The organism is Paenibacillus sp. FSL E2-0190, assembly GCF_037992965.1.
GTDB classification, from domain to species: Bacteria; Bacillota; Bacilli; order Paenibacillales; family Paenibacillaceae; genus Paenibacillus_AQ; species Paenibacillus_AQ odorifer.
This window is the reverse complement of sequence record NZ_CP150306.1, coordinates 633,892-691,562: the sequence shown is the minus strand read 5'-3', so window position 1 is coordinate 691,562 and position 57,671 is coordinate 633,892. Positions and strand designations below refer to the sequence as shown.

The following is a 57,671-nucleotide window of genomic DNA, read 5'->3' as shown; positions in this document are numbered from 1 at the left end:
GCTACACCCCCAAGCTGCCCTACCATCAATTGATCTACTAAATACAGCACCGCCATGACTAGACTTTGGAGGGATATCGGTACCGCTAATTTTAACAGCTGATTATAAAATTGCTTCTTCTCAAGCTTGTTCATACCCTCATCTCATTTCTCAAAGTTTTTCTACTACCCCATAGGATTTCATTAATCGGCCACACGACAAAAAAAGGTACACCCTCCATTTCGCGAGGTTGTACCTTTCGGTATCATTGCCTTTATTTTCCTGTATTATTTCACCATATCAAACGGTTGTCAACGATATTATTATCGCGTTCTTATGCTCTTCATAAGCTATCATGAGCACACATATAATGGACTGATGAAGACATATCACGGGAGGTTTTCTTGGAATGTTATATGTATACGGGCCGATGCTGCCAGTACGTATTTTAGAAGAAATCGTATTCTGGAAAACACAAGAGAAAGAGCATACCGAGGTTATCAAAGCAATCGTACCTAACCTGGAGGAACCCTATGTTAAACTGCTGGATGAATGGGCAGTGGTCTTCGGTGCCACAGAGATGGCCGCTCAGCAGTTATTGAATTCTGCCCTCTCTGCTTCTCCACCAAGTCAGGCTGAACTCACTGCGGAAACAGAAAAGCTGCTGCATATCTCCTGTACCCAATCCCAAGAATTTGTTCGGCAGCTTTTTGCCATTATGGAAAGTAGCGCAGCCGTCAAAGCCGTCCCCCTTGCTACCACTGTGATCCTGCATATTATTCGCGAATCAGAGTATTTCCTTGCCGTACTGCACACTCTGAGCTCACCCGGACAGCTCACGCAAATTATGAGAGATTATACAGCAGCCGACTATGTCGTAAGAACAGAAGAGGACAATGTCACTCGGAATGAGGGACTTATTCCTTCTACAGATACTATCCTTGATATTCGTGAAATGAGTGCTGTGCCAATTGGCGGACATACGCTGCCTCCATTGCCTTATGCTTATAATGCGCTGGAACCATACATCGATGAGAAAACCATGCGGATTCATCACGATAAACACCATCAAAGTTATGTAGATGGACTAAATAAAGCGGAGAACAAGCTAGCTGAGGCTCGCAAGAAAGGAGATTTCGATCTCGTTAAGCATTGGGAGCGGGAGCTAGCCTTTAATGGGGCAGGCCACTATCTCCATACAATCTTCTGGAACGTAATGTCTCCACAAGGTGGCGGGCGTCCAACTGGAGCCTTACTGGAAGCCATTGAACAAAGCTTTGGCAGCTATGACAGCTTCAAGAAACAGTTCACAGAAGCTGCGAATAAGGTTGAAGGTGGCGGCTGGGCTATTCTCGTCTGGAGTCCACGCAGTCATAGACTGGAGATTTTGACTGCGGAGAAACATCAGAACCTGTCACAATGGGACGTGGTTCCGTTACTGGCTCTGGATGTATGGGAGCATGCCTATTACCTTAAACATCAGAATAATCGGGCCGATTATATTGAGGATTGGTGGAAGGTCGTTAACTGGCCTTACGTCTCAGAACGTTATGCTGCTGCCAGTAAACTGGCCTGGAAGCCTTTTTGATATTATTTCAATTCACAGTGAACATCACTCTTATTCCCACACCCTGACCAAAAAGGACCCATCATTCACATTACGTGAACGATGGGTCCTTCCAATTTCGAGGTATGCACCCCGATATTTATTCCTTAATCAAGCTTAGAAACTCCGCACGAGCGGCGGCATCCTCACGGAAGACCCCTCTAGTAGCCATAGTTACCGTTTTGCTGCCTGGCTTCTTCACTCCGCGTGCACACATACACAGATGTTCTCCCTCCACAACAACCATAACACCGTGGGGGCCTAGCACCTCCGTCATAATATCAGCAATTTGCGCCGTAATGCGTTCTTGAACCTGTAGACGCCGGCTTACTGCTTCAACAAGCCGAGCTAATTTGCTGAGTCCAGCAATACGTCCGCTCGGAATGTATCCTATATGCACTTTACCAAAGAAAGGAGCCATGTGGTGTTCACATTGGCTGTAATAGACGATATCCTTAACAATCACTAGCTCTTCATGAGACTCATCAAAAGTAACGCCGAGCGCCTCGCGGGGATCTATCGAATAACCGCCGAATATCTCCTCGTACATCCGCGTAACACGTGCCGGTGTTTCCAGCAGTCCCTCGCGGCCGGTATCTTCACCGATTAATTCTAATATTTTCTCAACGTGATACTCGATTTGCTCACGGTTCTCTGCAACTTTACCGTTCACATATTCCTTGATGTTCCCCATGATGTCTCCCCCTTCCGCACCCGTATACATGTTATCCGGACCCGGTTACTTACTTCTACGTTTATTCCCTTTAGCTGCTCCTGGGCGCGCACCTGGCTGTCCCTGAGTCTTCATCATTTGCTGGGCACGCTGCATTTGCTTCCCGTTCAGGTTATAACCCATTTGCTTTGCAACCTTTTGCAGCATTTCAGGATCATTCTGCATGTTTGTCATTTGTTTGCGCAGATAATATACACCGATGAAAAAACCACCGATGAGACCTACGACCAATGTAATAATAGGTAATGCGATACTCATCTAAAGCCCACCTCTACACTCTATTGTCTGCATCGCCATATGGCACGCGAATCTATCATAGCATTTCGGGAACTGGACAGCAATTGGCAATATGCAACCTGTCTATGAACTTTTTCCTCCATTAATATCGCTGTCCTCCCGTGCCTTCTTCCCAGTAAGGAGCACATCCTGCGCCCGGCTTAGCATTTCCCTCACCGTGCTATCCTCCTCGCGCTCTAAACCCGCTTCTACAGCCGCTAGAGCCTCATCACCGCCAATACGTCCAAGCGCCCAAGCAGCAGTGCCCCGCATCTCTGGCCGCGGCTCTTTCAGAACAATCTCTGATAGCTTTGGCACAGCCCCGGCTTCCTTAAAATTGCCTAGGGCAATGATCGCATTTCGCTGCATCGGCTTTTTGCCTCTCCAGGCTGCTGAGCTATTGCCGAATTTCTCTTTGAACTCACGATTGCTAAGATCAAGGATCGGCAGCAGCAGCGGCTTCACAATTTCAGGATCAGGTTGCATCTGAGGGCGATGATTCCAGTTCTTACCTCTATTCTTGGGACATACAATCTGGCAAGTATCACAGCCGTATAGACGATTGCCGATCTTGGTCATATACTCCTCGCTGAGGAACCCTTTAGTCTGCGTCAAAAAAGAAATACAAGCCTGTGCGTTAAGCTGACCCGGACCCACCAGCGCTCCGGTCGGACAAGCATCAATACACTTGGTACAGTCCCCGCAGCCTTCTTCAACAGGTTCATCCGGAGCAAAAGGAATGTTCGTAACCATTTCCCCAAGATAAATCCAAGATCCCCATTTGGGCGAGATGATAGAACAGTTTTTGCCGCTGAAGCCTATTCCCGCTCTTTCCGCTACCGCTCTATCTACTAGAACACCAGTGTCCACCATACTTTCCAGCACAGCCTCTGGTACACGCTCGTGAATAAATTCCTCTAGCTTACTTAAGGCTTCCCTCAGCACATGGTGATAATCCCTGCCCCAAGATGCCCGGGCGAGGATGCCTCTACGTGCACCCGGCTCAGATTTAGGAGGGTTCTCCATTTTAGAAGGGTAAGCCACTGCAATCGAAATAATAGATAACGGTTTGTCTCCAGAAGACAATGCTGGAACTGTCCTTTTATCCAGATCGGGTTCCTCGAAGCCAGATTCATATCCTTTGTCCCGGTGGTCTTGCAGTATATTTTTTAAATATAAAAAAGGTTCTGCTGTTGTAAACCCGATATCATCAATACCGAGTGATGTCGCAGCCTCCTGAATCTCTGCTTTAAGCTGTGCCCACTTGGAAGGCGGGGGAGCATACGATGACTGAAATGTATTGGTCATTTCCGCCTTCTCCTTTCATATCTTCGCTGACTTTCTTATAATCTATTCAGTTTTGACAGAGGCCACCATATATAATCAGCCCTGCCGACAATCATATCCTGTGAAATAGAGCCGAAGTAACGGCTGTCCTTGCTGGCTGAAGCATGACGGTTATCGCCCATTACAAAATAATTGCCACTTTCCACGGTTAACGCTGCAAAATCCGGATCTTCAATCTCAGTATCGATATAGGGCTCATTCACTATTTTTCCATTCACGTATAACTGATGATTCCGTACCTCTATGATATCTCCAGGTATGCCAATCACTCGCTTCACTAAATACTCCTTATGACTAGGTCCAGTACTTGGATCATGAAGAATGACAACATCACCATGTTTTGGATTTACGAAGAGCAATGAAATTTTATTAATGAAGAGCCTCTCACCCTCCCAGAGCGTTGGCTGCATAGACTGACCTTTAACCGTTGATATATTGAACACAAAAACATTAAGAACAGACATCACAGCAAAAACAATCACAGCTGTAAGCAGCCAATCCTTCATTTCCGAGACCAAACGACCGCCCAGGGTAGTCTTGGATCTGGAGGATCTATGTCTTTGTTTCCTATTTCTCGTGTAATCTACTTGGGGCTCCTGATTCAATATGTCACCTCTGTTCTCAATAATTGAAGTCTATACTTGCAGATATTATAACAATAAAAAAGCATATCTCCCAGCCATTAGCAATGGACTTCTGGAAAATACGCTCGAGTATGAATGAAACAGACTATATCGTCAGCTATAGTTCTTTTTTCTAGAAAATGTTTCCGCTTTCGCAGCTGAGTGATCAAAATTACCCAACAATGCTCAGCTTCCGGACAGATTTGAAGATTTGATTCTCGCTATATCCCATAGCTTCATACAATGGCAAAGCAAAAGAATTATGCTCATCGACGGCTACATAGATACCACTGACTTTACGAGCTTGAAACCTGGATTCCATAGCTGATACCAGACTTCTACCGACTCCTCTGCGGCGATAATCAGGATGTACAGCAATCCGGAAATAACAACCGTGGTTTTTCTCAATTGTACCAATCAGTGCTCCAACAATTTCTTCTTCATCTTCCGCAACTACAATGAGATCTGAATCCCAAGAAAGCTGCCTGGAGAAAGGCTCGATAGTGTTCTCGAAACACTCTTCCGATAATGCGGTTTGCAGCAAATCAGTCACAGGGCTAACGTCGCTTAATTGAAAGGAACGAACGTGCATTCTTTAAAATCTCCCTTGTCTATGGCTTATGAATTTAACAAAAAGAAGGGGTTCCCTTAACATAGAGAAAATAAAAAAAAGCATCAAATATCGAGGAATACCTGCTTTTAAATCTATTAAAGCACACTTTTCTCGTGATATCATCATTTTTCTTTTGAAAGCGCTTAATATCAAGCGTTTACATTTCGGATGGGGTTCATTTCTTCATTAAAAGGGTATTAATAAGGATATATGTCTATAGGTTAGGGACTATTTATTTTAACATTCTAAATACAATTGTAAAACCCTTTCCCTCTCCAATTATACTTTATAAACATTTATGTTTGTTTAGTGTTGCATTATTGGTCTAGATACGGTTTAATTAAAGTATCCTATTGGCGAAACCCTATAGTACATATTTACAATAAAGGATTTTGACGTTAGTTCGCCAGAATTCTTTATCTATAACAAAATTCTAATATAACTCAGGAGGGATTTTTCCATGGCATTTCAATTACCGGCACTTCCTTATCCGAACAACGCACTCGAACCACACATCGACGCATTGACGATGGAAATTCACCATGACAGACACCATAACACATATGTAACTAATCTGAATGCAGCTTTGGAAAAAGCACCTGAATTGCAAAGCAAAAGCATTGAAGAGCTTCTTACAGATCTGAACGCTGTACCTGAAGCTATCCGTACTGCTGTTCGCAACAATGGTGGCGGACACGCTAACCACACTTTGTTCTGGGAAGTTATCGGACCAAACGGCGGCGGCGCACCAACTGGCGCATTGGCTGAAGCTATCGATAAAGAACTGGGCGGATTCGAAAAATTCAAAGAAGATTTCGCAGCAGCAGCAACTACTCGTTTCGGCAGCGGCTGGGCTTGGCTAGTTGTTAAAGATGGCAAACTGGCAGTAACAAGCACACCTAACCAAGACAACCCAATCAGCGAAGGCGCTACTCCAATCCTCGGACTGGATGTATGGGAGCACGCTTACTACCTGAACTACCAAAACAAACGCCCTGATTACATCAAAGCGTTCTGGAACGTAGTAAACTGGGAAGAAGTTGGCAAACGTTACGAAAGCGCAAAATAAGAAATTCCATTTGGCTTATGCCATTTAACTAAAAAAGAAGGTATCTCAGAGCCGAATAGGCTAAGGGATACCTTCTTTGTTTAGGTTGGAGATATAGAGGGATAAAGATAAAGACAGAGATTGACTGACTGATTGACTGACTGATTGATTGAGATCCTCCCAGACACCGCATTTCACGCCGCTTGCGTCGCTTAAATGGATGCGCTGGATCGGTATAGATCAGAATAGATCGGTATAGATGAGAATAAATCGCAATAAATCTATACTCGGCTTACGAGAATCTGCGTTTGGAGTCGCTGAGCAATAGATTAGGGAATAACTCCCTAAAATTCTGCGATATACTCCATAAACACGAGTAATTAGGGAAATACTCCCTAAAAATTATCCGTTTTGGGCATAAAACCGATATTTTCCCAATTATTAGGGAGGTTTTCCCTAAAATGATCAATTACAAGCCAAATCGACCTATTTTTAGGGAAGAATTCCCCAATTAAATCTTTACCACTCTCGTAGCCATAGAACACCAGAAGAATTTAGTTGGAACAAGACTGAACTAATCTGAACCAAATAAACAAATATTTGCTACGAACAGACTGAAGCATACGACCCTACTTAGGTGCATATGACCATACTTAGGTGCATACTACTCTACTTAGGCGCATATGACCATACTTAGGTGCATACGACCCTACTTAGGTGCATACGACCATACCTAGGTGCATACGACCCTACTTAGGCGCATACGACCATACCTAGGTGCATACGACCCTACTTAGGTGCATACATCAAACTCAGGTTTTGTACATTTAGCACTTTAGCAACGCAACACGGCGAATCTCCTACTTCTCTAGCTTCGCCCGCTCTTCCTGCTCATCAAAATAAAGGTTCAGTAGCTTCAAAAAAACGTTAGGGAACGCATAGTTAGCCATGTCTTCGCGGCTGATCCAGCGCACAGCTCCGCCGTCCTCTGGACTAGCGGTCCCGTCCTCAAACCTCTCGATAGGCATGCTGCTGTCGATTCCTGAGAACAAGTCCGCTTCCGCGTTGTACACTGCCCGTCCTTCTGCCGCTATCGGCAGCGGAAGGGCGTCCTCTTCGCTGCAGCGGTACACCTGCAGCGTCCACACGATATGGCTGAAGATATGCTCAGCAGCCATCCAGTGCTTCTCAGGCCGGGCAGAGATCCCGGCCTCCCGCAGTGACCGGCGCAGCCGGTCCAGCGCCGCCGCTTCCGGCAGCCGCGCGCCTTTGGCGCCGCCTTCCACAGGCGGCGCCGGCCAGTGCGGCAGCTCCCACATGCGGGCTAACAGCCCGCTTTGTGGCCGCTGCCGGATGAGCACTTGGCCCGCGTGGGCACCGCGGCCCTCAATCAAAGCCGCCAGCCGTTCCTCAGGGCGCGGCGGCTTGGCCTTGGTCTTGACGGGCAGCGAGGTCTCGCAGCCCGCCAGGCGCGCGGCGCAATGCTCCATCACCGGGCAGGTTAAACAGCGCGGTGATTTAGGAGTGCATACGAGCGCCCCGAGCTCCATCAGCGCCTGATTAAAAGATGCCGCTTCCCCCTCCGGGATCAGTTCAGCTGCCAGGCGCTCCATCTTTACGCGGGTGGGTCCCTTGGCGATATCATCCTCTATCAGGAAGTATCGGGACAACACCCGCATCACATTGCCGTCGACCGCTGGCTCCGGCCGATTGAACGCAATGCTAAGGATAGCCCCTGCCGTATAAGGTCCCACTCCCTTTAAACTGAAGACAGCCTCGCGATCATTCGGCACCTGCCCGCCATACAGCTCTTTGACCTGTTTGGCCGCATGCTGTATATTGCGAGCACGAGAATAATAACCTAAGCCTTCCCAGCACTTAAGTACGTCCTCTTCTGGTGCATCGGCGAGCGACTCCACGGTAGGAAACCTTTCGATAAACCGATTGAAATACGGGATTACCGTATCCACCCTTGTCTGCTGCAGCATTATTTCAGAAATCCAAATATAATAAGGATTGCGGTGCCGACGCCAAGGCAAATCCCGTTTCTGCCCTTGATACCACTCCAGCAAATGATAGCTGAAATATTGCTTAGCCTCCCGCAGCTCCTGTTCGTCTTGAACTTGTAGATCTTGTTGTGTCATTATAACGCTCCTTGCCCTTCTATAATCAGGGTTCAATTTATGAACCTGGCCCTTCCACGACAGCAAAAGCCGAAGCCAAATCACGGCCATGTGTTATCGTAAGATGAATGGTGTACCTCTGTCCATTTGGCAGATCTAGTCTGCTCCAAGCCTCACACGATAAAGTTACCTCTGGTTTTCCTTTAGCATCAGGCAATATCTCAATATCCTGAAACCCAACTACATTGCCGATGCCACAGCCTAAAGCCTTCACAACTGCTTCCTTGGCAGCAAAACGTCCGGCTACGAACTCAGCCAACCTCCCGCTTCGCTCTTCAGCAAGTTGATATTCTTGCTCTGTTAAGACCCGCTGGTTAAATTTCTTACCCAGTCCTCTATTTATTACCTCTGAGATTCGTTCAATTTCTAACACATCATGTCCGATTCCGTAAATCAACACTTCACGCTCCTTATGGACGTGTATCCCATTTTGCTTCAATAATGGTATGATCAATCATATGAAGTATTATTAAAAGTAATAGTCCTGCAAGATTCTTTCTGCTATCTTAAAAGAAAATGCGCTCTAAGTCTAATAAGACTATTTAGCGACTTCACGATAGACTAGCTGATTTACTTCATTTTTATATATGGAGAGGGGATTACCCTATGAATCATCGTAATTTTGAAATACCTGCCGGAGACGGAGCTGTTCTCCGCTGCTCACACTTCCCAGCCCAAGGCAAAGCCAAAAGCGTTATAGTTATAGCCCATGGCTACAAAGGTTTTAAAGATTGGGGAATGTTTCCTTACATAGCCACAACTCTCAGCCAAGAGCATGAAGTAATTACTTTTAACTTCTCTCATGCTGGCATCGGGGAAGATCTGCTGCATTTCACTGAACTTGAGAAGTTCGCCCGCAACACCTATCGCCGCAGCTTGAAGGACATGGAAATCCTGTTGTCCTATCTTAGTCAACACCCGAAATTCGGCAGCCTGCCGTTATTCCTTCTCGGCCACAGTCTCGGAGGGGGAATTTGTTTGGTCTACACGCTTGATCATCCCAATGAGATCAGCGGAGTAATCTCCTGGAACGGGGTTACGAAACTCGATTTGCTGACGGAAGAACAAAAGCAGCAGATGAAGGAAACAGGAAGAACCTATGTCCTTAATGGACGTACTGGCCAACAAATGCCGCTGGATGCTGTAATTTTAGAAGACATGGAGAACAACAAAGAACGTTATAACATCCTTGAACGCATACAGAAAGCGTCCTTCCCAGTTGTCCTTATTCAAGGCAGTCAAGATGGAGTACATCTCCGCCAAGGATCTGAGCATCTCATCAAACTTCGGCCAGATATTAGCTGGGTGCAGGTTCCTGAGGGTAATCATACGTTCAACACTGTGCATCCTTTTGCTGGCACGACTCCGCAATTAGAGTTCGCGATTGCTGCGACAACTAATTTTATCGATCAGACACTTACGCTTACAGAATAATTATTCTTCTTAGTCTATCCAGCTATCCAACTCACAAAAACCGCCACGAGCTCTGCTGCTACGCAGACCCGTGGCGATTTCTAGTTCAACCTATTCTAAATCCCCGGAATAACATTACGCTTATGTGCCGTTCTCCGGTAATAGTTCTCAAGCTTCTCAGCTACTTCAGGGTTAACCTGTTTACCTTCCAGATAGTCGCTGTTATCGTCATAAGTAATGCCCAGCTCGGTTTCATCCGTCTGACCCGGCCATAAGCCCGCCGTAGGTGCTTTTGTGACAATATCCGCAGGCACACCGATATGTGCAGCCAATTGACGTACCTGACGTTTATTAAGTGTGGATAGTGGTGTAATATCTACAGCGCCATCGCCCCACTTCGTGTAGAAGCCGGTAATCGCTTCAGAAGCATGATCCGTTCCTACTACAATCAGATTGTTCTCAAAAGCGAGTGCATATTGCATAACCATACGTGTTCTGGCTTTAACATTTCCTTTGCCTTGATGCGTCATATGGCGGTGTTGGCCTATTGATTTCAGACCATGCTCAACTTCAAGGGCAATTTCATTTACCGCTTCCTCAATGTTGGTCTCCACAGTATGAGTCAGATTAAAAGCTTTGGCAACATCATAGCTGTGCTGAATATCTTCCTGAACCCCATAAGGCTGGAATACTCCAAGTGTCATATACTCTGTGCCTTTTTCTGCCGACAGCTCGTCCGTAGCCTGTTTACAAAGACCCGCGGCTACCGCACTGTCCACTCCACCACTAATGGCGATCAATAATCCTTTAGCCCCTGCGTTCAGCACGTACGACTTTAAGAAATCAACCCGTTTTCGTGCCTCAACCTCTACATCAATCGTTGGCTTCACGCCAAGATCCGCAATAATTTCTTTCTGTAAACTCACCAAACACACCTCGTTCCATCAGAAATGGTTCCATATCCATCAAAATATCCACCCAAACGAAGCTCATGCTTCTAAGCATATTCTATCCCATTATTGCTCTTATATTTTGAAAAATCCCGCATGCAGCCGATTTGCCGGCTGATGCGAGATTATATGGAATAACTGTTTTTACTGGCACAAACGATTGAAGACTTCTTTCAATTCAGCAGCAATTTCAGCAGCCGAACGATCTTCTACGCCATGACGTTCAATAAAGTGAACGAGTTCTCCATCCTTCATCAGTGCGATGGAAGGTGAGGATGGCGGATAAGGAGCAAAATATTCACGTGCTTTAGCAGTAGCTTCTTTCTCTTGACCTGCAAACACTGTGAACAAGTGATCCGGAGTGATTTCATTTTGCAAAGCCTGAGCTACACCTGGACGACATTGTCCAGCAGCACAACCACAGACCGAATTTACGACTACAAGCGATGTTCCTTTTGCGGTTGGAAGAGTTGCTTCCACCTCTTCTGGAGTCATAAGCTCCTGAAACCCGATACTTGTCAGGTCATCACGCATAGGCTGAATTGAATCTCTCATATATTGATTAAAAGACATGGACATTTCTCTGCACTCTCCTTCACATTTCAACTGTTTGTCAGATAATATTACAGCAGTACTTACTAACTTTATTATACATTCATACTCTGTGAAAGCAAGAGATGCTGTAGAGGGTGATTCAATCTACGAGCGAACCCCGCTGGGTTCCTCCTTATCCAATGGGAAGGAGATCGTAAAAACCGTGCCCTCTCCTTCTACAGACTCTACATTTATTTTACCGTTATGCCGCTCCACAATACTAAGACACAAGGATAAGCCTAGACCTGTTCCCTGAATTTTCGTCGTAAAAAAGGGTAAAAACAGCTTCTCGCGTTGACTTTCTGACATACCAACACCGCTATCGGTGACAATCAACTCCACTTTATCATGAGTACTGCGTGTCTCCAGCGTCAGCACCCCCTTGGGTCCCATAGCCTCCATACCATTACGTCCTAAATTGAGAATAAGCTGCTTGATTTCCCGGACATTTAGCTCCAATTCATGCAGTGATGGGCTCAGCTTCAGTTCCACACTTTGACCGCGAAGATTAGCATCAGCCCACAGCAATGGACTAACTTCTTCTATAATATGGTGCAGCAGCACCTTCTCTTTATCAGAAACCCGGCTCTGTGCCAAGGATAAAAAATCATTAATAATACTATTAGCGCGGTCCAGCTCTTCCATCACAATCTGATAATAAGAATCCAATTCTTGAGCACTCTTTTCTCTCATCAGCTGCAAAAAACCCCGAACTACCGCCATAGGATTACGAATCTCATGGGTAATTCCAGCAGCCATCTGCCCGACCAAGCTCAAACGTTCCACATGATCCAGCTCTACACGTAGTTTTTCCTCATTGGTCATATCCTGCACAATAATTACAGCACCACTTGTTACCCCTGAGCTCTTATGCATTAACGGCGCTGAATAAATCTGATAGATGCGCGACTCATGAATCATTTTTTCACTGGAACGCCGTTTAGAGCGGATATTATCACTTACCCGCATATATGCCTGTGTATCCACTGAGCTGTGAAAAAACTTTTTTACCGGTTCGTCAATAATATCCTCTTTTCGCAAATTGGGATAATGAGCCCGCATCATTCCTAACATACAATCATTAAGATCAGTTACAACTCCGTGTTCATCCAGAGACATAATACTTAGAGGAACTACATTGGTAATCTGCTGCAGCTTCTCGGACTCCCACTGGAAACTTTCACTGATATTCTCCATCTGTACTTTATCCTGCAATCTACTTCTAACCATCTCAACATAATATACAAAAATACCACCTAAAGCGATGGTGAAAAACAGATATACCGTAATCAGAAATGCTTGCACGGAATTTGATTCATATATATTTTCCCCGCCTATAATCGGGACTAACGCAATAAATAGCATGCTTGGACAAAGAATCATCCATAACATACCGATCTTCTCAACTACTGTACCTTTCTTAAAAGGTTTGGCCAGTCCAAACAGTAGCGGATATAATAAAACCCCTGAATTCAATATCACGTTACTGATTCCTGTAGGCTCCGCAATGATTACATTGCAGATAAGCAAGAAAATGGACAGCAAAATGCCCGAACGGGTAGTTCCATATAAAATACCAATATACGCAGGGATTAATCCTAAATTCAAATAGGCTACACCAAACAGAGTTGTCGAAAGAAGAGAGCACAGGATAAGACTAAACGTACACGCCAAAATTAAAAAGGTCTGATCATTTGGGAGCTTCCCCTTTTTCCGAGTCACAAATCTACGGTCCACCCACCATTGAAAAAGAAAAAGAAAGGAGCATGCTGCCGATATTTGCAATAAGATATCCTTAACCGCACCAATAATTACAATCACACCCCAAAATGGACAAATTACCCTACATGCTTAGATTAAAGCACAGGATTACTCTCCTGACAACGATAATCACCTAATGATTGGACAAGACTGGTTACATGTGAATCAGAATGGTATGATTCCGTTAGGAATACCCGCGGAAATCGCTTCCGTGTCTTAACATGTAAAGGAGTAAAATTTCATGAGCAATTACGATGTGATCGTCATTGGGGGCGGCCCTTCGGGTCTAATGGCAAGCGTGGCCGCTGCAGAACACGGGGCATCCGTTCTGCTAATCGACAAGGGAGCAAAACTAGGCCGAAAGCTCGGAATATCCGGTGGCGGACGCTGCAATGTTACCAACGTCAAGGAAAGAGACGAGCTAATCGCCCATATTCCAGGAAACGGGCGTTTTTTGTATAGTGCCTTCGACCATTTTAATAACCAGGATATCATCGCCTTTTTTGAAGGTTTAGGCATTGCATTAAAAGAAGAAGATAACGGGCGGATGTTTCCCGTTTCCGATAAGGCCTCTAGTGTCGTATCTGCCTTAATTAGCAAAGTACGGAGTCTAGGCGTGCAGATTATGACCGACAGTCCCGTCTCAAGAATAATCTATAACGAAGGGGCTGTTAAGGGAGTCCAGCTGAGCTCGGGCAAGACGATCGCCTGCACTGCTGTTATCATCGCCACCGGAGGCAAGTCTGTACCACAGACCGGCTCCACTGGAGATGGCTACCCTTGGGCAGAAGCCGCAGGGCACACGATCACCGAGCTGTTTCCGACAGAGGTGCCGATTCTTTCACGGGAAGAATGGATTAAGTCCGGCGAGCTGCAAGGCCTGTCGCTACGTGATGTAGCCCTCACTGTGTGGAATCCTAAAGGAAAGAAGGTCATCTCTCATCGAGGAGATATGATATTCACCCATTTTGGATTATCAGGGCCCATTGCACTGCGGTGCAGCCAATTTCTGAGACAGGTCCAACGTAAATCCGGCACAGATACGGTGGAGATGTCCATTGATCTCTTCCCTGATCTGAACACACAGGAAGTAGAATCAATGTTGCAGGATAAGCTGGATCAGGAACCTAAGAAAGCGATCCGCAATTCGCTGAAAGGACTGTTGCCAGAACGTCTCATCCCCCTCTTGCTGACTAAAGCTGACTTAGATGGGGATACAACTGGCTATCATGTCTCCAAGAATGGGTTGCTTCTATTAGCTGGGATTTTGAAACGCATGCCGGTTTATGTGCATGGCACCCGTTCCCTATCCGAGGCCTTTGTTACCGGGGGCGGGGTAAACCTGAAGGAGATCGATCCCAAAAGAATGGAATCGAAGCTTATGCCGGGGTTATTCTTCTGCGGCGAGGTACTCGATATCCATGGCTATACAGGAGGCTACAATATAACAGCGGCCTTCTCAACAGGATATACAGCAGGCAAACACGCTGCTGACATTCGACTGGGATAATCTCTAATGCAACGTGAATATCCTCCAAGCAGCTTACTACTTTGAAAATGGCGGTCTGCGCGATTCTCTCATTAATTGGAGAATCGCTCCTCTGTTTTGGGTTCCTCAGCTGCTATGTGGAGCGTCTGTCCTAATCAGCTACTGCGGCTTCGGACCCAGATGACGTTATTTGCGAATTTATCACCTTATGGGCAGTGTTTCGGACTCCAACGACGCTATTCATTATAGCGAGGCTCATATATGGTGTTTTTGATGGCAATAGCAACTATGGAGTCCGTTAGCATCCCAAAAGTGGAAAAATAGTATGTTTAGGGGCAGCTGTATCCGATAGGCTAGCTAGGTACCTCATACGTACGTGCGTGCTGCAATAGATCGAATCAAGACAAAAAAAGAAGAGTGCCCCAGCAGCCTTTTCACGGCTTATGGGGCACTCTTCCGTTCTATTTATATCTTTATTTCGCTAAGCGAAAAGTTCCAAATATTCTTGAGCTAAACAGTGCAACGATATAACCTAGCGGGATGAACAGGATAATCCCAAACCATCCATATAAGGAAATACAGATCAGCGCAGAACAAATGATTGAAAAAGGAAGCAGTAAGATAGGGACCGCACGCAGCCCCGCTTCGGCTTTTTGTTCCTTTGAAAACGGCAGAATTCCGATGTAATCATCTCCCACGAATAACGACCAGAACGACAACAGCCAATTGGTCATGAGAGAAACTAAAACTATAAAGCCCAGCCATTTGAACCCTGATGGAATGATAAATATCGCTAGAAGGGACACAGCAGTAAACGATAAGTAGAGCTTTAAATGAGCCGGATTCCGTACAAGTGCCTTAATCGCTGCCGCAGAGAAACGATTCTCGGCAGTTTTTGATTTTAGCAAAGGCTGTGATTTCCGGAAAATCCACGGCTTATGGCGGGTCGGACGTGGCTTATCCAGTACACCGCGGAGTAATAGGGCCGCTATTTTCATCCGCTGCTTATAATCTTCACGCACATCGTTCATGAATGTCCCACGCATCACTATACGCCGCTGAAGAGCGATTACCGCTACGACTGCAAAGAGTGCTGCGATCAGCAGCATAAAAACTGGACTGTTGTTCCAAAACGTAGCTGCACGGAAATAAATCCCACAAGGAACGGAGATGGCCAGAATCAGCCACAGCCAGCGCCGCCAGCCTTGCTTTTGTACTTTTACAATATGCCCAAGTAATTTAACGCACCAGCTACATGCCAAAGTCAGAGCGAACAGCGCCCATACCTCCGATGACAGCATTCCATATCCCCGAACCAGAAAAGGTAATAACAGCACAAAAGCTGCACAGAACTTCAACGATGTTACGATCAGGCTGTACAGCAACCCGCGAAACATAATCGTATTTATCCATCGCTGCCGTTGTCTTAGAAATAATAGATCGCCTTCCTGCAATAATAGCACCAGTCCCCCTCTACAGAGCAGGAGCACTAATAATGAAGGAATGAGCATAAACGGCAAATCTCCACTCCAAGCTGGCAATGCCTCGTTCCAGAACCCGTAATATAACCGTCCTCCCAGAAATCCCCCGGGAATCAGTATATATAACAGCACAGTCCAATCGGCAGCCGTACGGATAATAGCAGATTGCTCACGCCAATGAGAAAATAATCGCCGCCAGAATAGCTTTTTGGAGGTAGGAAAAGCAAACCCTCGCTGCTTCTGCTTACTCATGTCAGTTCGTCGAAGCAATCAAACAACGACGCCTCCGGCAACCCAGCATAATCACGTATATCTTCGAGCGTTCCAGCAGCGGCAACCCTGCCACCCGAGATCAGCACAAAATCATCGCAAATTTTCTCAGCAGTATCCAATACATGCGTAGACATTAATACACCAGCTCCGCGCTGCCGCTCCGCTTCCAGCAGTCGCAGGAAATCTTTAGTGGCCCGAGGATCCAAGCCGATAAAAGGCTCGTCCACAATATAAACATCCGGCTGCACCAAAAAGCCAAGCATCAGCATCATTTTCTGTTTCATACCCTTAGAGAAGCCAGCTGGAAGATCATCACGGACATGATTCATGCCGAACTGCTTCAGTAACCTCTCCGCCGTTTCTTGAAACTGCTCATATTTTAGTCCATAAGCAGCAGCAGCCAAATCTAAGTGCTCCCATAAGGTCAGGTCCTCATAAAACACCGGCTGCTCCGGTACATAAGCATAGGATTTATTAACTCCATTAAAGGAGACCTTAGCTTTGGTATTCTTAAGCAAACCGAGCAGTGTTTTGATTGTAGTACTTTTTCCCGCACCGTTTGGTCCGATCAGTCCGAGCAGCTGTCCACGCCGCACCTGAAATGAAATATCGAATATGCATGGGGCACCTGCTTCATAGCCTGCTTCATCGATCTCAACATCGAGTACAATCTCTTCGTCGCTCTCGGTATCCCCTGTTATTTCTACATTCTCCATATTCGCCAACTCCTAAATATTTCTAATGAATATTATTATCGAAATTCCAATCCAGAAAGATAGCTTCTCTAATCGTACTATATATACTTTTTCCAAGGAAGCAAACTGATTTTTTCACAGCTCAGAGAACTACTCTCCTATTTAAAAAAGAAACCTCCCATTAAAGAGAGGTCTGTCCGAGAAGCTCTAGGTTATTTGTTGCTGAAATTTCTTCTTCACGTTTAATTGCCGCTTCATCTCTACGCTCGATTTTACCACGCAGCATTAACAGTAACACTCCGAGCAGGGCTGTAAGCAAACCAGAGAGAATGAAAGCCGGGACAGGTCCTGACGCTGTAACTAAAGCCCCACCGGCCACAGGTCCCAAGATAACAGCCGCACTTGTTAGACTGCCTATAGTTCCAAATACACGGCCCGTGTATTCCGCAGGGGTCCGCTGTTGCAGCATAGAATTGAAGGGAATGAATGCAAGGCCTGCTCCCACACCAGCAAACATAAAAGAACCAAATAAAGCGATGTTCATCCATAATCCAGCCTGACCGTGGGCAGTTACAATTCCTGCACTTGAGAAAACAACCCCCATAATTACAGCTCCCAATCCCATAAAGACGAGCGTATGTTTACCACTGCCTATACGGCTTACAAGCAGGGCTGACAGTAAGGTGCCAAGACCACTGGCTGCCACACACCAACCCAGCAGATCACCGTTCACACCCGGAATTTCCCGGAATAACGTTACAATCTGCGAATCACCAATTTGCAGCATTAGCAGCACTAGCACCAGCATAGCAATCCCGCAAAGTACTACAGGCATTCCCGCGATCACCTGCAGACCCGCCGACATTTCTTGGCGAAAAGACTTCTGAGCACCATTCTCCCCTGTGCTATCCTCTGCTGCATCTTTCTTCAGTGCAGCCGCACGCGGCAGTCCTATTAAGATGACCGCCGATAAAATGAAGGTAGCCGAGTCAATCACATAACAAGCGGCAATACCAAATGCGGCAACCAGCAGTCCACCTAGAGCAGGACCTACAATTTTGGTTATTTGTTCAATAGATGAGCTAAGCGCCATGGCTTTATCCATCTGGGCCGCAGGGACAAGCTCCTTGAGCTTTCCGCTTTTGGCTGGTGAAAAGAGTACATCCATGATCCCTTTAGCCACCAGCAGGACATATACCTGCCAGAGAGAACCTGCAAATACCAAACAAACAACGATTCCGGCACGAGCTAGATCCGAACCAATCATCAGCGCCTTGCGGTTAAAACGATCACTTAAATAACCTGCGAACGGTCCTCCTAAGAGCAACGGCACAGCCATACATAAAGATATAGCCGTAATTTCCCACGGTGTCGCATTCCATTTAAAACCTACCATTGTCAGTAGCGCTAGGATATGCAACCAGTCTCCCACATTCGATACAAGCTGTGCGGCAATAAGCAGCATAAAGGGCTTATTCGCCGTTAGCTTTCCTTCTTTTGAATCATGAGCCAGCCGTTCCTCCATCTTACTTCACTCCCCGTTACTATTTCTCGATGAAGTAATAGTAAAATATTGGAGAACATCAATCATCCGTCTGGAGGCGTAAATAGCGCTTGAACCTAAGGCTGAAATTCTTATCCTTTCAAAGACTGAAATCAAAAAAACCTTCGTTTTTATCGTATTTAAAAAATTGTTTGATTTTTAATAATTAAAAGTGTGCTCATTGTGACAAATCACATGTTCTTCATTCGCTCTTTCACGTATTCTAAGGTTATCTCAAGGTTCGTTGCACAGGTAACCCGTGCACTAATGACTATTGATTGCAAACTGTGCGATGAGTTCACACATGATTAACGATAGAGGGTGGAGAAGCATGATACAATCTTACGAACGTGATACGCAATTAACACTACATTTGTACCGGGTATTTGCCAAGTCTTTTAAGAGCATTAATGAACATGCTGTTACCGGCAGCAAAATTGAAGGTTTTAATCCGACTGCCTTTGCCGTTATGGAAGTGTTGTACTATAAGGGACCACAACCCATTCAACAAATTGGCGCCAAGCTGCTGCTGCAAAGCGGCAACGTTACTTACGTAATCGATAAGCTTGAGGAACGCGGCTATTTGCAGCGTAAGCCTTGTCCGAGCGACCGCCGTGTGATTTTTGCGGAGCTGACTACGGAAGGTGAACGTCTCATGAATGAGATGTATCCGAAATATTCAGAACGCCTGCATCTTGCTTTCAGCGGTCTGAATGATGATGAGAAGGAACAAATGATTGTTCTGCTCAAAAAGATGGGTCTACAAGCTGAGAAGCTATCCCCTCTTCCTCGTAAGTAAGAGTCGCTTATTTATGTGTTTTAGACAAGCTGTTATTGATTTCTGTTAATAGTAAAAAGAAAACCAATAGGCGATTCTCCGATTTATTTGAGAATCGCCCATTGGTTTTCTTTGTTCTGCGGCAGCTTACTTGAGCAGATGATATAAGTCCTTATGACCCCTCTGAGCAAAATTTGAGTGCCTTTTTACAGCCTCCGTTAGCCGAACATTAGTTGAGAACTGATCAGTTAGGGCAGTAAGTCGATGCCGAAGACGGACCTTGAGATCCGCTTTTGGCAAACCTCGGATCATAGTCATCCTTATTCGGCAGGACTAGCGAGCACACTTCCGACTGGATTTGGCGTAGCACACCTCCGATTGGACTTGGCGTGCACGCTTCCGATTGGACGTCCCTTCTAGCTAACCGTAACTATAACTCTCAGTAAAATCCACTTTTGATATAACCCGCTATATTTTCGCCGCCCGATCTTGATGGGAACCTGAGCAGTAACTAAAGGAATAACTGCATTCTATACAGCTATTTCGTATGCAAATCGGATTATTCTAACTTTAAGTGTATTCTGTACAATTAAAAACCAGAAAAAGTACCCCTAGGCGAGTAAATCAAGAAAATAGATGTACTAAATACAGCTATATCCATTGAAGAGTTAACGGCAGGATTATAGTTGTACAAAATACAACTAAATTTGCCTAACGATTGCTTCCACTGCTTCCATCGACGCTCTACTCTAGAGGTTGCATCAATCTGGCGTGCCACCCATCCGTTATTCCATGTGTCATTCCATGTGTCACTCCATACGTCATTCCATGTGCTACTCTCCGTTAGTCCATGCGTCTTTCCGTGCGTGATTCCATGCGTCTTTCCGTGTGTCATTCCATGTGTCTTTCCGTACGTCACTCCATGCGTCATTCCATATGCCACACCGTCGGTCATTCCATGCGTCACTCCGTACTCCACTCCAGGGAGTTAATTCGTATGGTTCAACCACTTTAACACGCTATCTACCTAATAAGTTATGCCTTTTTCAAGGACGATGAAGCATCCTCTACTGAAGGCACACCCTTGCGCAAACCCCAGGAAATTATCAGCGACAAAACAGCGAAAACTGCCATTACGATAAATAATGAATGAAGACCACCTTCAAGGGCATCACGCAGACTGTTTGATACTTCCCCAGACAGGTTGGTTCCTGCATGTGATCCAAGCAGCTTATTAATATCATCTCCTGAGATGTTCGAATCTGGTTGTTTTCTTAACAGCTTATCAATATTCAAGTTCAGCCAGGAACCAAAAATAGCCACCCCAACAGTCTGTCCTAAAGAACGCGTGAACGCATTAAGCGCTGTAGATGCTCCCCGTTGCTCATACGCAACAGAGGACTGCGCGATAATCGTAAAGACTGTAGAAGAATACCCAAAGCCAACTCCACAGACCAGCATCAAGCATAAGAGCAGCAGCTGTGAAGACTCCCCTGTTAAGAAAGCCAGACCAATAGCCCCGGCAGCGATCATAATCAATCCAAGCATTGCGGTTCGACGCGAACCCGCTTTTAGAATCATCCGCCCTCCGGCGATCGAACCAAACATCCAGCCTACCGACATCGGCGCCAGTAGCAAACCTGAGATGGCGGCGCTTTTTCCGGATACACCCTGCACCCATAATGGCACATACGTAGAAAGCCCAATAATTAATGTGCTTACCAGCAGGTTAGCGCCTGTAGATACTGCGATATTGCGGTTCGAGAATAGACCCAGCGGCAACATAGGTTCAGGAGCACGACGCTCCACAAAGAAAAATAAGACTAGCAGGATAACAGCCACACTTAGAGTTGCAATTAGCAGTGGGGATGTCCACTCCAGATTCTGTCCTCCTGTGGAGAGACCGAAGAGTAATGCGCCCATACCAGCAGCGAACAGCAGCACCCCTGCCACATCAATTTGTGCTTTCCGGCGTACCTTTTCTTCCTTCAAATAACGGGCAATAAATACCATTGCTAGTAAACCAAATGGCAGATTAAAGACAAATACCCAGCGCCAGCTTAGGTAATCTACAACATATCCTCCAAGAAGAGGGCCTACCAAAGAGGAAATCCCCCATACAGAGCTAAGTAATCCTTGTGTCTTCGCTCTCTCTTCAATACTGTAAATATCCCCGATAATGGTAAAGGTCATTGGAATGAGCGCACCCGCGCCAATCCCCTGTATTGCCCGGAACAGGATCAGCTGCTCCATACTTTGCGAAATACCGCATAATAATGAGCCTAATAAAAAAACAGCTGCCCCCCACATGAACACCGGCTTGCGTCCAAAGAGGTCACTGATTTTGCCGAAAATAGGAGTAGTAATAGCCATTGCCAGCAAATAAGAAGTGAATATCCAGCTAAGCCACTGCATTCCCTGAAATTCACCTACGATAGCTGGACCCGCTGGTCCTGTTACCGTTCCTTCAATCGCAGCCAAAAAGGTAGCTAGCAGCACCCCTATCAGTATTAATTTACGTTCTAAATCCCCTGTTGACTTCAATGTTCCAAACCCTCTCTTTATGTAATCAAATCATTGCCATTCCCCACGCAGAAGCGCATGCAGAGTCACATCCTGAAAGCCGGAAGGGGTCTGACGATATTGACGCAGTATACCTTCCTTCTGAAATCCGAGCGTTTGAACCAGCCTCTCCGCACGATTATTATCAGGATGACACAGCGCTTCTATCCGATTCAGCCCCATCCTATTGAAGCCGAAGTTGAGCACTAAACCAAGCGCTTCTTTCATATATCCAAGCCCCCAAAAGGCAGGCGCCAGATCGCAGCCAATTTCCCCGCGGTAAGCTCCCTGTAACTGCCAATAGTTATACCCGCAGCTCCCTATAACTTCACCTCCGGGTCCTACAATACTCCAGCGTAAGCTGTCCTCTTCCTGAGCCATCTGTGATAAAAATGCAATCAGTTGCTTAGTCTCTTCGATAGAGGATAATGCTGGAGCCCCCAGCCAGCGGGTGACCTCTGGATGAGACCAGATCTGATACAATGCTGAAGCATGTTCAGTAGTCATAGCACACAGCTTCACTCTACTGCCGACCAGTGTGGGTATCACTCCATTGCAGATATACAAGTCTCTGCCCCCCTTCAACTTATCAATTATACATCATTCAAGAGTATATCCTTAAGATAAAAGTTCTAAATTCTTTAACATTGAAAAGAACAAATTCTACGCGTTAACGTAAAAAGACGTCTGCAGCAGGGAGCAAACACTCCCTAAATGCAGACGTCTTTTTATTAAACTTAACTACAATGATTTCATTCCGCTTCATGAATAACTTCACTGCATAACACCTGAAGTTTGGCTCGAATATCCTTGAACTCTTCAATTCCAGTCCCCGTAATACTGTACCCTTCGGTATGGGCAGTCAGAAAGTTGTCCAGTGTCAGCTTTTCCAATTCCTGTTTCACTTCGCGTTCTCCTACACGATACCCCAGATCTTCAAGTCCGAGCAGCATCTCTGAGATCGTCACATCTTTATCCCGTGCACAATAAAGCATATGAATTCCTATGAACAAGTTCTGTACATCAGCGCGCATATTCCACCTCTTCCGGCTATATAGCCTTCGGTATTTATACTAGCATTACCCTCTGACCGATCCCCGGAAACATTATTGTGGCTGTTCCGCATTTCATGGACTTCATGGAAGATTCCATATTGTTACAGATTGGTATTGTCGCTTGACGTATTATGTCTAGCTGTACTATGTTGATAATTACAGTTAGGAGTTCATATTTGAATTTAAAGTACAGGAAGGTGATGCTTCATGTTTCAAGCTATGCCTTACGATGGAACACGCAACGAGCAGTTTGAAGCGGTTCTAATCCAACTAGAAGCATTAGTAAAGGACGAACCAAGTGCAACGGCCAACCTGGCCAATGCTTCGGCACTGCTTAAACACGCTATGCCGGATACGAATTGGGCCGGTTTTTATTTATTTGATGGCAAGGAGCTTGTGCTCGGGCCTTTCCAAGGTCTTCCTGCCTGCATCCGCATCCCGTTGTCTCGTGGAGTCTGCGGAACGGCTGCTGCGGAACGACGCACGTTAGTAGTAGGAGATGTGCATGCATTCCCGGGACATATCGCCTGTGACGCCGCTTCAAACAGCGAAATTGTCGTCCCGCTGATCAAGGATGATCGTTTGCTTGGCGTACTCGACATCGACAGTCCGCTGAAAGATCGTTTTGATGATGAGGAACGCCGGTTCCTGGAGCGGTTCGCAGCCCTGGTATCGGAAGTTATCTAAAGCAGCTCTATAGAGCATAAGAAATAGGCTGTCTCATTTGTAGGAATCTCCTACTTATAAGACAGCCTATTCTTGTTGAGCCTATAGCCGTACCGGACTGATATTCCAAATCTCCGCCGCGTAGCGGCTAATCGTGTTATCACTTGAGAATTTACCGGAATGACCAATATTTATAATAGACTTTTTCAGCCACTCCTGACGGTTGCGGTATGCCCGGTCAATCTCGACATGAGTCTCGACATAACTTGCGAAATCCTTAAGCACAAAGAATTCATCGTTATTATCCAAAAGAGAATGGAAAATGGTCTCAAACTCCGCACCATGACAGCATATAGGTCCCGGATTAACCAACTGATCCAATACTTCCTTCACACGGCTATCCCCATTGTAGATATCACGTGCGTGATAGCCGCCATGCTGATAATAATCCATTACCTGCTCAGCACGAAGACCGAACAGGAACATATTGTTGTCCCCTACCATCTCATGCATTTCCACGTTAGCGCCGTCCATCGTACCTACGGTTAATGCACCGTTCATCATAAACTTCATATTCCCCGTACCGGAAGCCTCTTTACTCGCTGTAGAAATCTGTTCACTAATATCCGCAGCAGGAATGATCTTCTCGGCCAAAGATACCGAATAATTCTCAAGGAAAAAGATACGAATCTTGCCTTTAACATCCGGATCTTTGTTGACAGCCTCCGCCACAGTATTGATCAGCTTGATAATTCGCTTCGCCAAATGATAGCTTGGTGCCGCCTTTGCTCCGAATATAAACGTGCGCGGTACCATATCCATCGAAGGATTATCTTTGATTTGGTTGTACATATGCAGAATATGCAAAATATTTAGCAGCTGCCGCTTATAAGCATGCAGGCGCTTCACCTGAACATCAAAGATAGAGTCGGGGTCTACATGTACTGAATGCTTGCTGTAAATGTATTCAGCCAACTTGAGCTTATTCCGCCGTTTAATGCTGGCTACTTGTTCCTGAAAGGAAGCATCCTCACAATATTTAATCAAGCCAATCATCTCTTGCGGATGGCTCATCCAGCGGGTTCCTATCGATTGATTGATAAGGTTAGCCAGATCCGGATTGGCATGCATCAGCCAACGCCGGTGAGTAATCCCATTCGTCTTATTATTGAAGCGGTGCGGGTACATTTCATTAAAGAGCCGCATTTCGCGTTTCATCAATATTTCTGTATGCAGCGCTGCTACCCCATTGACACTATGGCTCGCCACAATCGCCAGATGAGCCATGCGAACCTGATCGTCATGAATAATTGCCATCTGTGAAATCCGGTCCTGATCACCGGGATAACGACTCATCAGCTCGCCGCAGAAGCGGGCATTGATCTCTTCAATAATAAGAAAAATACGTGGAAGCAAGTCCCTGACCATTTGAATAGGCCATTTCTCCAGGGCTTCGCTCAAGATCGTATGATTTGTATAGGACACCATACGAGTTGTAATACTCCACGCTTCATCCCATCCTAATCCATGTACATCCATCAGAATCCGCAGCAATTCAGGAATTACAAGCGTCGGATGTGTATCATTGATATGAAGTGCAACCTTGTCGGGCAGCGATTGTATAGGGAGTCCAAGCTTTCCAAAGGTTCGCAGAATACTTTGCAGGCCAGCGCTGCAGAGGAAGTATTGCTGCTTCAACCGCAACAGCTTGCCTTCGTATTGAGAGTCATCCGGATACAGGAACTCCGAGATGGATTCTACGGAACGCTTATATTCCAGAAATTTATGATAGTCTGATCCGGCAAAAGAGCCAAAGGTTCTGGTAGGCTGGGTGATGGACTCCGCGCTCCAGTTGCGCAGTGTATTCACATGCCGCCGATCTGCACCAATGATAGGCACATCATACGGAACTGCACGAACGGCCTCATATTGACTATGCTCAAAGACAAGACGCCCGTTCTCCTCGCGAGTCTCAATCACGCCCCAGAACCTTACTTCTACCTGCTTGTCTTCACGACGCACTTCCCATACATTATCATTTTGCAGCCAGTAATCGGGCAGTTCCACCTGATACCCGTCAACGATTTTCTGCTCGAACAGGCCGTATTTATAACGTATGCCGCAACCATGCCCCGCATATTGCAGGGAGGCCAGTGAATCCAAGAAACAAGCAGCTAGACGTCCAAGTCCTCCATTGCCAAGCCCAGCGTCGGCTTCTACCTCCTCTATATCCTGCAGCGAGAAACCAAGATCGGCCAATCCCTCACGCACGACCTCCAGCACGCCCATATTCAGCAGATTGTTCCCCAGAAGTCTTCCGATCAGAAACTCCATAGAAAAATAGTATACCTGCTTATCCTTATCCGTCTTATACTTTTGATTGGTATCCGCCCAATTTTTCCCGGCATTCTCGCGAATCATGTTGCCTAATATTTTATAGACATCAGCATTCGAGGCTTCCTCCAAAGGTTTGCCCAATTTACTGATGAGCGTCTCGCGAAACACCTGTTTGAAAGTTTCTTTATCGTTAAACAACAGCAGGTTCCTCCTGACAAAAGCTTTTTTTAGGGATGCATTAGACTATGCCTGTAGATCAGATAGGTTATACTGTTTCGTTTCATCTAATCCAGTTGGTTTATATTTTGCTGCTCTTGGCGATCACAAATGGACGTTTACTATCCCCGACGAGAATTCGATTCTTACTTAAATGTACGTCCTTATCCATGATCACATTCTCAATAACAGCATCTTCCTCTATAATGCACTTCTGCATAATTACAGAGTTGATGATCTTCGCTCCTTTACGTACCTGAACCCCACGAAAGATCACGCTGTTCTCCACCGTTCCAGCTATAATGCAGCCGTTAGCCACCAGTGAATTGCTGACATTTGCGCTCTCTAAATATCGGGTAGGAGCCTCATATTTAATCTTCGTCTGCACTGGACTTTCTTTGAACAGACTAAAGTAATTCTCCTGCTGAAGCAGCTCCAGACTATTCTTATAATAGCTTTCCAATGAATTAATTACGGCATGATAGCCATGATACTCATAAGCAGCGATTTTGAATTTATGGCGGTTTTTCTGGATCACATCACGGAAAAAGTAACTCTCCCCATGTGCAATGCAATGTTCCACCTGCTCCAGGAACAGTTTTTTCTCCATAATGAAGATATCGAGATATAAATTGGGATGATCCTTCTCATGATGGATATTGGTCACATTATTCTCTTCGTCCACTTCAATACGCTGGCATAACTCATGCTCTGGCTGTAATTGCTCTATTTTTTTGTATACTACTGTAACATCGGCACCCTTCTCCAAATGGTAGCTGTACAAGTCCTGGAGATCGATAGTATTAATATGCTGGCTGCCGGAAAACACAATATATTTAGCAGATCCCCGTTTAAAAAGATCCAGATTATTATGATAATGCTGAAGGTCGCCAAGAGAAGTATCGGTGGGATCATTCCAGTCCGGAGGCAAAATAAATAGTCCCCCATGCTTGCGATTCATATCCCAAGATTTCCCGTCACCCAAATGGTCCATTAAAGAACGGTATTTACGGCGAACAAACAGGCCCACGCTCTCCAGATCCGCACGCATCATATTGGAAAGCACGAAATCTATCAACCGATAACGACTGGCAAAAGGTACGGCTGCACCACAGCGGAAATAAGTGAGTTCATTTAATTTATCGAGTTCATGATCCAGATTAATTACACCCATGAGTTGCTTCATCGGAATCCACCGTCCTCTTATAATTTATAAGAAAGTATAAGTTTCACTATATACTTTATCCTTATAAATCTCGCATAAACGCTTACCGTCCCTAGAAGGACGCCGAAGGCGTTTTAGCTTGATTATATGGTTTTGGCCACAGCTGATTTACGTTTTTTGCTTTTATTGTCGATCAGCAGAATTTCGTTCTCGTTCTCCCGCTCGATGCCTATTTCCATATAATCGTCGATTACCGTATTTTCACTAATAATCGCTTTATGAATGCGTACGTTCTTACCAATCTTAACCTTAGGCATAATTACGGAGTCCGTAATCACACTGCCTTCACCTACTTCTACGCCATAAAAAAGAACCGAGTGCTTCACTTCACCATGCACAATGCAGCCTTCATTAATAATGCATCCTGACACTTTCGCCCCAGGTGCGACATATTGAGCAGGTTGATTCGGATTGCGTGTAAATATGCGCCAGCTGGGATCATTTAGATTAAGCGGTGGATTATCGCTCAGTAAATCCATATTCGCTTCCCACAGGCTTGCTACCGTACCAACGTCTCTCCAATACCCTTCAAAAGGGTACGCAAATAAAGAGTTCCCGTCTTCCAGCATCAAAGGAATGATATCCTTACCAAAATCGTGAGATGACCCTATATTCTCTCCGTCCTCCAGTAAATGCTTGCGGAGAATTTCCCATTTAAAGATGTACACACCCATAGAAGCTAGCGTGCTTTTTGGCTGTGCAGGCTTCTCTTCAAATTCGTAAATTTTCAGATCGTCCTCCGTATTTAAGATTCCAAATCGACTTGCTTCCTCCAGCGGAACGTCAATCACAGAAATCGTGCAATCTGCGTTTCTCTCCTTGTGGTATTGCAGCATAGCATGATAATCCATTTTATAAATGTGATCACCGGATAGAATAAGAACATGCTCGGGGTCGAACTGATCTACAAATTTAAGATTTCGATAAATCGCATCGGCTGTTCCCCGATACCAGCTGCTTCCATTCTCACGTTCATGCGGTGGCAATACGAATACTCCACCATTCTTACGGTTCAAATCCCAATCACTGCCTACTCCGATGTAAGAATGTAGTATAAGTGGCTCATACTGTGTCAATACACCGACAGTATCAATACCCGAGTTGGAGCAGTTACTTAAAGGAAAGTCGATGATCCGATAAGTGCCCCCAAAATAGACAGCGGGCTTGGCAAGCGATTTGGTTAAACCTTTCAATCTTTTGCCTTGGCCTCCAGCCAATAGCATGGCTACCATTTCTTTTTTCTTCATGGAAAAGCCTCCCTTGACTTATGGGTAATATAAAGTTCAGCAAACCTAGGATGAATGAACAGAATTCCAAAAAGAAGTGAATTAGAAAAGAAATACACCAGAAAGAAATGAGCCTTGATAGGAAGATGACAAAGTTGAAAAAACGAGGAAGGAAATTTTACACGTTCGGATGATCTAACCTAAAATAGGGAGAGCATTCTCCAAAATCAGGAGCCTGAATCAGGAGATTATCCTTATTGTAAAGTGTTCTATATTCTTCGTCAAAACCCTTTATCGCAATTCCGAAAATCCGGAATTTTTAACCCTGTTTGTCATTAAACACGTTAATATTCCTTATAACTAGATTAACCAATTTAAAGCCATGTGAAAGAAATTCACTCATTTATTCTAGAAAAAGAATCATTCGGTCTTCAGCAAACATTCAACCGGATATGGCATAATGAAGCTATCTATCACCGATTTGGAGGAACCTATGATGAAAGCAGTACAAGGAGTTCGACTTCTGCTCGTAGATGATGAGCCTCATATATTACAGTTCCTGGAGCTGGGTCTCCTTAACGAAGGTTTTGAAGTACGAACCGCGTCGGACGGGCTAAGCGCCATTTCGATTGCAGCTGAATTCAAGCCCCATGTAGCTATCCTGGATGTGATGATGCCGGGTATGGATGGATTCGAGGTATGTCACTATCTGCGCTCAGAAGAGACAGAGGTAGCTGTCATCATGCTTACTGCAAAAGACGAAGTGGATGATCGCGTAAAAGGACTATCTATTGGTGCTGACGACTATATGGTCAAGCCCTTCAGCTTTGATGAATTACTAGCGCGGATCCAAGCGCGGCTGCGGAATCAGTTTCCGGGGCTGCTAGGTGAGGTCCGCTGCGGTCCTTTCCGAATTGACAGTCGGCGAAAGGAAATTCGCTTCAGGGAGGAAGTACTTGAACTCTCCCCTACGGAATACGAGTTATTACAGTATCTCGTTATCAATCACGGCCTTGTACTCAGCAAGCCTATGATTCTTGATAAAGTGTGGGGCTATGATTTTGGCGGTGAGGAAAATATTGTTGAGGTCTATATCCGTTCGCTTCGTGAGAAGCTCGGAGATAAGGAGCACCGTATTATCCGTACCCTGCGGGGCGCAGGCTACCGGGTGGATCTATGAGCACTCCCATCTTCAGATGGCTTCGCAGACTGCCTGCACCACGTTCCTTGCGTAAACAGCTGCTTGCCACATCGCTGCTTATTCTATCAGGATTGCTGCTGCTAATTGGAGTCTTACAATATATCCTTATGCGAGATTTTATATACAGCAATAGAGCCGAGTCTATGGAAGCGCAAATACGTTCTGTCCCCCGTGAGATGTTTTTTAACTTTTTTAATTCCTATGACGAGGATAGCACAGGCATAAATGACACGAACAACGAGTTTAACAGCAATTTCCCGTTGGAAAGAGAAGACATGAATAAAATGCCAAGTGGGCTGCGAACTGGCGAGAACCGGCGCCCGCTTCTGCTTGATGCCCATACAACTCTCGCCATGTACAGCTCGGATGGCACCTTCAGGGATTTACAGCAATTAACCCTCTCAGATATAGCAGCACCCAGGCTGACCAATGAGCAATACGATGCGCTGCTGATTCACACCACGGATAGGGCGACAGGAAATTACAAGCTCATCCAAGCTGAAGACGGCACTGAACATCTAGCCATATTCATGAATCTTTATAGGCCTGGAAATACTAGATTGCTGCTGCAAATGAGTGTGAGCACGGGGCCATTGACGGATGTGATAATGCAGCAGCTGCTGATCTACGCAGGTTTGTCAGTGATTGCTTTATTGACTGGATTATTCCTATACTTACCGGCCCTGCGAAAGACGTTAGTTCCTCTATCTAATATGGGAGAATCGGCTGAGATCATTAATGCCGGTAATTTGGACATTCGGTTTCCAGTTGACCAAGGACAAGCCGAGATCGACAAGCTTGCTCATTCATTCAATGGTATGCTCGAACGTCTCGAAATATCCTTTCATAATGAACGGGAGGCCAAAGAGCAGATGCGCAGGTTCGCTGCCGATGCTTCCCACGAGCTTAGAACTCCGCTTACCTCAATACACGGTTTTCTTGAGGTCTTGCTGCGGGGCGCCGCCGATAATAAAGAACAGTTATATAACTCGTTGCGAAGCATGCATGGTGAATCGAAACGGATCAACAAGCTGGTCGAGGATCTGCTACTGCTCGCTCGAATGGATGGAGCTCCACAGCTGCAGATGACTGATCTGATTCTCAGCGAGGTAATTCACGAAATGAAGCCGCATCTGCTTTTGCTCGCGGATCAACGTAAAGTTACATTTGATATCTCCTATGGCATCCGTGGTAAATATGATCCCTATAAGCTCAAGCAGGTGATTCTGAATCTGTTCCACAATGCAGTTCAGCATACCAATGCCACGACAGGGAGCATTCATCTCTCTTTGCAAGCGGAAGGAAATCAAGCTCTATTAAGCGTGCGGGATAATGGCTACGGAATTCCCGGAGAGCACATCCCACATATCTTTGATCGATTCTACCGCAGTGACTCCTCTCGCACACGTAAATACGGCGGATCAGGGTTGGGTCTCTCCATCACAAAATCTATTGTCGAGGCACATCACGGCAAGATTAGTGTAAATAGCACCGTTGGCGAGGGGACAACGTTTACGGTTAGCCTGCCTTGCGAGGAAGGATTAGCCAAGGAAGAGTAACAACCGTTATAATTAAGAGGAACTGGAGCATCGCTCCACAAAACTTAAGCGTATGCTTTCGTTGCCAGTTTTGCTATGTAGTCCATTCTAAGGAGCATCGCTCCACAAAACTTTTAGGAGGTAAATACATGTACGAAATCGCCGTAATTGGCGCCGGTCCTGCCGGTGCAAGCGCAGCCCTGTTCGCCGCCAAGGCGGGCAAAAAAACGCTGCTGATCGACAACGATAAGGGCATGACCCGCAGAGGTTGGTTTGAGAACTTTTATGGAATTTCCGAAGTAGGTGGTCCTGAGCTGGTCGAAACCGGGCATAAGCAAGCCGTTAAATTTGGCGCTGAGCTGGTTTCCGAACAGGCTATCAACCTCACCTCCAGCGGCAATGGTTTTGTCATTGAAACTGAAGATGGAATTATCTATGAAGCAAAACATGTCATTCTTGCCACAGGCGCCCTTACAGATCTAGCTGCCAAAGCTGGTGTGGAGACTAAGGATGGTACAGAGCCAAGAATCAAAACTGTAGTAGCCGTTGATGCTGAAGGCAAAACGAATATCGCAGGTATTTGGGCTGCTGGTACTGTTGCTGGAGTAAGTGTACATGCCATTATTACCGCAGGCGATGGTGCGAAGGTAGCTATTAATGTAATTAGCGAGTTAAATGGTACGCGTTACGTTGATCATGATGTGCTGAAAGCTTAATCTATACTCAAAACATAAATCCGGAGGATGATTCTTAGGAATCGGTCTTTCGGATTTTTTCGTCACCCAGGAGAACCAAGTTACGAAATTTAAAAATAACTGCACTTGATGCAGCTATTTCATGCAATAACACCCACACGGCTGTTTTAAGTGTATTTTATGCAACTAAAAACAAACTAAATGAGCATTCTAGTTAAAATGTGAAGATATAGATGTATCAAGTGCAACTAAATCGATTTGCAGCTGTCCCCCCATACTTTTAATTGTATAAAGTACACTTATTTGCTCGTCCCTCACCGTCCTTTGAACACCACACGCAAAAAAACTGCTTCAAAACCTCATCCCACCGCCAAAGCCGATGTTATGATCGTTTGAAACAGTTCCTTTCCCTCAACTGTGTATACTCCAATGCAAGGAATCCACTTCTTCTTCTCTTCCCTTAAGACTAGCAGCCAGCTCCTGCAAATACGGAACCAATAATGGGAGCAAATCCTCCCGCATCAAACCTACCTCCAGCGTGGCTTTAATGTAACCAAATTTATCACCAATATCATAACGTTTGCCGATTAAATCCAGCGCCAGCAATCCTTCTTGCCGGCATACCTCGTGCAAAGCATCCGTCAGTTGATATTCCCCGCCCGCTCCACGTTCGAGGTTAGCCAGTACTGAGAATATCGTAGGCTCCAAAATGTATCGCCCCATAATGGCGTATTCTGAAGGAGCTGTTTCAGGCGAGGGCTTCTCTACCAGTCCTTTTACTTCATGAACTCCATTTAGTGAGCCGCTGGAGGCTATAATCCCATATTTGTTAACCTCCTGCCGTGGCACCTGCTGCACACCGACGATAGTCTGCTCCTCTTGCTCATACAATCTCATCATCTGCAGCAGCGCCGGGTCCTCCGAAACCATAATATCGTCACCAAGCAAAACAGCAAAAGGTTCATCACCGATAAATTGTTCCGCACAAAGGATGGCATGGCCTAGTCCCAGCGGCTCTTTTTGCCTAATGTAATGGATGCTCGCTAGCTCACTGATTAGCTGGACTTCACGAAGTAGATCCTCTTTCCCTTTTTCCAAAAGCGTCTGCTCCAGCTCCACCGATTTATCAAAATGATCTTCAATCGACTTCTTATTGCGGCCGGTCACGATGATAATACTTTCAATACCAGAGCGGACGGCTTCTTCTACGATATATTGAATCGCTGGTTTATCCACAATGGGCAGCATTTCTTTTGGCTGAGCCTTAGTGGCAGGCAGGAAACGAGTGCCTAAGCCCGCGGCGGGAATGACAGCTTTTCTAATCTTCATCATGAATCCCTCCCTTGCAGTTTATTTACGGAGATGGGTCACAGGGTGCTCACGAATGTTCTTTTGCTGCCCCTTACCTTCATAGAACTCTTGGACAATATAAAGCGGACGTCCCTTAGTTTCGTCATAAATCCGGCCGACATATTCACCTAGTATTCCTAGCATAATGAGTACAAATCCGTTGAAGGTCAGCGTAATTCCAATCATCGAAGCCCAGCCCTTAACAACTGAGTCTGTAAAAATCACCAGGTACAAAACATACATAAGGTACAGAAAACCAGAAGCCGACAGCAGTGCGCCCAAATATCCTGCCAGCTTCAGCGGCTTATAGGAAAAGGAGGTGATTCCGTCCAAAGAGAGCTTGATCATACGTTTTAGTGGATATTTAGTTTCCCCCGCCAGACGTTCATCCCGTTCATATTCAATCGCCTTCTGACGGAAACCAACCCAGCTGACCAGTCCGCGCACGAAACGGTTTTTCTCCGGTAGACGTTTGAGCTCTTCGCAGACCCTACGATCTATAAGCCGAAAATCACCCGTATCAACAGGGATAGAAATATCGGTTGAATAACGCAGAATTCTATAAAAGAGGCTGGCCGTCCACTTTTTGAATAAGGATTCACCATTACGCTTCACCCGTTTAGCATATACAACTTCATACCCCTTCTTCCATTCCGCAATCATGTCCAAGATCAGCTCAGGCGGGTCTTGCAAATCAGCATCAATAATGACAACTGCATCCCCAAGGGCATAGTCCATTCCGGCAGTAATAGCGATCTGATGTCCGAAGTTACGTGACAAATCGATCAGCTTCACACTCTCATCCCAGTAGCTATATTCCTCGATCATCTGGGCACAGTTGTCGGTGCTGCCGTCATTCACGAAGATCAGCTCATACACTTCCTCCGTCATTGCCATCACTTTTTTAATACGGCGATACGTTTCCTGAATGACTGCCTCTTCATTAAACATCGGTATAATAATGGAATAGCGCACGTTGATGCTCATGAGCAGCTCCTCCTTTAATTTGAATGCTGAAGCGTGCCTGCAAATGTATTAGCACGCTTCGTACTCTAAAACACTGAACTAGTTAACTGTAACTTTGTATAACGTTCCGCTGTTACCAGCATCGTTTCCTGCCCAATCCGCTGCTGGAACCTCTGTACCATTGTCGGTAATCCAGGTAGATAGCGTAGAGTTCCCTCCACGTCCACCCCCCATACCGCCGCTGCTCAGCAGGAAGTATTTCACCTTTCCACTCTCTACTAACGCCTCTAGGGTATCTGTGGTATATACTGTGTCCGAATTGGAAAACCCGTTCAGAATAACAACCGATGCCCCCTTATCGACGATATAAGGAGCTGCTGTGCCATAATCCAATACGGCAAACAGATAAGGCTCCCCAGTATTATTTTCCTCCAGATAGGACAACAGACTCTCATTCGCACTTGTGGCGCTATTACGTCCAAAGTTGCTAGAATTGCCGCCCATTCCTCCTCTGCCCTCTCTGCTGCCTGGTCCTGCTTCAGGGGTTTGACTGTTCAGGCCATAAGTAATTGGGGTAGCTGCCCAGTAGAGCGGGCCAATTAACAATACTAGTACAGCAACAATACTTGCCGAGAAAACAAATGGCTTCTGCTTGCCTTTAAGAACGACCAGCACCAGAGAAACAACTATACCGGCAGCCAGAATACCAATCGACCAGCCACTGCCAATCGTATCGTCATAAGGATGAATAATGTACCACTGAAAAGCTGCTGTAACCAGCGTTGCAACTGGCAATAGCCATGACAGCCAACCAGAGTGCTCGCGATACAGACTCCAGAGCTTTGACCAGCCTGCACCGACCAGCGCGGCTATCGGCGGAGCCATCATCACCAGATAATATTGATGGAAGAATCCCGCAATACTGAAGAATCCCATCACCGGCACCAGCCATGCTAACCAGAATAGAGCTTCTTTATGCCCTTGCGTAAAGTTCCTTCTCCGCAGATTAGCGAATAATCCAATACAACCAAACAATACAAAAGGCAGCAGCCAGCTTGCCTGACCTGACAGCTCTGATTGGAACAGGCGCAGTGGACCTGCGGTTCCAGTATTGAACATTCCTCCACCGCCGCCATTCATGCCGCCGCGTTGTCCTTGGCCCCCACCTTCACCACCAAATTGCCGGTTTTGATTATCTGTTCCACCGCCGGGTGGTTGCCCTGGAGAACCTCCATCATCGGCGCCATTTTGACTGTCTGAGGTTGAATTTATACCTTGCCGACCCGAAAATGCTCCACGTCCGCTATCCGTACCATTTTCAGCATCTGCCCCGTTCATAGCGGGTCTTTCACCGTTCATAGCTGGCATCTCGCCATTCATGTTCGGCATCTCACCACCATTCATTGAAGGCATTCCACCTCCGCCACCACCTGTCCCCCGATCACCCGTCAATCGGGCGACACCATTATAACCAAAGGCAAGATTGAGCACGGAGTTAGTTCCGCTGCTGCCGATATAAGGTCGTTTACTAGCGGGAATTGAATCCACTATCACTGCCCAGGATAACGAGACCACGAGTAATATAGCTGTCGAGGCCGCTAATACTCCAGTTTTTCGCTTCCAGTTCACTTTCGCAGCCAAGACATAAAAGAGATAAAAAGCCGGCAATACCATATAAGCCTGCAACATCTTCTCATTAAACCCAACACCGATTAAAGCGAATGCGGCAAGGAGACTGCCCAGCTTATTACTCTTCGTTCCTTTAAATAAAAACCAAACCGCCAACAGTAACGTGAATACTAACAAAGCATCAATGTTATTCGTCCGGCTAACAGCCGCCGCTACTGGAGTTGTTGCCATGGCCAGCGCTGCTAAACGAGCTGCTGCTTTACCAAAGGTAGGTTTTACCAGAAGGTATACGAGCAACACGGAGCCCACGCCCCCAAGCGCCTGAGGTAAAATTACACTCCAGCCATGCAGCCCGAAAATGAGTGCGCTAAGAGTCTGAATCCAAAAGGTGACCGGTGGTTTATCCACCGTGACTGAACCTGCAGAGTCGAGTGAAGCGAAGAAGAAATTATGAAAGTTTTGCAGCATACTTCCCACGGCAGTGGTGTAGTATGTATTCACATAGTGGTCATTCCAAACTCCATAACCGTACAAAAAAGCAGCGAGTATTAAAATGAGCCACAGTATAAGATCCGAGCTTATTTTTCTAGCAAAACTCATCTCCATTTCACTCCTATCCCTTGATCATTCTATATGCCGGCAGTTCTGTAACTCCGGCCCAAGCTTTCCGTAGGTGTATTATTTCATCCATACCTTAACTCTCAATGAGTGCAAGCTGAATGTTTGCTGAATAAATGAGGCTGCCGGCACGCAAAAAAGACCCCACAATGTGGAGCCTTTCGGTACCCTGTTCAATCCAAACTTGTTATTCCATCTTGCCTATGGCAACAAGCTTATTCACCGTGTTCCAGTTGCGTGCGGTAATGGGCATCCCGAGTATTTTGTCAAAAGGGACTTTAAAAAGCGATGATTGGCTCACACTGACCTCATATAATATATACATCTCTCTGCCGACAAAACGCACTTTATCCGGTCCATTCTCATAAGTGCACAGTTTATCCAATGCTTCCCCTGAAGGCTCGGCTGGTAAAAAAGTAACATACCATCTTTTGAATTCCTCTGGCTCGGACAGCTGAAAGGGATCGTTAGCGATCACATTCTCCATTTCTGCTAAAGTACGGATAATAACAGAGACCTCGAATCCAAAAACCTCATGAATCTGACGTTCAATGACTCCTCTAAGCAGGCTTACCGAACCTTCATCACTCTCAAAAACGACATTTCCACTCTGAATATACGTTCGTACATTTGCAAATCCAAGAGACTGAAACATCGCCTTCAGGTCCAACATTTTAATAATTTTGTTCCCGCCGACGTTAATTCCACGCAGCAGCGCTATATAGGTAGTCATAGAATACGCCTCCGTTTTTGTGCCATGATCAGCTTACCTCTGCGGCTAAGGTGTGTAGACGTTTACGAACTTCTTTTACCAGCAGCTCCTTCTCTGGAGGCGAAAGCCCCTCCACCAGACGTGCGGCAGCGATCGGCAAAATCCAGCGGTCTACGTCCTCATAAGTGTGTCCTGATAATCTGAGATACTCTTGAATGTATCCCTTAGTTAATCTTTTTCTTATAAAACCTAACATTAATTTGGAGAAGGCCGAAGCTCCCGGAGGCATAGCTCCCAAACTGAACATCACTACGGAACGCGCAGCATCTCCAGCAGGTTCTCCCACTACACCCGTCATCCAGTCGATCACCCAGAGCTGTTCATCCATAAGCACATTGTCGGGATGAAAATCCCCATGACATAAACGAGTGCCTTCCGGCAGCTTCTCCAGATACTTCAAAATGACGGATTTTTCCTCTTCGCTCAGCATAGGGGCAACCATGATCTGACTTTTCAGCATATCCTTTTGCTGGCCGATTTCCTCTGTAGTTTCAAGCTTATGTAAATCACAATGAAGCCCCGCCATCAGCCTGGCATATTGGGTAACTTTCCAAGGCTTCTCACCCATCACCTTTAGTAAAGAGGGACCCTGAATTTGTTGAAAAACGATACCTTGTCGATTCTGTTCAGAAATAAGCTCAAAAGGCTGGGGGGTCCGAACACCCCGCGCATGTACAAACTGGCTGATTTTATATTCCCGGCTGACGTGTTGCTCTGCTATATCCTCCCGGTACAATTTAAGAATCCTCTGATCGTCATGCTGCCAGATCTCCGCTGTTCTGCCTTCCCCAACAAGCTTGGCCTTCATTCGGTATCCTCCATTTAGTCCAGATTAATGCGGGTAAAATGCTCAACTACCGGAAATGGGTCGTAGTAATGGTGAAGGAGTGCTTTCCATTCCTGATATTGGCTGGATTCTCTAAATCCAACAGTGTGGTCTTCAAGCGTTCTCCACTTCACCAGCAACAGATACTTATGATCATCCTCCAAGCAATGTTGTAATTCATGGCCCATATAACCTTCTATCGAGGAGATTAAGCTTGATGCCTCCTTGAAGCTTTGCTCAAATTCAGTAGTCAAACCAGGCTTCACTTGCAGCATCGCAGCTTCCAAAATCACACTCATCATCTCCTAAAGTTATTAATTTAAAGCATCCCGGAAAAATTCATGATAGAAATTAATGATGACCAGCAGTATTGCTAGTGACTCGTTGACACTGCCTACCTCCAGCGAATGATTGGCATCATCGATTCTATACACCTTCAAATGATTCAGCCCACTAATTTCACCCGAATGCTCTTCACCAAATAAGGGGTCACTGCCACCATAAATTACAGTCCCCCGACTCCGCTGAATCAGCGGCACCGCCTCAGGCAACGGGGTGATATATAGATGAGACGTCTTCTTCTGTATTTCTAGCTCTTCAGCTATTCTACCTGCAATAACAGCTCCCATGCTTTTACTTATAAAAAGAAACCTCTTATAATCCGGCAGAGAAGCAATCACGGCTTTACATTCCTCAATGATAATACTCATTTCTTCACGCTTGAAATCCACCCTAGCACTCTGGTAACCATATTCTAAAAGCAGAACATCACAATTATGCTCCCGGGCAGCTTTAGCCGCATAATCCAGCAGAGAGCGATCAACTGAATAATTTTTACCCGGAAAAATAACAGCCAGCGCTTTGGACCCTTGGGTGATATATTTATGTTTAACCTCTCTACCCCAATAAGAGGACATAATGATATTGCTAACGTTCATACATGTTTCCCCTCTTCTACTCCTTAAACGGATTTAAAATGTTTAAAGAAATCTATCGTTTCTTGCAAATCTGCCTCATCTTTATAGATACTCATTACTCGCCCAATTTCAAGCGCAAAATCTACATATCCATTCGGCTTAGCGGTAATGATTGTTCCATCGACAACGACGTTAGATACGCCGGATTCATTGTCCACATAAACCTTACCATCCAGTACTCCGGCTGCCTTAAGAATGGATACCCCACCGCAAATGCCCGCGATGACTTTGCCTGCTCCATTCAGGCTTCTGATTAAATCTAATAGAGCCTCCTGCCCTATTAAATTATCTGTTTCCCCACCAGGGATAATCAATAAATCTATGGTGCTAACGTCCACATTTTCAACCAATACGGATGGATTCACAGAAAAACCCTCGCAGGAGATTAACGCCTTATCTTCCAAACCTAAGGTATAAACCTCACCCTTTGTTTTCATAAAATAAGCTGCCAATGTAACCTCAAACTGCACAAAGCTATCATATATAAGAATATATGTATTCAATGATAGATCAGCTCCCCTGTTCTCAAAAAAAGTAATCTCTATTCTATGTATCTATCATTATAGCATCATCGCCCTCTCCTGAAACTTACGGACTCAGAGGACGCTAATCAATAACAACTATGCGCTCCGCTAAGATTCCGAATGTGGGATTTTACCTAATTACTCATAACAAAAAGGACACAAGCACCCCAACAGCCACCTTTTATGGCTCACGAGACACCTGTATCCTCCTATTTAGAGCTATTGCTGCGACTGCGGCGCTATCTGTTTATTTTTACCTCGGCTCACAACAATTTCAGCGCAAATCCATAATATCAACGGAATAATCACCTGGAAAGGAAGCGCATATATTGGATAAATAGTATAGGCAAAATGCTGCATCTCCATAATATCCTTAAAGATAAATTGTGAGAAATAAACCATAATCAATCCCAGCTGAAGCACAACGGATCGGTAGCTCTTCAGTTTGAACAACTTAGCGACTCCAACACTAGCCACATATAAACATAAGCTGGCCTTTATGAATATCGTGATTACAAATCCAAGTGCTGATGATGCCTCCATTCGGGTCAAAAAATCCCCTATATTAATCCGACTAACCGCAACATACGAGGGGAAGTATAAGCTTTGAACAATATCAGGATTGAGAATCAGCAAATTCCGCAGAGAAACGAGCAAAATCACCACACCAGAAATCAGCAATCCGCTTAGCAGAATCTTTTTGGCTGAGTCTTTTGCCGGCAAATGACTAAATACGCCCATAAAAAGAACAATTTCAGCAAAAGGAAAAGTAAATGATCCAATTGTATCTGCAAATATCGGTGACCATCCACTGTCAAGAAAAGGCTTCAAATAGTGATACTTAAGCTTGGGAATGGCTAAGATTTCAATAAACAGAATCTCCGCTAAAAGAAGCAATAGAAATAGCTTAGCACATCTCCCAATCACCTCAATCCCTGCCTTAACCACCCAAATACATAACAGACCCACGCATAACATAGGTGCAATCATAGGCGTCTCTGTCAAGGCAACCGTTTTACTAAACTCCCCAAAATTCCGTAGAACAAGTGCCCCCATATGCAGTGCATACCATATATATAGACAGGACACTACTCTCCCAAAGATAGATCCAAATACGATGATCAATATATCAAATAGATTCTTACCCGGAAAAAGCACATGAAATCTGGCGTACATAAACAGCAGGGGAACCGTTAATGATATGGCTAAAAGTAGAGCAATCCAGCTACTGTTGCCCGATTTTCCCGGCAGTCCCATGAATAGTGAAGTTCCAATAATAAATAGAACAACAATACTTATAGAATGCCCTGTGGGTATGATCTCTTTTTTCATGCTTAAATCTCCTCTTGGGCTTGTAACTAGAATAACTTGCTGATCCAACTCACAATTAAAGGTGAAGGACTAGGAAGCTGCCATTTCATGGCCAATGCAAAAGCTATACAGAAAGAAAGCAGACATAGTGTAGTACACACATAAAAATCCCGTTTCATCCCTTGCTTTAACAGTCCGTAAGGATCTATCAATACAACAAAAAAGTATATCATCACAACGATAACAGCCAATTTAATCACCTATTCTTGATGGATCTGTATAGACCTTGAGTTCTGAGCACTGCTCTCAATAATAACTGTTGAATTTACAACCACATCTAGACTAGAGAATTCTCGTTCCCAATCTTTATCGAGCTTGGTCCAGGTCTTAGGCATATTCTCAAAGATAATCTCTCCGAATCCAAAAATATCGGAATGATATTCCTGCTGCACCTTTTTAATTACAGAGAGAGTATTCTCCTGTAATTCCTTAGCGGCACGCTTCTCTATAACATTTTTACTATTCAGACTAGTGAATCCTTCAGTAGTCATTACCTCATCAAGCCCGGTATGCGTGACCATATTTACCTGTAATTGGAGTTTACCGTTTATCCAAACAGGCTTTACTTTTGTTTTATTAGAAAAGATCTCAAGTGTGAAGTCGGGGGCTCCCTTTTCGTTATTCACGGTTAACACCCCACCCTTTATCTTATCTTTAATAAACAACATGAATTTGGTCTCTTCACCACTCAGCTTGCCTATCATTTTATCCATTCTGAAGATAGCTGTACCGCTGACGCGCGGATTTTTCTGGCCATTTTTCTCGTGAATATAAATAAGCGGAGCTATAGCACAATCCCCGGGCGTCTCCAGCTTTTCAATGAAGTCCCAAATCTCCACAACCGGGGCCGTACTTACATTTTGTTCAATTGCCATCTGCTGAGCAAGACCATAAGACATAATAGTTTCTGTTGAGCTATTTAAATTAATTACTTCCTGAGCCGTCTTATCTTTAGAAACAAACACGTATACATCTGATCGAGTTTCTGTATCTCTGTTATACCAATCAATCACTTTTACAACCCCTTCCTTGGCTACTTCCTCACTAATAATGATCGCCTTGGAATGGCTCCAAAATAATTTTTTTCCCGTAATTGAAATCATACCTCGCACAATTTCAAATAACGTTTTACCTGAAAGACTGACCATCTTATAACCCGCTTGACTGGATTTCATCCCCTCTTTCGTATCCACGATTTCAACCGTTGCTAACAGCTTTCCGTCAGAATCTTTATCGATGCCAATGCCTGCTACAACCGCCCTATCTTCAATTTCGGCGTAATCCCAACAGCCCAAGATACTAACCAGAAGTAATAGCGATATACAAGCTAGCAACCCTTTTTTAATTTTATTCATGACCGATTCCTTACTTTATTTGCCGCTTTTCTCTTTCGGTTACGTGCTCCAATCATCGCCGGACGTAAATACATGTGCCACCACGGCGCCCTTATAGCTGTATCCTTAATATCCTGCGGGCGAATAGAACCTACTCCAAGCATGTATTGAACTCCAAAGGAACGTAAACTCATCAAATGAATAACTAAACCGATCACACCTAAGAAATACCCGTATAACCCCAGAAAGAAGGTAGCCAATAGTAAAAGCGATCTTACCACGATTAGAGGACCCGTCAGTGTAGGGTTAAGCAAAGCCATAATTCCTGTTAAACCCACTACAATAATCATAGGTGCGCTAACTATTCTTGCTTCCACAGCCGCCTGACCCAACACAAGCGCACCTACGATGCTAATCGCCTGACCAATGTAGGTCGGTATTCGTTCTCCTGCCTCTCGCAGAATTTCAAAAATCGTTAGCATGAACAAAACCTCGACCACAGTCGGAAAAGGAACGGCTACTCTCGACGTTGAAATACTAAGTAACAACATGGTAGGAATCATTTCCTGACTATAGGTAACTAAAGCTACGTACAAAGCAGGAATACTAATAGACAAAAAAGCTCCAAGCACCCTTATCATTCGGTTAAACGAACCAAAGTAATAGTTAATATAATAATCAGCACTGGCCTGAAAATTCTCCACAAACAAATAGGGCACTGTCATTGCATAAGGGCTGCCTTCCATTAATAAGGCAACTCTCCCCTCCATAATTTTGCTTACTACAGAATCAGGACGTTCTGTGCTTCCCGTCATTTCAAAGGGTGAAAAAGGTTCATCTCGAATAAGCTCCGAAAGAATAGATGTATCCAAAACAACATCTATGTCCACCTGCTGAATTCGGTTCTGCAGCTCTTTAACAACATCCGGTGAGGCCAAACCTTCAATATAACAAATACAAGTTTCTGTTTTGGAGCGGACCCCGATCTGGCCATAAATCAACTTTAAGTCCGGACTTTGCACTCTTCGGCGAATGAGAGTCAAGTTTACAAGCAGTGACTCTGTAAAACCTTCTCGTGGACCCTTGACGCTTTTTTCCGTCACAGGCTCTGCGATAGCCTTAGTTTCCCACCCCTGTGCACTAATGTTTAGCGCACCCGCAAAACCATCCATCAGAAATAATGTTTTTCCAGCTACGACCGCGCTAACCATCTCATCCAAACTCGTAGAGCAGACTACATCGCTAATATTAATAACCATCGTCCGGATTTTCTCCATCAGTTCAGCTCTATTCCCACTATCCATTTCCGTAAAATCAAATTTCATTAGGGGCTTGATCACCCCATACTGAATCATTTCCCTGTCAACCATCCCGTCAACATAAACTAATCCGCAGCGGATGCCGTCACTATGAATATTATTTAGCACTCTTATCCTAAGCGTTCCATCATTATTAAAGATTTGCCGAAACAGACTCAACATATCATCCAGTAACGTACTTAGAGTCTGCTCAGACTTATCGTTATTTTGAGAGTTGTTACTGATCTCCTGTGCTGATTGTTTCTCCACAGTAGTCACTCCTGTCACAATAGGTTTCCTAGAAATTATCCCCTGCATCTCCCCCTTTTATCCTCCAAAATTATGCTAAAAAGGGATCAACAAGAAAGAAGCAGGTATACTCCATATACTGGATTCTTTTCGGTCTCCGAAACCTAATCATCCCTTGAGCTCATGCGAATAACGACTCTTGAGTCCGTTAGCATTGAATCACACTCATCCTTTGGGGCTTGCTGACCTAGCACGATAAACCGCATACATCCTCAGGTGTTTACGGATTCAGCCACGATAACACCTTATACATCCTCAGGCGTTTACGGATCTAGGGCGATAACAACGAGTACATCCACTGGCGCTTAAGGACTCAGAAGGCGTTATTTGCTCAATTATCGCCTTTTGGGCACAGTTTCGGACTCCAGTGCAGCTATTGAAGCTAGAATAAAAAGTGGACAGTAGTTAACAGACTGGCGATAATGAGTCCACGGAGGTGTGTTCACATGGGAGAACATCGACAACGGTATAACGAAGAATTTAAAAAACAGACAGTGCAGTTCATTCAAGAGCAAACAAAGACAGTGGGCGACTTGGCGGAAGAGCTCAACATCCCAAAAAGTACCCTGCATCAATGGATGAGCCAGTATCGAGAACTAAAGAATGAACCGGCGGCTAGCATGGATCGAGTACGGGAACTCGAGGCACAGTTGAAAGAAATGAGCCGTCAACTTCAAGAAAAAGATAACAAGATTGCCGATGTGGAAGAGGAATTAGCGATCGTAAAAAAAGCAGTGCACATCTTCAGCAAACCAAGGAACTGAGATTCCAGTTTATTGAAAAACATCGCTCCGAGTTTCTCTTGGAGAAGATGTGCATGACCCTACATGTGTCACGGAGCGGGTACTACAAGTGGCGGACAGAAAAAACCAGTACGCATATGCTTCGTAAGGCTGCGATAATGAAGCGAATTCAGTATCATTTTGCAGACCATCAAAAGCGGTATGGGAGTCCGAAGATCACCCGCCTGTTACATCAAGAAGGTTATACCGTTACCGAACGCACGGTGAGTGTGTACATGCGACATATGAAGCTTCGCTCCATTGTCTCCAAAACGTATCGCGTACAGACCACCGACTCCAATCATGACCATCCGATTGCCCCGAATACGCTGAACCAGCAATTTAAAATACTCAAACCCAATTCAGTATGGGTTACCGACATTACGTACATTCCTTGCCGGGGAGGGCGCTTGTACCTGGCAAGTGTGATGGACCTTTGCACGCGCGAAATCGTGGGGTGGCGCTTGGAGAACCATATGGAAACTAGCTTGATTTCGGGCGCTTTACAAGATGCTTACGAAGCTAAACAACCGGAAAAGGGTCTATTACATCACTCCGATAGAGGTTCTCAATATACTTCTCATGAATACACGAAGCAGTTGAAAGCGTATGGCATGGAGTCCAGCATGAGCCGCAGAGGTAACTGTTATGATAACGCCTGTATCGAGTCGTGGCACAGCATTTTGAAAAAGGAGCTCATTTATTGTAATCCGCGATTCAAAACTAAGGAGCAAGCCTACCAGACACTTTTTCAATATATTGAGTTTTACTATAACCGCAAGCGAATGCATGGCGCGCTGGGGTATCTTTCTCCAGTTCGTTTTGCTGAGCAATTGACTAGAATGTCTGTTGCGTGACTGTCCACTTTCTTGACAGAGGTCCATATTTCATCCAAAGTGGCCCAAATTGGGCGCTTTTCATGCCAATAGCGACTATGGGGTCCGATAGCACGCCAAAAGTCGATAAATGCAACGTTTAGGGGCTACTGGGTCCTTTACCGCCGCATCCCACTCATCTCTGGGGACTTACGGACCTAACACAATAACACCCAACACACATCAGGCGCTTTCGGACTCGGCCGCGATAACACCGAATGCATCCTCAAGCGCTTGCGGATCTAGGACGATAACACCGAATGCATCCTCAAGCGCTTGCGGATCTAGGACGATAACACCGAATGCATCCTCAGGCGCTTGCGATCTAGGACGATAACACCGAATGCATCCTCAGGCGCTTGCGGACTCAGGAGACGTTATTGGCATATTTATCGCCTTTTGGGCACAGTTTCGGACTCCAGCGCAGCTATTTCATCAAAAGTGGTTCAAATTGGGCGGTTTTCATGCCAATAGTGACTATAGGGTCCGATAGCACGCCAAAAGTCGATAAATGCAACGTTTAGGGGCTACTGGGTCCGTTGCCGCCGAATCACACTCATCCTTTGGGGCTTACTGACCTCGCACAACAACACCCAACACATCATCAGGCGCATACGGACTCAGGAGGCGTTATTTTCTCATTTATCGCCTTTTGGGCACAGTTTCGGACTCCAGTGCAGCTATTTCATCAAAAGTAGCTCAAATCGGGCGTTTTTTATACCAAAAGCGACTATGGGGTCCGATAGCACGCCAAAAGTCGATAAATGCAACGTTTAGGGGCTACTGGGTCCGTTACCGCCGAATCACACTCATCCCTTGGGGCTTACGCACCTAGGCACGATAACATCGAATACATCCTCAGGCACTTTCGGCTCAGCCACGATAACACCCAGTGCATCCTCAGGCGCTTACGGACTCGGCCATGATAACACCCAACACATCATCAGGCGCATACGGACTCAGGAGGCGTTATTTTCTCATTTATCGCCTTTTGCGCACAGTTTCGGACTCCAGTGCAGCTATCTCATCAAAAGCGGCTCAAACCGGGCGTTTTTTATACCAATAGCGACTATGGGGTCCGATAGCACGCCAAAAGTCGATAAATGCAACGTTTAGGGGCTACTGGGTCCGTTGCCGCCGAATCACACTCATCCTTTGGGGCTTACTGACCTCGCACAATAACACCCAACACATCATCAGGCGCATACGGACTCAGGAGGCGTTATTTTCTCATTTATCGCCTTTTGGGCACAGTTTCGGACTCCAGTGCAGCTATCTCATCAAAAGCGGCTCAAACCGGGCGTTTTTCATGCCAATAGTGACTATGGGGTCCGATAGCACGCCAAAAGTCGATAAATGCTGCGTTTAGGGGCTACTGGGTCCGTTAGCGATCTCTTGCGTGCAAATTACATACCATGAAGCAACGTTTGTTTTAAGAGCGTGGTGGATACGAGCATGAGATTAGGTTTGGGGTTGGCAGCTCCGAGATAGCAACTTGATCTAGGTGCTTGGCACTGGCAGCTCCGAGATAGCAACTTTGATCTAGGTGCTTGGCACTGGCAGCTCCGAGATAGCAACTCTATCTACCCTTCTGGGTTGGCATCTTGTTCTAGTAGTTTGGCACTGGCACCTTTAAGCTAGCAGCTTTGAATTAATAAAGCTGGCGTTCGGGGCATACGGTCAGCAGCAAAAAGACACAGGTGCCCCAGCAGTCATGATCATGACTACGGGACACCTGCGTCTTTTTTATATCTTGTATTGCTGCATGATTATTGAAGCTGCTCAAACAGGCGGAAGATCACGGTCGCTGCTTGCGCTCTTGTAGCCTTGCCGTTTGGTCCAAATTGGTTGGATGTCATACCGTTAATAATTCCACTAATACGCATCGCTTCTACAGCTTTGGCTGCATCCGCAGACAACTGGTTCACATCAGAGAATGCTTCACCAGAAGCCTTTGTTCCGTCGGTCAATGGGATATTAATCGTCTGAGCCAAACGATAAATCATGACCGCCATTTCCTGACGAGTAATCTCCTCGCTTGCACCAAAGTTGCCATCCGCTTTGCCTTTAACAATACCGAGCTTTTGAGCGCTCGCAATCGGACTGGCATACCATGCCCCATCCTTAACGTCTGTAAATGTGCTTACAGCCGTCTCATCTAGTAAATCAAAAGCGTTCATCAATATTTTGATGAACTCTGCACGGGTCACATTTCCACTTGGATTAAAGTGTTCAGCATCCATCCCTTGGATTGCGCCTCGTGCTGCGAGTGCTTCAATACTGTTTACCGCCCAATTAGCTGTAGCGGTATCTTTGAATGAAACATTCGAGTGAACCACTACATAACTGCCAAGCAGTTGCAAATTTAACTCAAGCATCTGTGTCCCTGTATTAAATCTTCCGTTCTTAACGATCTCTAGTTGCTGATTACTGTTCAAGTAATAAACCACTACTTTATGTGCTTTCTCACCAGACTTCAGCGTATAAGGAAGTGCCAGCTTGATCCCCGATGTCTTCAGTACATCGCCTGGAATAATCACACCATCTACGCTAAGACTGATGTCTTTAATTGTACCTGCATTCAACTGACTGCTTACCGAAAGTGGCAATCCGGATATATCTCCAGTGCCCACAATAAGCTTAAGTTTGCCGTTCTTAGCATCTTTGTAAGTCTTCAGGAAATTTTCCGGCAGCATTATGCTTGCTGTTCCTATATCAATCTTGAGGGATTTAACATTCCCCGCTGCTGCCAGTGACTGCAGTGGCAGCTCAACTACAATTTGTTTCGCGTTTCCGGTAGGATTCACGACAATGGACAGAATACCATCCTTTGCATCCTTTGCTGCCTTTTCAACATCTGCGGCAGCCAGTTCAGCCAATGCATTTCCATCTGCTCCGATGACCGTCTGGACAACGATTTTACCATTGCTTACAGCAGGGGCAGCTGTCGCAGACGCGCTAGGCGACGGTTTTGCCGTGGCTACCGGCACATAAGTACCCGGTGCATCTGTTGGTTTCGGCGTTGCCGTTGGCGTTGGTGTCGTTGTCGGTGCAGGTGTTGATGTTGGCGTAGGTGTTGGCGTAGCTTCTGAAAGCAACTTCAGGCCCGCAACCGCCGCAGTAAGCTGACTTAATGCCTCATCAATGTCTGCCTGAGTGGCAGTTCCACTCTCCAGCAACATCACTGCACGTGCTACCTCTTTCTTAAGAGTATTCCAGCTCTCCTCTACATAAAGGCTCTTATCCAGAGCCTCTATTGCTCTAAGCTTCTCCTCCAAGGCTGCCGTTATGAGAGGTGGATTTACAGAAACTAATGTTAAGGTATACGTTCTGGTCGTTGTTTTATCCAGTGCCGTCACAATGACCTTGTAACCCGTTTGAATTTCTCCCGCAATAGTAATGCTATCGGGTTCATACACAGCGAAGGTAACCCCTACCGGAACAGTAAGTCCTTCCTTCAGCTCATCAAGTGTAGTCGTATCCGGTAAAATAATTTCTTTGGCTACCTGATCAATAGATCCGCCCGGAATTGTGATTCCGCTGATCGTTGCATCATGAGCTTCGACAGGCTGTAAGGCTTCAAAGGCATTTTTCAAATTGGAATATGCCACATTAATATCACCATCGGTAGCACCGTCATTTGCATAAGTGGCTTTAGCAGCCTCTAGTGCAATGCGTAGTGCATCCCATTGCTCAGGCGTTCCGGTATAATTCTCTTCATTTACCGAAGGATCTTCCGCTGTATCAATGGCTGCTTTAAGTTTAGATTTATCGTACCTCACACTGATGCGGCAACTGGCAGCAATATCGGTGCCCGCCACTTTACCAAATATAGTGAAGTCTGTAGCAATGGTGAGTTTGTTAAGGGGAATTTCCTCCCATACCACACTTGCCAAGCCTGTCGTTTTATCGGCGTAAGTTACCGTAACCTTAGCTGGAAGAGTAGGCACGACGTTAACTGTCGTACTCACCGCAATCTGTTCAATGCTTACAATCGCACCATGGTCGCCGGGAGCAGGAACTTCTCCTTCTGGCTTAGACGAAATTGCCCGCCATTCCTTAACGCCTGTCCAAATACTAGTGGACTGCTTATTAAGAATCAAACGGAGTTTATCCGTCTTCACCTCGTCAAAGGTTACCTCGTTAAATGCATTTCTTGCTTTGCCTTTCTCGCTCAGGCCCGTTACCGGTAAGTATTTTCCGGCATCCTTATCCCAATATTCGAAGCTGTAATCTCCCGGTACCTGTACACCGCCTTCATCATCATAGAAGTACACGGAGCTGCCTGACAAAGTCACGGGCTCTTTCCAGGTCAGTTGTAGCCAGTGGCTTTCACCGGGACCGCCCCAGTTCCCATACTGAGTTTCTGCTTCGCTATTGTAAATACTTGCTGAAGTATAAGGGATATAACCATCATTAATGCCATATACAGACTCCCATGCCGAAGTGTAAGAGGCACTAGGGTTAGCCAAAAGGGCAGCATTTCTGTATCTAAGGTTCTCCACCGCCATCCGCATTTGATCCGTTGCCACTTTGATCTCTTCCAGTGTATATTCTCCCTGAGCCAGCAATGCCTTGGCAGCAGTCAGTGTAGCTTGCAGCTCTTGCCATGTTGCCGCAGTAAAATCATCCTTGTTCCGGACAAGTCTGCCGGAATCCCGATCCGCAAACTTAGCGATCATCTCTGTCAGTTCTGCAGTAGCTACAAATACGGTGACTGGAACCTTCACGACAGTTTCAAGTTCCCCATCGCTGACAGTCAGGCGGTATTCATATTCACCAGTCGCCTTAAAGGTTGCTTGCAGCATGGCCTTATCAAGCCCTGTCTCCTCTACTTCTCCTTCACCTGAAATCTTCTCCCAGGTATAAGTCAGCTTGCCACTTGGCAATCCATCATCAACGATTTGTGGCATAATCGTCAGAGGCACATTTTGCTCAACCTTCAATGGTGTTTCTAGATAAACCTTTGGTGCCTGATTGGCAGCCGCCTTAACCTCCAGATTATTGTTGTAGATCTGAATCTCCTTTATGGCGGTCGCAAGTTCCAGCGAATGCGTCACATGAATGCGAATCGCTGCAGTGTTAACCTTTTGGAACTCTACATTGTTATAGTTGGAAGCAATATACTCCGGATAGCGGAATTGCCCCTCCACTGGTTTCCAGCTTCCATCAGCATCCTGATATTCGACACCGAATGTCTGTGGTGTACCATAACCGTTCAGAAGCCGGTCATTATAGAAATAGACTTTTACATTGTCCACAGCCTGGACTCCATCAAATTTGAACGTAACCGTATCGACGGAATTCGGCGAACCTCCGAATAAAGCTGTGTTTGACGTATGATTAATCGATGCGATTGTTGAATTGTCCGCCAGGTTGCGGATGTTCGAACCGCTCTTGATATAAGTCGATTCAACAGTAGTGCCTGAAGCAACAGCCAGATTCATACCGTCATTAACAATATCTACGCCTGCTTTATTAAACATATCGACAGTCTTCTCATTGCTAGCTAGGGATGTTTGATCTGCCGCAGCAAGTGTCGTAGCACTGCCTTTTTCATATAACACCTGTGTCTTCGAGTTGTCGCCAACAGCCCCAGTTACATCACCTGAAGGTTTTTCCACCTTACCAGTAGCTGTATCATAAATCAGATGGGACATTTCGTTAGTTGTCATTACGAGTTCATCATTAATGAAGAGCGAATAACCTGCTGGAATACCTTGATAATGAGGATTGTCACTGTATTTAGCAGGATCCTGCCATACGATAGATAAGTTAGCATCATGATAACGCACGTTATCTACAGCAAAATAGTCATAATCGACATTAATCGGCCATAGCTCGATCTTGTCATCTGTCCGTGGCTGAATACCCGCCATATCTTCAACCACAGTGTAATTCATCATGCCAAGCGTATCGTGGTGAATCCATGCCCGTACCATATCTCCACTAGGGTTAGGAGGATTGTCTTTTGTCCATGGCGTGCCGAAGAAGTAATCCTCCAGCCAGAAAAATTCATTAGAGTCCAGGTGGTCCGTATTGCCCGGCTCCACTGTATGCAACCAAGCGCCCCAATCAAACAGTGTTTTGTAAACGTCACTGTTGATGTTATCTATAGGATAATAGCGCAGAGAGGCACGAACGGTATTAATATAGTTGCCGAAGTTACACCATGCGAACTGGTCTGTACCGAAGGCATCCGTCTTGCCATTCTTGAAATCTTCCACCCGCTTCATAATGCTGTTCTGATCCGCTGTAAAGAAGGGAAAGATCGGATAATAATTCGGATCTGCGTAATCAGACAACTGGGATAAATATTTCGCCTCATATCCTTCTTCACCTTCAGTTGGTACTACACCAAAGTTAAAGACAAACATGTTATTATCCCGCCAAGGGTTGAAAACATCGGTACCGCCTACAACTTTTTTGTGCAAAAAGCTGCCTGTACCATTCGTATCTGCCACACCGTCACCATCAAAGTCAGCCTTGTCGTACCACATCTCATTCAGAATTGAATTCTTAATATTCTGCGCCACAGTGTTCATTTTAGCTGCACCCGCAGTATCCCCAAGCTGCTCGTACATCTTCGCTGTTGCCACTGCATTGGCGTAGGTAGTAGAAGAACCATCCAGCCGGGCATAGTTACCACTGCCATTCCAGTGCATGGATACGGTATCTCCGTCATTACCTGTAATCGGACCATGGTTATAATAAACAAGATTTGGATTAGTGCCTTTAAAATGTTCAAGTGTGCCGGTAACATCAGTGGCGGAAAAATCAGCGAACTTCTTCAGTATTTCCTGACCACCACCGTAAATCTTGTAAGCATCCCAGCCTACTTGCGACGTGTTCTGCATCATATCCCAAGTCCAGATGTTAGGACGTCCGGGATTATTTTTATAGTTCTTATTCTCGGAATATTCCCCTTGAGCCAGCCAGGTTCCATACAAGTAGGAAGGATCACGCAGCCATTTCAGATCCTGCATCGCCCAAGGTACACTGACCGTAATCCCGTTGTTGTAGCCGAGAACGCCCTCCATGTTCATCGGGAACTGCCAGTCATTGCCCGGAATGTTGGCATCCAGCAAATTAAAGCGGTTACACCACCAACGATAATAAAGTACCTTCTTCACATTCTCATCGGGAACATCGATATATGGAATGTTCTCTGCCCACCACTCGTTGTACTCCCGCACCTGTGCGGAGAAGGCTGTATCATTGCTGTCAGCAGCCTTAAAGCTCTCATAATGCAGCTTTGAGCCTGGTATTTCATCCGCGAGCCAACCCATGACTACCTTTTGGTCAACGGAGCCACCGGCGGGCACTGTAATCTCTTTAACCAGTTCATTTCCGGAAGGACTCATGCCGTTTCCGCTCAGGTGAACATCCACGTAGGACATTGCTTCAACTACCTTTTGCCCGGCTTTGCCTATCATTAGCGGAGCAGCCACTCTGTAACCCACCAGCTCATCACCCTCAGCCGCTGAGACGAAAGGTGATTTAACCTTCATCGTCAACGTTATATCGCTGGCTGTAGGATTCTTCAATTGAAGCAGCGTTACAGCACTGTTATAGCTGGAAATAAATTTCCGCTGGTTAATCTCCAGGCCTCCGCTTGTGTAGGTCTGATTCTCATGACTCGGGTAGTTCTTCCGCACATTTTTCTGTTCTGCCAAGTCTCCTGTAGAAAGGGTGATGTTATACATCGTGTCCTTGTTCAAAGTATCCGCGTAATGCACTGTTCCCACAAAACCCAGCTTGGTATTATCCTGAGTCTTCATGTACAAAGCGCTTCCCCGGCTGAATAGAGTATTGGCGCTAACTTCGTCGTTGACATCATCCGGAATGACACCTTCGTTAACTAGCAAGGCGTCAAGCCAAGGCAAATCGGAATTATCTTTTGCAAAAGCCTCAAAATCAAAAGCTTCAATTGCCTGCATCATTTCTCCGACGGTGACATCGCTGAAATTAACGCCTTCCTTAACAATAGAATTATCCTTCCACTTCGCCTGCCCGTAATCGTTGCCTACACCTTCATGATAGAAATCAGTCGTGTAGTTAGCCGATACGGGAACAATCCCTGCATTTAATACCACAGCCGCGCATAATGCCGCTACAGAAGCTCTTCTGGGCCATTTATGACTTGACATTTGGATGAATTCCTCCTTTTTATCCCTTGATTCCTGTTAATGTAATGCCCTCAACAAAATATTTGTTGCCGATCAAGAAAAATACTAGACAAGGAGCTGTAACGACGAGCGCCAGTGCCATGACCTGTTCATAGTTCGGAATGCGCATCCCGTTCACAATATACAAGCCCATAGGCAGCGTATAATCTGCTTCAGTCTTTAAATAAATCATGGTGTAGAAAAATTCATTCCAACAGTTGATAAAGCTGAACAACGCCACAACAATCATTGCGGGACGTATAAGCGGCAGCATGATGCGGGAGTAGATACGGAAATAACCCGCACCGTCAATCTTGGCAGCTTCACTGAGTTCTAGTGGAATCGTCATGAAAAATTGCCGGAGCAAAAAGACAAAATACGCGTTGCCGCCTGCACAGAAAAAGGCCGGAATAATAAGAGCAGGTTTGCCAGCTAGTCCCAAAGAAGTGTACAGAGAATATTGTGGCAGCAGGGTTACGGCACTAGGCAGCATCATCGTACTGATGACCAGCACGAACCACATCCCGCGCAGCGGAAAGTTCAGCTTAGCAAAGGCATACCCAGCAAAGCTTGTCGTCAGCACCGTCCCGATCACATAAGGAACTACAATCGAAACTGAATTCCAGAGCTGCCGCAGGAACTGAATACGTTCCAATCCAAGCCGAAAATTATCGACATTTAGTGACTCGGGGAAAAACACAGGCGGCCGCGCCAGTATTTCTGTATGGCTCACGAAGGCACCTCGCAGCAGCCAATAAAGCGGAAAAGCAAACACCACTGCGAGTATACAGGAGAGCAGAATCAGCCCGGTATTGATGGCTTTAGCTCTTTTCTTTTTTTTCTGGATACTTGTATAATTCATAATTGCGGTAGCCGCCATTATCTCGCCTTCTTTCTTTTGCCCATCGAATCGTCCCTTTTAAATGCGCCCTGGAAGTAGAACAGCACACCAGTAATGGCCATAGTGATTAGGAAGACGACCCATGCCTCAGCAGACGCCAAACCGCGCATCCCTACCTGAACAAATGAATGGTCATAGATCATAACGTTGATAAAATAAGTCATCCGATCGGGTGCACCATTTCTGGACAACACCACACTTTGCGTATAAATCTGGATAGAGGTCATCATGCACATAATCAATTGGAAAAAGAGGACAGGCTTGATCGTCGGATAGGTTACTTTGAGGAACTTGTGCCAAGCATTTCCCCCGTCCATCTCGATAGCTTCCAGCAATTCTCCCGGAACATCCTGCAGCGTAGCGATGAACACAACAATCGTCCCACCACAGGTCCACAAGCTCATGATAAACAATGTCTCAAAAATACGGATGGGATCTGTCAGGAAATCAACAGGGGCAATTCCTATCTGCAATAAAATCCAGTTAAGCAATCCACCCTTGGCTTGGTTCTGTAGAAGCATCTGCCACACAATTGTTGTCGCCAGCATCGGAACTACAGACGGCAGAAAGAATATAGCCCGCATCAAGTTTCTGCCGATAAATTTACGGTTCAATAAGAGTGCAACAATCAGACAAAAGGTGATTACAAGCGCCACGTTAATGAAGGCATAAATCAAGGTTACCGTTATGGATTTCTTGAATTCGGAGCTGGTATTGGTGAATATGTACCGGAAATTATCCAGTCCAATCCACTCCATAACTTGGCTTCCGCTCATAATCGTTATTTTATGAAAGCTGTAAAACAAACTGGCCAACATCGGATAAAGCGTCAATACCAAAAATCCAATAATGGCCGGTGCTGCAAACAAATATCCAGCCACCGCCTCTTTGGTGACACCTCTGGCATGCTTTTTAACATAGACCGCAGCCGTTTCGGTTTTGCTCTCTGGGTTCATAAGCAATAGCCCTCTTTTCAAATATAAGCTCTAATTAGGAAACCTTGCCGCTCTCGAACAACTGCTTGATCGCTGGCATGATCGCGTCATAGACTTCTTTAACACTTTTCTTACCTGCCAACGCCTGATCAATAGATTTCTCATATTCAGTATTCATCTTGAGGTAGGCAGGAACGTAATATGCAGGCCATTGTGCGATAGAGTCTTTCGTTGTGGAATAACTAAGGATAGTTTCTTTTGCGCTTTCAGGAAGATCGGAGGTCCACTTTTCAACCAAGGTAGGATCGGTATACCAATCTGCCTGGTTCGGCAACCACGCACCACTCTTCAGCAGCTCCAGACTGTTCTCAGGGTTGACCATGTAAGCATAGAATTTCTTGGCTTCCTCAATGTGCTTCGATGTATTGTACACAACAAGCGGAGCACCACAGTTCATCGTTACTGCCTTTTCCATCTTAGGCAGAACGCCAACGCCGATATCTTCATTACCTTTGATATTAGCTAGATCCCAAGATCCGCTGATTGCCATGGCATAACCACCACTCAAAGCGTCTACCGCAGAACCAATTCCAGAATTCCAAGTGTAATTGAAAGCGGATGCAACCTTGTCTTTGTTAACGAGATCAGCTAGCTTCTGGATGGCATCAACCGTTTTGGGAGAATCCCATTGAAACTCCTTTCCATCCGGGGAAACAATCCCGCCACCGTTGGCATAAGCTGCCCAGAAGTGGTGGAACTCCCGTCCCGCTGTCATACCAAGCCCGTAGTTCTCGGTCAGAGCAGCATCAAAGCCTTCATCTGCCGCTGTTTTTCCTTTAGTATCTGTCGTTAGCTTTTTCGCGTTTGTCACGAATGTATCCCAATCCCACGCATTTTCAACTTTGGAGGGTGGATATTCAAGACCTGCTGCATCAAATTTGGACTTGCTATAGTAAAGCAGCTCCAACTGGTTGGATAGGCCGACTCCAATCACTTTTTGCTCAGGTGAATGGATTGTAATCGCTGATAGTTTTTCAGGAATGCTTCCGTCCGCTAATAAATCGCTGATATCTTCGATAATTCCCATTTCATTGTACTTTTGGATATCGCCTTCACCCATATAACTGATATCTGGAAGTTCACCGGATTCGAGCCGGGTCTGAATAAATGTATCAAAGGAGCCATCTGCTGGAAGTACTTGTGCATTGATTTTCACTCCGGTGTCGGCTGTATATTTTTCTGCTGCCGCTTCTACCAGCTTTTTCTGTACATCATCACCCCAATACAATAATTCCAAGGTTACATCTTTATCAGGCGTAGTTTCCTTGTTGGCTGCTCCAGACCCTTCAGATGCCTTTGGAGCCGCGTTGTTGGAATTGCCCGAACAGCCTGCCAGTGCGGAAAAAACCATCATTGATGCTAAAGATAGAACTAGAGTACGTTTTCCAAACTTCATGTTTGTTGCCTCCCTTTTTTTCATATCTATTTATTTCAAGCCAAGCATTTAAAGCTTTAGCCTAAAATCATCATGGTTTGTCATTCTTAGCGATTACAGACAAGGGCTGAATATTCCTCCGCCTGCCAGTCTTACGCGAGGCTCTAGTATCCCCTCAGTTGTGCGATATTCGAGCTTATCCTCAAGCAGCACATATCTTGACGGATATGCAGCGTAACTTGTTACGATCCAGCCCTCCGAGTCTTCTTCAATATAACCGTTAATACAGCGCATCTTTCCGCGTGGATCCCTGTACAAATATGTGGTTGTCCCGAAGCCCATTAGATAGGCCACTAGCTCCTCCCCCATATCCCAATCATCTCCTGTCACACCCGAGAACAGCGAAGCAAACAAGGAATCACTTGCCCCCACAAATACGGATTGCCCAAAACGGTTTCGCGACAATTCTGGCATGTTCAGGTTAGGAGCTGCCAC

The 57,671-nt window shown here is 45.5% G+C and carries 47 protein-coding genes and 1 pseudogene (2 of these 48 only partly in view); 11 read left to right on the top strand and 37 right to left on the bottom strand.

Translation table 11 applies throughout. The features are described 5' to 3' along the window. Positions 1–134 carry the 5' end (the start) of an MATE family efflux transporter gene (locus NST25_RS03040; RefSeq protein ID WP_339189416.1) on the bottom strand. The gene continues 1,243 nt to the left of window position 1, outside the view, so 134 of the gene's 1,377 nt are visible here — the first part of the coding sequence; its start codon is at positions 132–134; its stop codon lies beyond the left edge, outside the window. Positions 135–388: 254 nt separating this feature from the next. Between NST25_RS03040 and NST25_RS03035 the strand changes: the two genes are divergently transcribed. Beyond that, on the top strand, positions 389–1,567 hold the full coding sequence (locus NST25_RS03035) for a Fe-Mn family superoxide dismutase (RefSeq protein ID WP_076138416.1): 1,179 nt from the start codon (positions 389–391) through the stop codon (positions 1,565–1,567). A gap of 118 nt (positions 1,568–1,685) precedes the next feature. On the opposite strand, the gene folE is transcribed toward NST25_RS03035, so the two are convergent. From folE to NST25_RS03010, 5 genes and pseudogenes are all read right to left on the bottom strand, one after another. Continuing rightward, complete coding sequence (gene folE / locus NST25_RS03030; protein ID WP_036676830.1) at positions 1,686–2,279, bottom strand: GTP cyclohydrolase I FolE; 594 nt, start codon at positions 2,277–2,279, stop codon at positions 1,686–1,688. A 45-nt stretch (positions 2,280–2,324) separates the two neighbouring features. After that, positions 2,325–2,576, bottom strand: a complete 252-nt coding sequence (locus NST25_RS03025) for a YneF family protein (RefSeq protein WP_036676828.1) — start codon at positions 2,574–2,576, stop codon at positions 2,325–2,327. 171 nt (positions 2,577–2,747) lie between these two features. After that, a pseudogene (gene queG, locus NST25_RS03020) lies at positions 2,748–3,902 on the bottom strand (tRNA epoxyqueuosine(34) reductase QueG); the annotation flags it as partial. Positions 3,903–3,937: 35 nt separating this feature from the next. Further along, positions 3,938–4,546 carry a signal peptidase I gene (lepB, locus tag NST25_RS03015; RefSeq protein WP_076101394.1) on the bottom strand — a complete coding sequence of 203 codons (609 nt, stop codon included), beginning with the start codon at positions 4,544–4,546 and terminating at the stop codon, positions 3,938–3,940. Positions 4,547–4,736: 190 nt separating this feature from the next. Further along, complete coding sequence (locus NST25_RS03010; RefSeq protein ID WP_036676822.1) at positions 4,737–5,156, bottom strand: GNAT family N-acetyltransferase; 420 nt, start codon at positions 5,154–5,156, stop codon at positions 4,737–4,739. A gap of 481 nt (positions 5,157–5,637) precedes the next feature. Between NST25_RS03010 and NST25_RS03005 the strand changes: the two genes are divergently transcribed. Further along, positions 5,638–6,246, top strand: coding sequence for a superoxide dismutase (locus NST25_RS03005; RefSeq protein ID WP_036676820.1), 609 nt, complete (start codon positions 5,638–5,640; stop codon positions 6,244–6,246). Positions 6,247–7,085: 839 nt separating this feature from the next. Here the strand turns inward: NST25_RS03005 and mutY are convergent. After that, positions 7,086–8,369, bottom strand: coding sequence for an A/G-specific adenine glycosylase (mutY, locus tag NST25_RS03000; protein ID WP_339189413.1), 1,284 nt, complete (start codon positions 8,367–8,369; stop codon positions 7,086–7,088). A 37-nt stretch (positions 8,370–8,406) separates the two neighbouring features. After that, positions 8,407–8,805 (bottom strand): holo-ACP synthase, encoded by a 399-nt coding sequence (acpS, locus tag NST25_RS02995; RefSeq protein ID WP_076124398.1) that lies wholly within the window; start codon positions 8,803–8,805, stop codon positions 8,407–8,409. A gap of 209 nt (positions 8,806–9,014) precedes the next feature. On the opposite strand from acpS, the gene NST25_RS02990 reads away from it, so the two are divergent. Then, on the top strand, positions 9,015–9,842 hold the full coding sequence (locus NST25_RS02990) for an alpha/beta fold hydrolase (protein ID WP_076124399.1): 828 nt from the start codon (positions 9,015–9,017) through the stop codon (positions 9,840–9,842). 95 nt (positions 9,843–9,937) lie between these two features. Here NST25_RS02990 and nadE read toward each other — a convergent pair whose 3' ends face one another. The 3 genes from nadE to NST25_RS02975 all read right to left on the bottom strand — a co-directional run bounded on the left by nadE (position 9,938) and on the right by NST25_RS02975 (position 12,973). Beyond that, positions 9,938–10,747, bottom strand: a complete 810-nt coding sequence (gene nadE, locus NST25_RS02985; RefSeq protein WP_076124401.1) for an ammonia-dependent NAD(+) synthetase — start codon at positions 10,745–10,747, stop codon at positions 9,938–9,940. A 168-nt stretch (positions 10,748–10,915) separates the two neighbouring features. After that, positions 10,916–11,350 carry a BrxA/BrxB family bacilliredoxin gene (locus NST25_RS02980; protein ID WP_036676813.1) on the bottom strand — a complete coding sequence of 145 codons (435 nt, stop codon included), beginning with the start codon at positions 11,348–11,350 and terminating at the stop codon, positions 10,916–10,918. Positions 11,351–11,470: 120 nt separating this feature from the next. Then, positions 11,471–12,973 (bottom strand): ATP-binding protein, encoded by a 1,503-nt coding sequence (locus NST25_RS02975; RefSeq protein ID WP_340393287.1) that lies wholly within the window; start codon positions 12,971–12,973, stop codon positions 11,471–11,473. A 394-nt stretch (positions 12,974–13,367) separates the two neighbouring features. Here NST25_RS02975 and NST25_RS02970 point away from each other — a divergent pair, with 394 nt between their 5' ends. Further along, positions 13,368–14,636, top strand: coding sequence for an NAD(P)/FAD-dependent oxidoreductase (locus NST25_RS02970; protein WP_340393286.1), 1,269 nt, complete (start codon positions 13,368–13,370; stop codon positions 14,634–14,636). A gap of 452 nt (positions 14,637–15,088) precedes the next feature. Here the strand turns inward: NST25_RS02970 and NST25_RS02965 are convergent, their stop codons facing one another. From NST25_RS02965 to NST25_RS02955, 3 genes are all read right to left on the bottom strand, one after another. Then, positions 15,089–16,366: an ABC transporter permease gene (locus tag NST25_RS02965; protein ID WP_340393285.1), complete on the bottom strand. Its 1,278-nt coding sequence runs from the start codon at positions 16,364–16,366 to the stop codon at positions 15,089–15,091. Next, positions 16,345–17,085 (bottom strand): ABC transporter ATP-binding protein, encoded by a 741-nt coding sequence (locus tag NST25_RS02960; protein WP_036676805.1) that lies wholly within the window; start codon positions 17,083–17,085, stop codon positions 16,345–16,347. The genes NST25_RS02965 and NST25_RS02960 overlap by 22 nt, the downstream gene beginning before the upstream one ends. A gap of 160 nt (positions 17,086–17,245) precedes the next feature. Further along, positions 17,246–18,589 (bottom strand): MFS transporter, encoded by a 1,344-nt coding sequence (locus NST25_RS02955; protein ID WP_340393284.1) that lies wholly within the window; start codon positions 18,587–18,589, stop codon positions 17,246–17,248. A gap of 349 nt (positions 18,590–18,938) precedes the next feature. Between NST25_RS02955 and NST25_RS02950 the strand changes: the two genes are divergently transcribed. After that, a complete protein-coding gene (locus tag NST25_RS02950) occupies positions 18,939–19,406 on the top strand; it encodes a MarR family transcriptional regulator (RefSeq protein ID WP_036676802.1) in 468 nt (155 codons plus the stop codon). 568 nt (positions 19,407–19,974) lie between these two features. Here the strand turns inward: NST25_RS02950 and NST25_RS02945 are convergent. From NST25_RS02945 to NST25_RS02930, 4 genes are all read right to left on the bottom strand, one after another. Continuing rightward, the gene (locus tag NST25_RS02945; protein ID WP_339189404.1) at positions 19,975–20,352 is read right to left on the bottom strand and encodes a hypothetical protein; all 378 of its coding nucleotides are present in this window, start codon (positions 20,350–20,352) and stop codon (positions 19,975–19,977) included. Between the two features lie 68 nt (positions 20,353–20,420). Next, positions 20,421–21,929 carry an MDR family MFS transporter gene (locus NST25_RS02940; RefSeq protein WP_076124409.1) on the bottom strand — a complete coding sequence of 503 codons (1,509 nt, stop codon included), beginning with the start codon at positions 21,927–21,929 and terminating at the stop codon, positions 20,421–20,423. Positions 21,930–21,959: 30 nt separating this feature from the next. Then, positions 21,960–22,514: a GNAT family protein gene (locus NST25_RS02935; protein WP_076279657.1), complete on the bottom strand. Its 555-nt coding sequence runs from the start codon at positions 22,512–22,514 to the stop codon at positions 21,960–21,962. 185 nt (positions 22,515–22,699) lie between these two features. After that, on the bottom strand, positions 22,700–22,981 hold the full coding sequence (locus NST25_RS02930) for a hypothetical protein (protein ID WP_036676794.1): 282 nt from the start codon (positions 22,979–22,981) through the stop codon (positions 22,700–22,702). A gap of 228 nt (positions 22,982–23,209) precedes the next feature. Here NST25_RS02930 and NST25_RS02925 point away from each other — a divergent pair, with 228 nt between their 5' ends. Further along, positions 23,210–23,689: a GAF domain-containing protein gene (locus NST25_RS02925; protein WP_036676791.1), complete on the top strand. Its 480-nt coding sequence runs from the start codon at positions 23,210–23,212 to the stop codon at positions 23,687–23,689. 81 nt (positions 23,690–23,770) lie between these two features. On the opposite strand, the gene NST25_RS02920 is transcribed toward NST25_RS02925, so the two are convergent. The 3 genes from NST25_RS02920 to NST25_RS02910 form a co-directional block, all read right to left on the bottom strand. Next, positions 23,771–26,203 carry a glycogen/starch/alpha-glucan phosphorylase gene (locus NST25_RS02920; RefSeq protein ID WP_076193750.1) on the bottom strand — a complete coding sequence of 811 codons (2,433 nt, stop codon included), beginning with the start codon at positions 26,201–26,203 and terminating at the stop codon, positions 23,771–23,773. Positions 26,204–26,303: 100 nt separating this feature from the next. Next, positions 26,304–27,407, bottom strand: a complete 1,104-nt coding sequence (glgD, locus tag NST25_RS02915; protein WP_036676786.1) for a glucose-1-phosphate adenylyltransferase subunit GlgD — start codon at positions 27,405–27,407, stop codon at positions 26,304–26,306. A 122-nt stretch (positions 27,408–27,529) separates the two neighbouring features. Then, positions 27,530–28,693 (bottom strand): glucose-1-phosphate adenylyltransferase, encoded by a 1,164-nt coding sequence (locus NST25_RS02910; protein WP_038568594.1) that lies wholly within the window; start codon positions 28,691–28,693, stop codon positions 27,530–27,532. A 475-nt stretch (positions 28,694–29,168) separates the two neighbouring features. On the opposite strand from NST25_RS02910, the gene NST25_RS02905 reads away from it, so the two are divergent. The 3 genes from NST25_RS02905 (at position 29,169) to NST25_RS02895 (ending at position 32,127) form a co-directional block, all read left to right on the top strand. Beyond that, positions 29,169–29,852: a response regulator transcription factor gene (locus NST25_RS02905; protein ID WP_038568592.1), complete on the top strand. Its 684-nt coding sequence runs from the start codon at positions 29,169–29,171 to the stop codon at positions 29,850–29,852. After that, positions 29,849–31,432 (top strand): HAMP domain-containing sensor histidine kinase, encoded by a 1,584-nt coding sequence (locus NST25_RS02900; protein ID WP_076186276.1) that lies wholly within the window; start codon positions 29,849–29,851, stop codon positions 31,430–31,432. The genes NST25_RS02905 and NST25_RS02900 overlap by 4 nt, the downstream gene beginning before the upstream one ends. Before the next feature lie 128 nt (positions 31,433–31,560). Next, entirely contained in the window at positions 31,561–32,127 is a 567-nt protein-coding gene (locus NST25_RS02895; protein ID WP_076124415.1) for an FAD-dependent oxidoreductase, read from the top strand. A gap of 390 nt (positions 32,128–32,517) precedes the next feature. On the opposite strand, the gene galU is transcribed toward NST25_RS02895, so the two are convergent. The 11 genes from galU to NST25_RS02840 form a co-directional block, all read right to left on the bottom strand. Then, positions 32,518–33,438: a UTP--glucose-1-phosphate uridylyltransferase GalU gene (galU, locus tag NST25_RS02890; RefSeq protein ID WP_179088263.1), complete on the bottom strand. Its 921-nt coding sequence runs from the start codon at positions 33,436–33,438 to the stop codon at positions 32,518–32,520. Positions 33,439–33,456: 18 nt separating this feature from the next. Next, positions 33,457–34,443: a glycosyltransferase family 2 protein gene (locus NST25_RS02885; RefSeq protein WP_076138397.1), complete on the bottom strand. Its 987-nt coding sequence runs from the start codon at positions 34,441–34,443 to the stop codon at positions 33,457–33,459. 78 nt (positions 34,444–34,521) lie between these two features. Beyond that, on the bottom strand, positions 34,522–36,651 hold the full coding sequence (locus tag NST25_RS02880) for a glycosyltransferase family 39 protein (RefSeq protein WP_076305615.1): 2,130 nt from the start codon (positions 36,649–36,651) through the stop codon (positions 34,522–34,524). A gap of 205 nt (positions 36,652–36,856) precedes the next feature. Then, positions 36,857–37,402, bottom strand: a complete 546-nt coding sequence (locus NST25_RS02875) for a DUF1697 domain-containing protein (RefSeq protein WP_076186269.1) — start codon at positions 37,400–37,402, stop codon at positions 36,857–36,859. Between the two features lie 28 nt (positions 37,403–37,430). Then, positions 37,431–38,249, bottom strand: a complete 819-nt coding sequence (locus NST25_RS02870) for an aminoglycoside phosphotransferase family protein (RefSeq protein WP_076186267.1) — start codon at positions 38,247–38,249, stop codon at positions 37,431–37,433. A gap of 14 nt (positions 38,250–38,263) precedes the next feature. Further along, positions 38,264–38,560, bottom strand: a complete 297-nt coding sequence (locus NST25_RS02865) for an antibiotic biosynthesis monooxygenase (protein ID WP_036676767.1) — start codon at positions 38,558–38,560, stop codon at positions 38,264–38,266. A gap of 21 nt (positions 38,561–38,581) precedes the next feature. After that, positions 38,582–39,205, bottom strand: a complete 624-nt coding sequence (locus NST25_RS02860) for a hypothetical protein (protein WP_339246218.1) — start codon at positions 39,203–39,205, stop codon at positions 38,582–38,584. 23 nt (positions 39,206–39,228) lie between these two features. Further along, positions 39,229–39,747, bottom strand: coding sequence for a DJ-1/PfpI family protein (locus NST25_RS02855; RefSeq protein WP_076186261.1), 519 nt, complete (start codon positions 39,745–39,747; stop codon positions 39,229–39,231). Positions 39,748–39,987: 240 nt separating this feature from the next. Next, complete coding sequence (locus tag NST25_RS02850; protein WP_076186259.1) at positions 39,988–41,100, bottom strand: endospore germination permease; 1,113 nt, start codon at positions 41,098–41,100, stop codon at positions 39,988–39,990. 239 nt (positions 41,101–41,339) lie between these two features. Further along, on the bottom strand, positions 41,340–42,494 hold the full coding sequence (locus tag NST25_RS02845; protein WP_076186255.1) for a Ger(x)C family spore germination protein: 1,155 nt from the start codon (positions 42,492–42,494) through the stop codon (positions 41,340–41,342). Then, complete coding sequence (locus tag NST25_RS02840; RefSeq protein WP_340393283.1) at positions 42,491–44,041, bottom strand: spore germination protein; 1,551 nt, start codon at positions 44,039–44,041, stop codon at positions 42,491–42,493. Before NST25_RS02840 ends, NST25_RS02845 begins: the two co-directional genes overlap by 4 nt. A gap of 485 nt (positions 44,042–44,526) precedes the next feature. Here NST25_RS02840 and NST25_RS02835 point away from each other — a divergent pair, with 485 nt between their 5' ends. Both NST25_RS02835 and NST25_RS02830 read left to right on the top strand, forming a co-directional pair. Further along, the gene (locus NST25_RS02835) at positions 44,527–44,844 is read left to right on the top strand and encodes a transposase (protein WP_076301905.1); all 318 of its coding nucleotides are present in this window, start codon (positions 44,527–44,529) and stop codon (positions 44,842–44,844) included. After that, positions 44,793–45,719 (top strand): IS3 family transposase, encoded by a 927-nt coding sequence (locus tag NST25_RS02830; protein ID WP_143766647.1) that lies wholly within the window; start codon positions 44,793–44,795, stop codon positions 45,717–45,719. The genes NST25_RS02835 and NST25_RS02830 overlap by 52 nt, the downstream gene beginning before the upstream one ends. A 1,787-nt stretch (positions 45,720–47,506) precedes the next feature. Here the strand turns inward: NST25_RS02830 and NST25_RS02825 are convergent. The 5 genes from NST25_RS02825 to NST25_RS02805 form a co-directional block, all read right to left on the bottom strand. Beyond that, entirely contained in the window at positions 47,507–53,887 is a 6,381-nt protein-coding gene (locus NST25_RS02825; RefSeq protein ID WP_340393282.1) for an S-layer homology domain-containing protein, read from the bottom strand. A gap of 19 nt (positions 53,888–53,906) precedes the next feature. Beyond that, positions 53,907–54,785 carry a carbohydrate ABC transporter permease gene (locus tag NST25_RS02820; protein WP_081386388.1) on the bottom strand — a complete coding sequence of 293 codons (879 nt, stop codon included), beginning with the start codon at positions 54,783–54,785 and terminating at the stop codon, positions 53,907–53,909. Then, positions 54,785–55,762 (bottom strand): sugar ABC transporter permease, encoded by a 978-nt coding sequence (locus NST25_RS02815; protein ID WP_081383334.1) that lies wholly within the window; start codon positions 55,760–55,762, stop codon positions 54,785–54,787. Before NST25_RS02815 ends, NST25_RS02820 begins: the two co-directional genes overlap by 1 nt. Positions 55,763–55,796: 34 nt before the next feature. After that, the gene (locus tag NST25_RS02810; protein ID WP_076101376.1) at positions 55,797–57,197 is read right to left on the bottom strand and encodes an extracellular solute-binding protein; all 1,401 of its coding nucleotides are present in this window, start codon (positions 57,195–57,197) and stop codon (positions 55,797–55,799) included. 93 nt (positions 57,198–57,290) lie between these two features. Next, a protein-coding gene (locus tag NST25_RS02805) for a hypothetical protein (protein WP_340393280.1) crosses the window boundary here: on the bottom strand, positions 57,291–57,671 show its 3' end. Its footprint extends 2,034 nt past the window's final position; 381 of the gene's 2,415 nt are visible here — the last part of the coding sequence; its start codon lies beyond the right edge, outside the window; its stop codon occupies positions 57,291–57,293.

Excerpts from the sequence above, each read along its gene's own strand:
- NST25_RS02950 (WP_036676802.1), top strand. The coding sequence starts at position 18,939 with ATGATACAATCTTACGAACGTGATACGCAATTAACACTACATTTGTAC.
- NST25_RS02825 (WP_340393282.1), bottom strand. The coding sequence starts at position 53,887 with ATGTCAAGTCATAAATGGCCCAGAAGAGCTTCTGTAGCGGCATTATGC.
- NST25_RS02880 (WP_076305615.1), bottom strand. The coding sequence starts at position 36,651 with ATGAGTTTTGCTAGAAAAATAAGCTCGGATCTTATACTGTGGCTCATT.
- NST25_RS02845 (WP_076186255.1), bottom strand. The coding sequence starts at position 42,494 with ATGAATAAAATTAAAAAAGGGTTGCTAGCTTGTATATCGCTATTACTT.
- NST25_RS02885 (WP_076138397.1), bottom strand. The coding sequence starts at position 34,443 with ATGAGCATCAACGTGCGCTATTCCATTATTATACCGATGTTTAATGAA.
- NST25_RS02900 (WP_076186276.1), top strand. The coding sequence starts at position 29,849 with ATGAGCACTCCCATCTTCAGATGGCTTCGCAGACTGCCTGCACCACGT.
- NST25_RS02925 (WP_036676791.1), top strand. The coding sequence starts at position 23,210 with ATGTTTCAAGCTATGCCTTACGATGGAACACGCAACGAGCAGTTTGAA.
- folE (WP_036676830.1), bottom strand. The coding sequence starts at position 2,279 with ATGGGGAACATCAAGGAATATGTGAACGGTAAAGTTGCAGAGAACCGT.
- NST25_RS02960 (WP_036676805.1), bottom strand. The coding sequence starts at position 17,085 with ATGGAGAATGTAGAAATAACAGGGGATACCGAGAGCGACGAAGAGATT.
- NST25_RS03005 (WP_036676820.1), top strand. The coding sequence starts at position 5,638 with ATGGCATTTCAATTACCGGCACTTCCTTATCCGAACAACGCACTCGAA.
- NST25_RS02860 (WP_339246218.1), bottom strand. The coding sequence starts at position 39,205 with ATGAACGTTAGCAATATCATTATGTCCTCTTATTGGGGTAGAGAGGTT.
- NST25_RS02835 (WP_076301905.1), top strand. The coding sequence starts at position 44,527 with ATGGGAGAACATCGACAACGGTATAACGAAGAATTTAAAAAACAGACA.
- NST25_RS02905 (WP_038568592.1), top strand. The coding sequence starts at position 29,169 with ATGAAAGCAGTACAAGGAGTTCGACTTCTGCTCGTAGATGATGAGCCT.
- mutY (WP_339189413.1), bottom strand. The coding sequence starts at position 8,369 with ATGACACAACAAGATCTACAAGTTCAAGACGAACAGGAGCTGCGGGAG.
- NST25_RS02810 (WP_076101376.1), bottom strand. The coding sequence starts at position 57,197 with ATGAAGTTTGGAAAACGTACTCTAGTTCTATCTTTAGCATCAATGATG.
- NST25_RS02850 (WP_076186259.1), bottom strand. The coding sequence starts at position 41,100 with ATGAAAAAAGAGATCATACCCACAGGGCATTCTATAAGTATTGTTGTT.
- NST25_RS02875 (WP_076186269.1), bottom strand. The coding sequence starts at position 37,402 with ATGACTACCTATATAGCGCTGCTGCGTGGAATTAACGTCGGCGGGAAC.
- NST25_RS03025 (WP_036676828.1), bottom strand. The coding sequence starts at position 2,576 with ATGAGTATCGCATTACCTATTATTACATTGGTCGTAGGTCTCATCGGT.
- NST25_RS03035 (WP_076138416.1), top strand. The coding sequence starts at position 389 with ATGTTATATGTATACGGGCCGATGCTGCCAGTACGTATTTTAGAAGAA.
- NST25_RS02820 (WP_081386388.1), bottom strand. The coding sequence starts at position 54,785 with ATGGCGGCTACCGCAATTATGAATTATACAAGTATCCAGAAAAAAAAG.
- NST25_RS03010 (WP_036676822.1), bottom strand. The coding sequence starts at position 5,156 with ATGCACGTTCGTTCCTTTCAATTAAGCGACGTTAGCCCTGTGACTGAT.
- NST25_RS02815 (WP_081383334.1), bottom strand. The coding sequence starts at position 55,762 with ATGAACCCAGAGAGCAAAACCGAAACGGCTGCGGTCTATGTTAAAAAG.
- NST25_RS02895 (WP_076124415.1), top strand. The coding sequence starts at position 31,561 with ATGTACGAAATCGCCGTAATTGGCGCCGGTCCTGCCGGTGCAAGCGCA.
- NST25_RS02955 (WP_340393284.1), bottom strand. The coding sequence starts at position 18,589 with ATGGAGGAACGGCTGGCTCATGATTCAAAAGAAGGAAAGCTAACGGCG.
- NST25_RS02910 (WP_038568594.1), bottom strand. The coding sequence starts at position 28,693 with ATGAAGAAAAAAGAAATGGTAGCCATGCTATTGGCTGGAGGCCAAGGC.
- NST25_RS02980 (WP_036676813.1), bottom strand. The coding sequence starts at position 11,350 with ATGTCCATGTCTTTTAATCAATATATGAGAGATTCAATTCAGCCTATG.
- NST25_RS02970 (WP_340393286.1), top strand. The coding sequence starts at position 13,368 with ATGAGCAATTACGATGTGATCGTCATTGGGGGCGGCCCTTCGGGTCTA.
- NST25_RS02930 (WP_036676794.1), bottom strand. The coding sequence starts at position 22,981 with ATGCGCGCTGATGTACAGAACTTGTTCATAGGAATTCATATGCTTTAT.
- NST25_RS02990 (WP_076124399.1), top strand. The coding sequence starts at position 9,015 with ATGAATCATCGTAATTTTGAAATACCTGCCGGAGACGGAGCTGTTCTC.
- NST25_RS02870 (WP_076186267.1), bottom strand. The coding sequence starts at position 38,249 with ATGAAGGCCAAGCTTGTTGGGGAAGGCAGAACAGCGGAGATCTGGCAG.
- glgD (WP_036676786.1), bottom strand. The coding sequence starts at position 27,407 with ATGAAGCAACTCATGGGTGTAATTAATCTGGATCATGAACTCGATAAA.
- galU (WP_179088263.1), bottom strand. The coding sequence starts at position 33,438 with ATGATGAAGATTAGAAAAGCTGTCATTCCCGCCGCGGGCTTAGGCACT.